This window comes from Myxococcota bacterium, from assembly GCA_039030075.1.
Classification (GTDB): Bacteria; Myxococcota_A; UBA9160; order UBA9160; family SMWR01; genus JAHEJV01.
This window is the reverse complement of record JBCCEW010000006.1, coordinates 170,704-227,739: the sequence shown is the minus strand read 5'-3', so window position 1 is coordinate 227,739 and position 57,036 is coordinate 170,704. Positions and strand designations below refer to the sequence as shown.

Genomic DNA, 57,036 nt, shown 5'->3' with positions numbered 1-57,036 from the left:
AGCTCCTGAACACCGACCTCGTAAAGCTCGAGGTGATCGGCGACGAACGCACGCTCTTCCCCGACGTGGCCGCGACCCTGGAGGCGGCGAAGATCCTGGTCGACGACGGCTTCACCGTCCTGCCCTACATCACCGACGACCCGGTCTCGTGCCAGCGCCTCGAGGCAATGGGCTGCCCCGCGGTGATGCCGCTCGCGGCCCCGATCGGTTCCGGCCTCGGCATCCGCAACCCGGCCAATCTGCGCATCATCCTGGAAACCGTGCAGGTCCCGGTGATCGTCGATGCGGGTGTCGGCACGGCCAGCGATGCGGCGGTCGCGATGGAGTTGGGCGCGACCGCCGTCCTCATGAACACCGGCATCGCCGGCGCGAAGGACCCCTTGAAGATGGCCACGGCCATGAAGCACGCCGTCGAGGCGGGCCGCCTTGCCTACGAGGCCGGTCGGATGCCGAGACGCCTGTACGCCAACGCATCGAGCCCGCTCGACGGCGTCGCGTCGTTCTGACGTCGGACTTCCCGCCCACGGGCACGCCCGGTGCGCCGGTCCTCTGCTGGGTCGCCGACGGAGCGACGCTGCACCGGATCGGACGCGAAGGGTTGACGCGCAGCTTCGACGCTGGTGTCGACTGGCTACAGGTCCGTGAACGCAGCGGGGACACCGCGACTCTGCTCGAGATCGTCGACCTCGCCTGCAGCGCCGCGCGCCCGGCGAAGCGACCGGCGCGGGTGATCGTCAATCGCCGACTCGATGTCGCTCTCGCCGCCGGCGCTGACGGGGTCCATCTCGGCTTCGACGCGGTCCCGCCCGGGCACGCGCGGACCCTGCTCGGCTCCGAAGCGGTCGTCGGCTTCTCGGCCCACGCGCCCGAAGAGCTCGCCCGGACGCCCGACATCTCCTACGCCCATCTTGCGCCGATCTTCGATCCGCTCTCGAAACCCGCCGAGCGTCCGGCCCTCGGCCTCGCCGTGCTGCGCAAAGCCGCGCGGCATGGGGTACCCGTCTTGGCCCAGGGCGGGATCGATCTCGAGCACGCTCGCCCCGCGATCGAAGCGGGCGCGTCCGGCGTCGCCATCACCGGCCTACTCTCCTCCGCCTCCGACCCCAGCGGGCCCGCCCGCGCACTCCGGGAGATTCTCGATGTCTGACCGCGTGGCCGCGATCGCCCTGTTGGCGACGCTCTCTTTCTTCGCCTGCGCCGCCTCCGCGCCGAGCACGAAACTCGAGCAGCGCATCGTGACGGTGGCGGAGAAGATCAAACCGTCGGTCGTGCACATCGAAGCGATCGTGAAGGTCAACGACCGGCGCAGCCAGGCGACGGGCTCGGGTGTGATCGTCCGGGAGGACGGCGCCATCCTCACCAACGATCACGTCGTGAACGACGCCGAGAAGATCACCGTCAGCATTCCGGGTCGAAAGCGGAAGTACCCGGCACGACTCGTCGGCACCGATCGCCAGACCGACATCGCGCTACTCCAGATTCAGTCGGATGAACCCTTCCCGGCCGCCGTGCTCTCCGAGGAAGACGTGCGGGTCGGACAGTGGGTGCTCGCGATCGGCAACCCCTACGGACTCGACGGCACCGTCTCCCTGGGAATCGTCTCGGCGAAGGGCCGCAATCTGGAGATCCCGGATCTCCTGAACGACTTCATCCAGACCGATGCGATGATCGACCGGGGTTCCTCGGGCGGCCCGCTGGTCGACCTGGCGGGACGGGTGGTCGGGATCAACTCGCGAGGTCAGGGCCGCGGCATCGGGTTCACGATTCCGATCGATACGGCGCGCGACGTGATGGCCCAGCTCGAGGCCGGCGGCATCGAACGCGGCTTCCTCGGCATCATGTTCCAGTCGGTCGACCGCGATCTGGCCGACCACTTCGGGGTCGCGGACGCGACGGGCGTGCTCATCAACCACGTGCTCCCCGGTTCGCCCGCCGAGCAGGCAGGCCTCGAGACCGGTGACATCATCACGCGCTTCGATGGTCGGGACGTCGAGGCCGAGGAACAGGAAGACCTGGGCTCCTTCCAGCGCCTGGTCGCCCGCGTCGCCCCGGGTTCCGAGGTGGAAATCCGATACCTCCGCTCGGGAGAAACCCAGCGCACGAAGCTCGTGGTCGGAGACCAGCCGGCACTCGAGGGCGCCGAGGAAGAAAGCGACTTCGGGTTCCACGTGCAGGAGATCACGCCCCATCTCGCGCGAACCCACCGGCTCACGACCACCGAGGGCGCCTTCGTGACCTTCGTCGCGGATGGCTCGCCGGCGCGCGAGGCGGGCCTGCGGGTCGGCGACGTGGTCGTCCGCGTCGAGGAAACCGAGGTCGCGGATCTGGACGGATTCCGCGAAGCGCTGGACTCGGTGGAAGCGAGTGAGCGTTTCCTGCTGCTCGCGCGCCGAGGCGACGAGCTGAAGTTCCTGTTGGTCAAGCCGGCGAAGCGCGGTCGCAGCGATCGGGACGCGCGGCCCTGACAAGCGGCGGGGGCCCGGTCACACTCGGGCGGCGATGATGCGCGAGAGGGGGCAGAGAGCGCGGGCCTGGCTGGTCGCGGGTCTGGCGTGCGCCGCGTTGGTCGCCACGACGGCTGCAGCCGATGACCCGTTCCTTCGCCGCACCACCACCGTGCGGGTCGTCGAACAGGCGAGTCCCGCGGTCGTGAACGTGACGACCGAGCAGCGCGTGGCCCGCGGCAACCCCTTCCGCCCCTTCGCGCGCGACCCGATCTTCGATCGGTTCTTCCGCGACTTCTTCGAGCCGCGGGGTCCGGAGACGCGAGAGAACCTCGGCTCGGGTGTGCTGATCGATGCGAACGGCCACGTCCTCACGAACGAGCATGTCGTCAGCCAGGCCAGTCGGATCCGGGTCTCCCTCTCGGACGGGCGCGAGTTCGATGCCCGCCTGATCGGCGCCGACCCCAACCACGACATCGCGGTGCTCGAGGTCGATACCGAGGAGAAGCTCCCGTGGATCGAGCCCGGTCGGTCGGACGACCTGATGGTCGGTGAGCCCGTGATCGCGATCGGCAATCCGTTCGGGTTGTCCCACACGGTGACAACGGGTGTGATCTCTGCAACAGGTCGTTCGCTGCGCACCCAGAACCGCGTCTACCACGGCTTCCTGCAGACCGACGCGTCGATCAACCCGGGAAACTCCGGGGGGCCCCTGCTCAACGCCGAAGGGCGGCTGATCGGAATCAACACGGCGATCTACAACCAGGCCCAGGGGATCGGATTCGCGATCCCGATCGATGAAGCGCAGCGCGTCGTGCAGGAGCTGATCGATCACGGCGAGGTCTCCCCCGTCTGGCTCGGGCTCGAGTTCCAGGACCTCGAACCCGGCCTGATCGCCGCGCTCGAGCTTCCAGCGCAAACCCAAGGAGCCCTGGTGAGCCGCGTTCGGCCCGACAGCCCCGCCGCGCGCGCGCGCATCCAGCGGGGGGATATCGTGACCCGCTTCGATGGCCAGCGACTCCAGTCGGCGCGCGACTTCTTCGAGCGACTCGAACGCGCGACCGATGGCCAGCAGCTCGCGCTCGGCCTGCTGCGGGACGGCAAGCCGCTCGAACGCCGGGTGCGGGTCGAAGAGATCCCGGACGACTTCATCGCCACGGTGACCCGCGAGCGCACCGGGCTCACGCTGGTTCCCCACGAACGCGGGGGCTACCGGGTCGACGCGGTCCGGCCGGAGAGTGGCGCTGCAGAGATCGGACTGCGGCCCGGGGACGTCCTCCTCTCGATGGGGGGACGGGCGCTCGATGGCCCCGCTGCGCTGCGGCGTGCGGTGCTCGCCCTGCGCGGCCAGGCGCGGGCGCTGGTCGTGGTGGCCCGCGGCAACGGGCGATACCACGTCGCCCTCCCCTTGCTCTGATCGGGCCGCGTGGTTGGTCTCGGGATCGGCGGATACCCTAGGAGCTCCTGACCGGCCCAGCGGGAAACTGCGTCCTCGTGTGAACCCCCGCGCCGGCTCGGTCGTCCAAGGGTTCGACTTTCCAGCGCCGTCCGCCCCCGCCACGCGCGGCGGGCTCCGCGGCCAGCCGAGAGGGGGGCCCGCTCGTGACGCGCGGGCCAGGCCTCGCGGCACGCTTCGAAAAGGCGAAAACGCATGAAAACGATCGGCAAGTTTCTGGTGCTCGGCGGGCTGGCGCTCGCCGCCGTGGTCGCGACGGGCATGTTCGAGGTCCGCTGGAACCCGAACGAAGCCGTGGCCCTCGACCTCTTCGGAGACGATGACGACACCGACGTGGCCGCCGCGGGCGAACCCTTCTGGCAGGAGGGCTCGAACCGGGAACCGGTCGTTCCGCGAGGCGTCCCGGGGACCTTTGCCGATCTCGCCGAGGCCACTTCGCCCGGCGTCGTGAACATCAGCACCGAAAAGACGGTCGTCGGTCACTCGCTCGAGGACTTCTTCGGCCCGAACCTGCCCTTCCGGCTGCCCCGACAGCCCGAATTCCGCGAGCGCAAACGCAGCGTGCCCAGCCTCGGAACGGGTTTCGTCATCTCGAAGGAAGGCTTCATCGTCACCAACAACCACGTGATCGAGGATGTCGAGAAGATCACCGTGAAATTCTCGGATGGGGAAGAGCTTCCCGCCGAGATCGTCGGCCGCGACCCGAAGACGGACATCGCCCTGATCAAGGTCGATTCGGACCGACCGCTGTTCGCCCTACCGCTCGGCGACTCGGAGAGCGTGCGTCCCGGCGAGTGGGTGGTGGCGATCGGCAACCCGTTCGGGCTCGAGCACACGGTGACCGCCGGGATCGTGAGCGCGAAGCACCGCGACATCGACCACGGTGCCTACGACGACTACATCCAGACCGACGCCGCCATCAATCCCGGGAATTCGGGCGGACCGCTGCTGAACCTCGCGGGCGAGGTCATCGGCATCAACACCGCGATCAACCCGCGCGCCAACACCATCGGCTTCGCCGTGCCGATCGACATGGCGAAGGGCATCCTGCCGCAGCTCAAGGCCAACGGACGCGTGACGCGCGGCTGGCTGGGCGTGGTCATCCAGGGGGTCTCCCCCGAGATCGCCGAAGAACTCGACCTCGATGAGGCGGCCGGCGCGCTGGTTTCGAAGGTGGTCGAGGGCGGCCCGGCGGACGACGCGGGCATCGAAAAGATGGACGTCATCCGCAAGTTCGACGGTCAGTCCGTGGACGACTACGACGACCTTCCGCGCATCGTCGCCTCCACGCCCGTGAACAAGCGGGTCGAGATCGAGGTCCTTCGAGATGGAAAGCGCGTCACGCTGCGTCCGAAGATCGCGGTCCTCGAAGAGCCCGAAGCGCAGCTCGCTTCCGTCACGCCGACCACCGAGTCCGGCGCCGACGCCTTCGGCCTTCGGGTCCAGGACTTGTCGGACGACGTGGCCGAGCAGCTCGGCCTCGACAGCACGAAGGGCGTCGTCGTCTCGGCCGTCGATCCCGAGGGTCCGGCTCGCGAAGCCGGCATCCGCCGGGGCGACGTGATCCTCGAAGTCGATCGCAACGAGATCGACGACGCAGGAGAGCTCGAACAGGTCCTGGCCAACGCCGACGATCGCGCGCTCATGCTGATCCGACGCGGCGAGAACCAGCTCTACATGACGGTCGAGCGCGCCGGCTGACACTTCGGTGCGGCAACGGGCGGTGCTCCCGCGGGGAGCTGCCGCTCGTTTGCGTATGGGCGAGAGCGAGCGCACTCCGTAGAAGCGCGTCGCCGTTCTCGCCTTCGGGCCTTGAAGCGCCGAAACCCGTGCTTAGGGTTCGGCCATGCGATACGACAAGCTCACGATCAAGAGCCAGGAAGCCCTCGCCGAAGCGCAGTCGACGGCGGGCTCCCGGGGACATAGCGAGATCCTCCCGGCGCACCTGCTCGGCGCGCTGATCGGGCAGCCCGAAGGCAGCACGGTCCCCGTGCTCCAGAAACTCGGCGTTCCGATCGACATGCTCCAAGGGAAGCTCGAGGAGGTCCTCGAGACGCTTCCGAAGGTGTCCGGCGGTGCCCAGTCCCAGCTGGCGCGCAGCACGTCCCGCGTACTGGAGAAGGCCTTTGGCGAAGCCGAGCAGCTGAAGGACGAGTACGTCTCGACCGAGCACCTGCTGCTTGCGATCGCCGCCGAGAAGGACGACGCCGCGGGGAGCGCGCTGCGTGCGCTCGGCGTGGACCGCGAGTCCATCCTGAAGGCCTTGGCATCCGTCCGCGGCGGCGCCCGCGTGACCGACCCCGACCCGGAGTCGAAGTATCAGGCGCTCGAGAAGTTTGGACGCGACCTCACCGACGTCGCCCGCAAGGGGAAGATCGATCCGGTGATCGGGCGCGACGAAGAGATCCGTCGGGTCGTCCAGGTTCTGTCGCGTCGCACGAAGAACAACCCGGTGCTGATCGGCGAGCCCGGCGTGGGCAAGACGGCCATCGCCGAGGGCCTGGCCCAGCGCATCGTCGCCGGCGACGTGCCCGAGAGCTTGAAGGAGCGCCAGCTCGTCTCGCTCGACATCGGCGCGATGATCGCGGGGAGCAAGTACCGCGGCGAGTTCGAAGACCGCTTGAAGGCGGTGCTGCGCGAGGTCGCCGAGGCCGACGGCCAGGTGATCGTCTTCATCGACGAGCTCCACACGATCGTGGGCGCGGGTGCCGCCGAGGGCGCCGCCGACGCTGCGAACATGCTGAAGCCCGCACTCGCGCGGGGAGAGCTGCGCTGCATCGGCGCCACCACCCTCGACGAGTACCGCAAGCACGTCGAGAAGGACGCCGCCCTCGAGCGCCGCTTCCAGCCCGTCCACGTGGGCGAGCCCAGCGTCGAGGACACGATCTCGATTCTGCGCGGGCTGAAGGAGCGCTACGAGGTCCACCACGGCGTTCGCATCCAGGATGCCGCGCTCGTCCAGGCCGCCGTGCTCTCCAACCGCTACATCACCGACCGCTTCCTCCCAGACAAGGCCATCGACCTCGTGGACGAAGCCGCCAGCCGCGTGCGGGTCCAGATCGACTCGATGCCCGAGGATCTCGACCAGCTCGAGCGCAAGCGCTTGCAGCTCGAGGTCGAGCGCGAGGCGCTGAAGAAGGAGTCGGACGAGGCCAGCGCATCGCGCCTCGAGGCGGTCGAGCGCGAGATCGCGGAGCTCCGTTCGGAGTCCGACGCCATGAAGGCCCGCTGGGAGACGGAGAAGAGCGCGATCGCCCATGTCCAGGAACTGAAGGGACGTCGCGAAGAGCTCAACGCGGAGCTCGAGCGCGCTCAGAAGCAGGGACAGCTCGAGCGCGCCGCCGAGATTCGCTACGGCGAGCTGGTAGAGCTCGAGAAGGATCTCGAGGCCGAACAGACCCGCCTCGACGCCATTCAGAAGGAAGGCTCGCTCCTCTCCGAGGAAGTCTCGGCCGAGGAAGTGGCGGAGATCGTGTCGAAGTGGACCGGCATCCCGGTCTCGAAGATGCTCGAGAGCGAGCAGGCGAAGCTGCTGTCGATGGAGGAGCAGCTGCGGGTGCGGGTGGTCGGACAGGACGCCGCGCTCACCGCCGTCTCGTCCGCGGTGCGCCGCGCGCGGGCCGGCCTCCAGGACCCGGATCGCCCGATCGGCTCCTTCATCTTCCTCGGACCGACCGGCGTCGGGAAGACCGAGACGGCCCGCGCCCTGGCACAGTTCCTCTTCGACGACGAGCGGGCGATGGTGCGGATCGACATGAGCGAGTTCGGCGAGAAGCACTCGGTGTCGCGCCTGATCGGCGCACCCCCCGGCTATGTCGGGTACGAAGAGGGGGGCGCCCTGACCGAGGCGGTCCGCCGCCGCCCCTACAGCGTGGTGCTCTTCGACGAGATCGAGAAGGCGCACCCGGAGGTGTTCAACGTCTTCCTTCAGATCCTCGACGACGGTCGCCTGACTGACGGACAGGGGCGCACGGTCGACTTTCGGAACGTGGTCCTGATCATGACGTCGAACATCGGAAGCCAGCACATCGTGGAGCTCGGCGAGGACCAGCGCGACGAGATGCTGCGACGGGTCGACGAGGCGCTGCGGGGCCACTTCAAGCCCGAGTTCCTGAATCGCGTCGACGAGACCATCGTCTTTCATCAGCTCGGCCGCGAGCACTTCCATCGGATCGTCGACATCCAGCTCGATCGCGTGAAGCGTCTGCTCAGCGATCGTCGCATCGAGATCGAGGTCAGCGACCGCGCGAAGGATCTGCTGGCCGAGAAGGGCTACGACCCGCACTACGGTGCAAGACCGCTGAAGCGTGTGATCCAGCGGATGCTCCAGGATCCGCTCGCGATGAAGATCCTCGAGGGCGAGTATCCCGAGGGCGCGAAGGTCCAGATCGACGCAGACGACGAGGCGTTGAGCTTCCGAGCCGCCTAGTCCAGGGGGGCGGATGCGCCCCCTGAGGACTGGATCCCCGAGCACCGGATCGCGTAGGGTGGTCCGTCGCGATGGGTGCCGGCTTGATCTATGTCCTCGTCTTCCTGGGCGGCACCGCTGCGCTGTCCTGGGAGATCGTCTGGCAGCTCCAGGCGAGTCTCGCGTTCGGAGTCTCGGCCCTGGGCACCGCGCTCACCTTGGCGGTCACACTCGGCGGCTTCGGCGTGGGTTCCCTGTGTGCCGGGCGCTGGCTCGCTTCTCGCCCGCTTCGACACCCGCTGCGTGCCTACGGCGCACTCGAAGCGCTGATCGGAGGGAGCGGCCTCTGGATGTTGCCAGGCTTCCGCGCCCTGGAGTCGCTCGACGCATCCCTCTATGCGTGGTCACCTGCTTGGGGGCCCTGGCTCCAGGGCCCTGCGATCGCGCTTCTGCTGGCACCGGCCACGCTGGCGATGGGTGCGAGCGTTCCCGTCTTCCAGCAGATCGCCCAGCGGCACGCCGTCCGCATCTCGACGCTCTATGCCAGCAACACCGCGGGCGCGGCCGCCGGAGTGCTCGGCATGAGCTTCGCGCTGATGCCCGCGCTCGGAGTATCACGGACCGTGCTCTGCATCGCCGGCGTCAACCTCGCCGTCGCGGCGATCGCGATGCTGCCCCGGTCGGTCGGCGTACACGCCCCCGAGGAGGAATCCGCGACCGCAGGCCTTCCGATCCTGTCACGGCAACAGGCCCTCTGGCTGGTGGCGTGCACCGGGTTCGCGACCTTCGCGCTCGAAGTCGCCTGGTTTCGCGCGCTGCGGACCGCCTTCTGGAGCACGGTGGCCACCTTCGCAATCACCCTGGCGGCCGTCCTGATCCCCCTGGCGCTCGGGGCGCGCTGGGTTCCGTGGTTGCGGACGCGTGGTTGGCGCCCAACGACGCTCCTCATGGCCGCGGGGGTCGCAACGCTGCTGGCCACGCCGCTGATCGAGCGCATGGATCTCGTGACCCAGGTCGCGGGCTCTCAGGCCTGGGTGACGACGCGCTGGTTTCTCACCTCGCTACTGCTCGTGAGCCCAGCCGTGCTGTGTCTCGCCACGGTGCTGCCCTGGTGCCTCGAGGCCTTCCCGGAGAGCGGGTTCACCGGACGACTCTACGCGGTCAACACGTTCGCTTCGGTCGTCGGTTCGTTGGTCGCCGCCTGGCTGCTGTTGCCCGTCCTCGGCTTTGCACGCAGCGCGTGGCTCGTGGGGGTGTTGGTGATCGCTGTCGCCACCCTGGTGGGAGCGCGGCCCCGCTGGCAGGGCCTCACCGCCGCGGCGGTGTCGCTCGCGCTGGCCGCCGCGTTCGCCTCGAGCCCCGGACGCGACCGGCTGTACCGCAGCGGGAAGTCCCAGGAGCGCATCGTCGCCCACGCCGAAGGTCCCGACTTCACGACGTCGGTGCTCGAATCGCCCTCCGGGCGCAGACGACTCCTGATCGACGGCTTCTCCGCCACGTCGGAGGACTGGTTCAGCCACTACATGGTGTGGATGGGCAGCCTGCCCGCCGTCCTCCACCCGAGCCCCGAGACCGGACTGGTGATCTGCTTCGGCACCGGTCAAACGGCGAACGCGCTGCGACACGAGGGACTCCGTGCGGTCGACCTCGTCGACGTCAGTCCGGCGGTGTTCGAGCTGGCCCCCCTGTTTCGCTCGAACTCGGCCGTGCTCGACGATCCGCGCGTCACGCCGGTCGTGATGGACGGTCGCGCTTGGTTGCGACGGAACGAGCGCGGCTACGACGTGATCACCCTCGAACCGATGCCTCCGAACTTCGCTGGCGTGAACTCCCTGTACTCGCGCGAGTTCTACGAGATCGTGAGCGAGCGCCTCGCGCCCGGAGGCGTCGTGGCCCAATGGCTCCCGATCCATCTCGTCACGCCGGAGCACGCCGCCAGCATCGCCGCGACCTTCGCCGCCGTGTTTCCCGACAGCGTGATCTGGATGGATCCGATCTCGCCCACCGGCATCCTGCTCGGTCGGCGGGAGAGCGGCGACCGAGCGCTCGGCCAGGAGTGGCCCGGCCTGTCCCGCCGCCAACCCGAACGACTGACCACCCTCTCGGCCGAAGAGATCCGCCGGAGCCTGTGGCTCGATGGGAAGGCGCTGCGCCGTTTCGCGGAGGGCCACCCGTTGATCACAGACGACAACCAGCTCCTGCAGTACAGCGCGCTGCGCGCGGGGATGGATGGCACCCGAAGCCGACGGGTGCTCCGCGAGAACATGGAGCGTCTCGGAGCAGCCGCGGGCCGTGAGGCCTACGCGCGCCCACGCCCCCGGTGACGCGTCAGGCGGAACGCGCGTCGCTGCGACGCACGGAGGCGACCAGCAGCCCGAGCGCCACGACGACGAGACCGAGGCAGACGAAAAGGAACGAGGCGTAGCTCCCCTGTGCGTCGCGGATCGCCCCCGCCAGGAGTGGCAGCGCCGCACCGAAGGGAAGCAGACAGACGTTCGCGAGACCGACGCCGCTTCCCAGCGCGCCCGCCCCGAAACGCTTCGCGAGCAGCGCCGCGAAGACGGGCATGGTGCCGCCGGTCGCCACGCCGGTGATGACGAGGGTCGCGATCACCCAGGGCAAGCCGGGCCCCGTCGCGAGCACCCCGAAGCCCAGACCCACCACGGCCAGGATCGACCCCATGATCAGCGACGGTGGCACGCGATCGGCGAGTGCGCCGAGCGCCAGCGTTCCGATGACCGCGATGCCCTGAGAGAACGCGAGCAGGAGCCCCGCCTGACGCGACCCCAACCCCATGTCGTCCAGGAAGGGTCCCACCTGGGAGTACCAGCTGCTGAGCACGCCGACCCCGGCGCCGAACGCGAGCGCCGCCAGCCAGAAAGCCGGATTCCAGGCGAGCGGGGTGGGAGCCCCCTCTGGGGCTTCGGGGACGGTCTCCGACGTCGCGGGATGGAGTTCGCGCGGGATCCCGAAGAACACGGCAGGCACGCAGACCACCGCTGTGACGATCGAGAAGAGCTGGAGGGCGGTGCGCCAGCCCCAGCTCTCGATGACGACGCCGGCCAGGGCCGCGAACAGGAGTCCACCCAGCGGGACACCCATGTTGGCGATGCCCAAGGCGCGCCCGCGGCCATCGGCCACCGCCTTGCCAACCACTGCCATCGTGGTGAGCGGCCCGAGCGTTGGCACCGCTCCGCCGATGTAGACACAGAGCAGGGCCAGAGACGCAAGGCTCTCGGCCTGGGAAGCGAACCAGAACCCGGTACTGAGCACGAAAGTGCCGGCGAACATGGCGTGCCGCGGCGTGCCCCGATCCAGCCAGAGCCCGACCGGAACCCCGGAAACCCCGAGCATCAGCGTGATGATCGAGACGCCGGCGCTCACCGCCAGGGTCGAGGCCGAGAAGGCCTCGGCCACCGGGCGCACGAAGAGGCTGAAGGCTCCGATCGTCGAACCGATGGCAACGGCCTGAGCGGCGAAGGTGGCGGCAACGATGCCGCGGGTGCGGGCGTCCATGGGCGCCGCAGTGTAGGCCGAAAGCGCGCGGTACGCGGGGAGCGACATCCAGCCGCCCCCCGCCCCGCTCTATCCCATCGCGTACCAGAACTCTTCCTGGACGACCTTCCCCGACTCGACCGTGTAGAGGCCCACCTCCACGAGCCGATTGCGCTCCTGGGTCGGCTTGTGGGTCACGTCCATCTCGAAGAGCACGGCGAAGCGCGCCGGATCCCCGCCGCAGAAGGGCCCGAGCGCCTTCGTCTCGTGCACTTCGTGCATCCCCGACCAGTTGACGTTCTTCTCGCGCACCGCGCTCAGGCCCTCGGTCCGGGCCTTGAAGGGACCCTGATCCGCAGCCTCCAGGCTGACCACCTTCTCGCCGTACAGCGTATCGACCGCCTCGAGGGTCTTGCCCTGCTGGCAGAGCCGCACGAGTTCCGTTCCGATCTCCGTCGCGTTCATCTCGTTTCCTCCGATGGGCGGGGAAGCGCGTGCCCCCTGCCGATTCACCGGGAGGCTATCCGCAGATAGGACACGAAATGTCCTATTTTTGTCCACACTGGGACCGAGCCGGCCGGAGGAGCAAGCGTTTGAACCGCACCGAGCGCCACGACGCGTTGATCGCCGAACTCCGGGCGCGCCGCGGCGCGTCGATGACCGACCTCGCCGAAGCGCTCGGCGTCTCGGTGCGAACCGTGCGCCGCGACGTCGCTGCATTGCGGCGACGCGGGTTCGACATCGAGGGCGAGCGCGGTCGGGGCGGCGGCGTTCGCTTCGCCCGCTTCGCGCCGCTCCCCCCGATTCAACTCGATGAGGAACAGGCCGTGAGCTTGTGGCTCTCGGTCGAGATCGCCCGACGCATCCACGGGCTGCCGTTCTCGCGGGGCGGAAGCGCGGGCGTCAACAAGCTCCTCGCACGGCTCCCCGACGAGCGACGCCATCAGCTGCGGAGGTTGTGCGACCGCATCCAGGTCGGCGACCCGGCCACGCCGAGCCTACGGGCGTCGGCCGGTCCGACTTCGCCTTCGCTCCTCGATGCGTTCGAACGCGCGTTCCGCGAGGAACGCTGCCTGGGGTTCGGCTACGTGGACCGCATGGGCGCCCGGACCCAACGCCGGGTCGAACCTCACGGCCTCTACGTCGAGCTACCGGTCTGGTACGTGCTGGCGATCGACGTCGAAAAGGACGCGCGCCGCATGTTTCGGATGGATCGGATCTCGCGCCCCCGGGTACTGCAACAGCGCTTCGCCCCGAAGCCGCTGGCACTCGATCCGCGCGAATGGCGACGACCGAGAGACGTGGCCCGCTAGATCTGGCCTTCCTTGATCCCCGAGAAGTCCATGAAACCGTCGCGGGAGTAGCCGCAGGCCGTGTCGGGCTGATCGAGCAGCAGCTGCGCGTGCTCTTGATCGATGGCGTCCGTGGTCAGACGGTGCTCGAGGGTACGCGCGCGTTCGAGCACCTGTCGGCCCCGCGCTGCGTAGTCGTGGGTCTCTTCGCGAGACGCGAGACACAAGAGCACCGCTCCCATCTCGAGGTGATAGTCGATCCGGTCGGGCGTGATCGCCATCGCCTGCTCGATGTAACCGAGGGCGCGCTTCTTGTCGCCGCGAACACCGATCGCGTACTCGAGCCAGAACCACTCCGGGAGCAACCGATAGAAGGAAGAAGCGGCGAGGTAAAGGTTCGCCTTCGTGTGGTTCCAGTCGTTGTCGGCGTAGGTGGGCTCGAGCGCGATGCCACGATCGATCAGCTCGGCCATGGGCTGGGCCAGGCGAGCCGACTCGAGGGCGCCGACGGTCGTGGCGAGGCGTCCCATCGAGGCCATCTTCCAGAACACGCACTCACCGCATTCCGGCGCCGCCGTGAGGGAGCGATCCGCCCACTCCAATGCTCGGTTGAACGCCTGTCGTCGCGGCTCTTTCGCGTTGAGGGGCAGCATCTCCCCGGAGCGCCAGTGGTTGCGCGCCATGCGCCAGGCGATGAAGGCGGAATCGGGGTGGGCGCGCGCCAGGGGCTCGTAGCCTGCAATCGCTGAGTCGAAGTCTCCGGCCACTTCACGCGCATAGGCCTTGCGCCATGCCGTGCGCTGCTTCGCGTCCAGCAGGGTCGCCAATTCGTGGGGCACCCCTTCGGCGGCCGCGCCGTTCGATGCGGCGACCCCATTCGACGCGGCAGTCCCATTCGATGCAGCGGGCGCGATCTCGGACTCGGACGCGACCGCCACGATCCCCACGAGAAACAGCGCAACACCGAGCCCGAACCTCACCCCACTGGGTCTGCCCACGAATTCCCCCTGCGGCCGCGAACCCTAGTTCAATCGTCGGCTCGATGCTGGGCAGCCGATCCGAAGCGGCGCACCAGGTGGTCGCGCCAGGCATCGGCGAGCGCGGGGTGCTCGATGGCCCGGCGCGCCAGATCCGCGTCGCCTTCTCCCCGTGCAAAGGACTGGAGCTGCGCGATCGAGACCTTTGGGCGCCCGATCGTTTCGCGTGCGAACGCATCCCCGGCCTCGACCCGTCCAGGCTCGAGGACCCGCAGATAGAACCCCGACCGGCCGCTCTGGAGAAACGCCTTCGGGAGATCGGGACGCCCGTGGCGGAGACCGAGCTTGTGGCACGGGATCCGCGGCTGTGTCACCTCGAGCAGCGCGGTCCCCGCACGAAACCGGTCCCCCAGGTTCACCTCGTCCTCGAGCGCCCCTTCGAGGGTCAGGTTCTCACCGAAGGCGCCCCAGGCGAGCTCGGCTTCACCGAGCCACTCGCTCCAATGCGCATAGTGCGCACTCGGATAGGCATAGACCGCCTTGTCGACGCCCCCGTGCACCTCCAGATCCGCCTGCCCGTCCCCCTCCAGGTGCACGCGCTCGACGCGCACCGCGCCCGAGACGGCCTGCTTGAAGATTCCGGTACGTACCGTCTTCCCGCGCCACGAAACGTCGCGAGGGAGGCCCACATTGACGGAGAGAATACGCATGCGCGGAGGCTAGCCGGTCGCCGCGGACGGTGGACGGAGCCTTCAGCCCAGGGTCAGGACGCCCGCGCCGTCGAGCCGACCCGTGCGACCACAACCCTCTTCGCTCACGAGCGCTCCGAGTGCGTCCGCGTCGGTCACGTTGCCCCAGGTGCGGCGGCCGTCGGGAAGCAGACACGCGACATGGGCCGTCTTGGGCGCACCCCGCTCGTACATCACGGTGTACGCCTCGACGTCGACCCTACCCTCTGCGTCGACGCAGACCTCTCGCTTCGGAACCCGATCCAGCTCTTCCTGGAGATCCGCGTGGCGGAACGGGCTCTGCGGCTTCTCGGTGCTGTAGAGACAGAGGGCATGCTTCGTCAGGTAGCCGCCGTTGCCGGTGCAGAGCCCGAGCGCCCCGGCATCGGCGCGCAACACCTCGGCCATGCGCGCGATCCCGTGCAACGTGTAGTTGTTGAGCGGCCCACCTCCGAAGGTCAGGCCCCCTGTCACGGTCAGTCGGCGCGTCGGGTCGAGGCCGAGCTCGGCGGCCGATACCTGGACCGCGACCGGGAAGCAGCTGTAGAGGTCGCAGTGATCGATCTCGCTGGGCGCCACGTCGGCCAACGCGAACAGGCGCTCGCCGCAACGGCGAATGGCCGGCGACTCGGCCAGCGACTGGCGCTCGGAGACGAACTCGTGGTCGCGACCGTCGGTGGCAGCGATCGGGTACACCCACTTCTCACGGGGGATCTCGAGGCGGATCGCCACGGCCTCGGTGGTCAGGATCACCGAGGCGGCCATGTCGACCCGCGGGTTCGCGTTCATCAAGCGCGGATAGGGAAAGCTGACGGCGGGATTGTCGGGCCCCGGGGTGGCGATCTCGTGCGCCGTCTTGCGATCGCGGATCCAGGCCGTCGGGTTCCCGGCCGCCACTTCGCTGAAACTCGCCCAGAGCTTCGAGATGCGCTCGCGATGGGCATCGACGCTCTCGCCGCGGGCGTGACGCAAGGCGATCTCGAAGATCGGGTACACCTGCACGGGCGCCAGCACACCCCGCGCCTCTTCCGCCGGGTGACCGAGCGGAAGTTCGCTTCCGAATACGAGGTCCGGCGTACCGGGCGCCTTGCGCCGGCTCGGGCGCTCACCGGCGCGTTTCGCCATGGCGCGGGAGCGTCCGCACTCGGCCCCGGTCACGACGATCACCTCGTGCTCGCCGCGCTGGAGCGCCAGGCAGCTCTTCGAGACGACGGTCTGGCCGAAGTTGCCCCCGAAGGCAGAGATCGCGGTCTCGGCTCCGGGGCAGCCGAGCTCCTGCGCGACCGCGCGTCCCGGATCTTCGTAGGACCACGCGCCGCGGATCACTCGCACGCTCGACGCGCGCTGGAGGAGCGCGGGACAGCCCGCGTCGTCGGCCGCCGCACGCGCGGCCTGGATCATCAGCGCGAGCGGCTCTTCGGCGTCGCGCCAGTCGTCTTCTCGCTGCAGGATCTGTCCGACTCCGACGAGGATCGGCGTCGGGGCCGCGTCGCTCACGGAATCTCTGCCCGGACGAAGGCGCCGGCACGATCGAGCGATGCGCGGCCTTCGGGAATCAGCACCGCCAGGCCGTGGAAGCCGTGGATCATCTCGGGATTCACCTCGAGGGTCACGGCCACTCCATCGCGACCCGCGCATGCTGCCAGACGCGTCGAGTCGTCACGCGTGATGTCGATCTCTCCGCATGACAGGAAGAGCGGGGGCAGGCCGGCGAGGTCGGCATGGATCGGCGACAGGAGCGGATCGCGCACGTTTCCGTCGGGCCCCGCATAGTCGCGGCCACGCGCGCGGATCCAGTCGGGGTGCACGTAGGGGTCCACTCCGCGGGGGTTGGCGGCCGCGTCGCCACTGGCCTCGAGGTCGTACCAGCCCGTCAGCCCGACGAAGGCGGCCGGAAGCGGCTCGCCGGCGTCGCGCAGTCGCAAGAGCAGCGCGATGCCGATGCCGCCGCCACACGAGTCGCCGGCCACCACGATCCGGTCGGGCGCGATGCCCTCGGCGAGCAAGGCCCGATAGACCGCGTGCGTGTCGTCGAGCGCGGCGGGATAGCGGTGCTCCGGCGCAAGCCGGTAACCGAACACGACGCCGCGCGCCTGGAAGTGGCGGGTGAGCGTCGCGAGATAGGGGATGTAGTGCTCGACGTATGTCGACACGAAGGCGCCACCATGCACCATCAGGATCACACGACTCTCGTCACTCTCGGGTGTCGACACCCAAGCGGACGGCACCCCGCCGATCGCGACCTCGTCGACCCGCACGTCGTCGGGGTATTGGGTCGGATGGATCCGATGCATCTTCTCGCGCACCAGGTCCGGCGGATCTTCGGGGATTGCCAGGCCCGGCTTCAGGGCCTTGCGGAGCTGCTCGTACTCGGGGCTCGCCATGGGTCCTCGGGGGTGGAAGGGAGCGCGATCATAGTCGATCCCCGGCCCCCGCCGGACCTCGTCAGACGGGCCTGACGCTCTCGCCATTGCCGGAACGGCCGATGTCGCCCCGAAACTGGTAGAGCGCTCCGTCCCGAAATCCCAGGCGGCGGTAGTAGGCGCGGGTCCCGATGGCCGAGATCACCGCGAGCCGCTCGAAGCCGGCGCCGCTCGCGATCCTCGCCGCTCGATCGATGAGCCGCGCCCCCAGCCCGGAGTGCTGTGGAGCGCGCGCGTCCCGTCGGCCCAGCGGCAGCGACGCGCCGTAGACGTGCACCTCGCGAATCAGTGCGGCGCCCTCGAGCTCTGCGAGGTCCACCTGGGTGGGAAGTGTGAGCCGCAGAAAACCCGCCAGCCGATCCTCCGCGTCGACCCATTCCAGGAACCAGTCGGTCCCCACCTCGGTATCGAAGCGCGTCTCGTGCAGCCGCAGCCCGCCTGCGGCGGGCGCCTCGCCGCGCAGCTCGCGACGTCGGATCTCGTGAATCGCCGTCCCGGCGGCGTGAAGCCGGCGCTCCGCGACCTCGCGAAGGTTCGCTGTGTGGGTGCCGGCAACCACGTCATGAGAGGAGAAGTCCCGAATCACCCGGGTGAGACGACACCAGCGCGGCGTCGCAGCGATGCACTCTCCCAGCAGATCGACCAGTGTCTCGTCGTCGTAGGCCCACCACTCGCCGCGCGCGTGATGACGCGCAAGCTCGGCGCTCTCGATGAGCATGCACGGGTAGAGCTTCAGCTCGTCGGGACGGAACGCGGGATCGTCGAAGAGTCGGCGGAAATCGCGCGCGTCCGATGCGGCGTCGGCCCCGAGCAGGTTCGGCATCCAGTGCGCGTGGATCTTGAAGCCGGCGCGTCGCAGACAAGCGAAGGCACGGCGGGTCGCAGCGGTGTCGTGCCCTCGCTGGTTCGCGAGCAGGATGTCGTCGTCGAGGCTCTGGACGCCGAGCTGGACCTTGGTGGCCCCGAGTGCACGCAGCCGCTGCACCTCGTCCGGATCGATGCGATCGGGACGCGTCTCGAGCACCAGACCGACGCAGCGCGTGCCCGCGTGCTCGTTCTCGCGCTGCGCCGCGGTCAGCGATTCCCCGCTTGCCGACTCCGTCGCATCGAGCAGAGCCCCGTGCTGTGACTCGAGATGCGCGCCGATCGCTCGGTTGTACGCTCCGACCTCGACCGACGCCCCCTCGATGGCGGGCACGCGGCGAAAATCGGCATCCACGCTGCCCGCGGCATCGCGCCGATCGCGCCCCGCGCCGAAGTCGTTCATCGCCTCGAAGCAACGCGTGACGAACCAGCGCTGATAGCGCTCGGGATAGTGGGACCAGGTACCGCCGAGCACGATCAACTCGACCTTGTCGGTGGGGTGTCCCATGCTTCGGTACGCGTCGAGGCGGTTCCAGGTCTGGAGATAGGGATCGAAGCGGTTGTCCTCTGCGCGCTGGGCCCCCGGTTCGTCGGCGAGGTAGCTCTTGGGCATGCGGACGTCGTTCGGACAGAAGATGCAGGTCCCCGGACACGGGAACGGTTTCGTCAGGACGGTGACCGGCGTGACACCCGAGAGCGTGCGGACGGGCCGCATGCGCAGCCGCGAGACGAAGTCGGCTTCGCTGATGTCGGCGCGGGCTCCGAACGCGCGGAACCCGGCGATGATCTCGGTCTTCGAGAAGAGCCCCCGCCCGTCCTTTGGATGGCGCTTCACGAGCCGATCGAGGGTCTTGGCGTCGAGCGGCTCGGTCGTCGCCAGCGCATCGATCAACCGACACAGTGTGTCACGATGGGGGGCGGGATCGAAGGCGGCACGGGGGCTGCGCTGCACGGCGGCGTCAGGGTATCGCGAGACCGCGTGAAGCCGGCCACCCGCGCGACCCTTCTGGAGGTGAACCGGCGCTTCTACCGGGACCACGCCGAGGCCTTCGCCGGCAAGCGGGAACGGCCCTGGCGCGGTTGGGACGCCCTCTTGCCCCGACTCGAAGACCTGGGGCGCGACACCGACGCACCCCGGCTCCTGGATCTGGGCTGCGGCCACGGACGCTTCGCCGCCTTCCTGCGCACAGCACCGGCGCTCGCCGCCTGGACCCTCCACGGTGTGGATGCCAGCGCCGGGCTCCTCGCTCGGGCACGGGCGCGCGAGCTCGGCGACTGCCGCTGGGATCAGATCGACTTCGCCGGGCCCGACGCACTCCCCCGCGGCCCCTATGCCAGCGTGGTCGCCTTCGGTGTCCTTCACGGCATGCCGGGGGAACGCGAACGCCAACGTCTCCTCGAGGCTTGCGCCGAGCGGCTCCTGCCGGGTGGCCTGTTGGTCTTCACCACCTGGCGCGCGCTGGCCGACCCGCGACTCGTGTCCCGGATCCGCCGGTGGTCGGCCTGGGACACCGCGCGTTTCGGGCCCCTGGACGTCGACGACCTCGAGGCGGGCGACCACCTGCTCCCCTGGGACCAGGCCCCGGACGCCGTGCGCTACTTCCACGCGTTCGAGGAGGCCGAGCTCGAACGGCTCTCGGCCGGGCTGGCCGAGCGAGGCGTCTTGCTCGTCGAGCGCTATCAGGCCGATGGCAAGCGCGGCGCGGGCAACGACTACTTCGTCTTTCGCGGTTCGTGAGGGAGCTGTAGACTCCGCAGCCCGGGCTCCACCGAGCCTCCCCCCGATCGGCCCCCTCTTCTTCCAACCTCCCCCCGATCACGGCGTCCCGACGCTTCGCGCGATACGAGCGCGAGGGTGGGTGCAGGGGCTGGGGTGACATCCAGTTGGTGTGGGTCTCCGCGGCAGGAAGTGCGGCACGGGCGTGTCCGCGCAGAGCCCCCGCGATGAGTGACGCGCGCACGCGGGTGAGCGGCGCGGCCGAGGTCGGACGCGCGCTCGACGAACAGCGCTTGGTGCGCCGCCTGGTCGTGGCCGAAGACGCGGAGCCGGCCCTCGCCGAGCTCGTCTCGCGCGCGGAAGCCAGCGGCGTTCCGGTGGACCGCGTCGCGGGCAACCGGCAACGGCGGCTCCTGGGCGACGCGGAGATCGCGGCTCTGGTCGGCCCCGATGTCGACGCGCCTCTCGACGCGGTGATGGCGCGCGGCGGAGCGGTCTGGCTGCTGGTGGGCACCGCCTACGCCGGGAACATCGGCACCGCCGTCCGCACCGCGGAAGTGAGCGGCGCAGACGGCGTCTACGTCGACAACGGTTTCGACCACGAGCAGCGTCGCGAGACGCGACGCGCCTCGATGCGCGCGGACCGCTTCCTTCCCTTCGCCTGGGAGTCGGCAGGAGAGGTCCTGGGCGCTGCGCGCCGCGCGGGAAAACGCATCGTGGGCGTCGAGGACAGCGGCGCGCTCGCTCCCTGGGAGTGTGCGCTCGCCGAATCCGTGCTCTGCGTCGTGGGCGGCGAGTCCGAAGGCGTTCCCCCCACGCTCCTGCGTCGCTGCGACGACGTCGTCCGCATCCCGATGTCCGGTTTCGTGACCTCCTACAACCTGCAAGCGGCCGTCGCGATGCTCGCCGCCGAACGCTTGCGTCAACTGGGGAACGCATCCGTATGAGTTCCGACCGCCTGAGCCTGACCCCGCCCTACGTGCCGACCCGCACCCTCTCGCAGGTCGTCGCCGCCGTCTTCGTGCTGGGAGCGGTCGTCTCCTGGATCGCAGCCGGCTACGACCTGGGCGAGATCCGCGTCGTGAGTTCGATCCAGAGCGGAGAGAGTCTGGAACCTGCCGAGCGACTCGCGCACGCGAAGGCGGGGACGATCCTCGGTTGGGCCCAGTCGCTGATGGCCGTGTTCCTGGCGGCCGCGTTCCTGCCCTGGCTCTACCGGATGCGCGCGAACGTGCGGTCCCTGGGCGCTGCGGGAATGCGCTTTCGTCGCGGGTGGACCGTGCTCGCCTTCCTGATTCCCGGGCTCAACTGTTGGCGGCCCTACCAGGTCGTGAACGAGATCTGGCGGGCGAGCGACCCCGACGCACGCGCGCCGCTGGACTGGCAGTCGGTCCCGTCTTTCCGACTCGTCCTCGCCTGGTGGTGTGCACTCCTGGCCTGGCTCCTGCTCGAAGCGCTCTCGGGGCTGACGCTGCAGTTCGCCAGCGACCTGCGCAGCATCCAGATCGCCTATGGCGTCTCGCTGGTAGCCGATGCCTGCGCCGCCGTCTCGGCGAGCCTCGGCTATTTCCTGGTGAACGGGATCCAGAGTGCCCAGGAAGCCAAGGCCGCCCTGAGCGAGCCGAGCTACGCCCCCGACTTCCGCGGCGCCAACGTCCCGGCCTGATCGGGCTCTGGCGCCACGGCGGGCCGCGCCCCCACCAGAGCGACCGATCCCAAGGCGGCGATGCCCGCCAGCGCGCCGAGGCCCGGCCCGTACCCGAGCCACGCGTACATCGCCCCGAGCGCGAGCGGTCCCAACCCGCTCGCGGTCTGGGTCAGCAGCTGCACGAGCCCGAGGACGGTGCCGAAGGAACGCACACCGAAGAGCTGCGCCACCAGCAGCGACTGCAACATGAAGACGTTGCCGATCGTGAAGCCGAAGGCCGCCGATGCGAGGAACAGGGCGGGCGCGGTCTCGGCGAACCCGAGGGTTGCGATCGCCGCAGCCTGCAGGGCAACCAGACCCACCGTCAGCACGCGCTGATCGACGCGGTCCGCGAAGGACCCGACGATCAAGCGCCCGATGATGCTGGCGGCCGCGGTCGTCGAGAGCGCGAGAGAAGCGACCTCGGCCGGAAGATGCTCGCGCACGACCGAGAGCTGATGCATGGCCGCGCCCACCTGACAAAAGAGAATGCCGCTGAACGCGAAGACGAGCCGCCAGAACGTGGTGGTGCGCGCCGCCGCGCGTTGGGTCCAGAGTTCGCCGGCGGCGAAGGCCGGTCGCGACTCGGCCGGCGACTGCCCGTCGGGCGACTGGCCGACGGCGCGCGGGTCGTTGCGCAGGAGCAGCGCCGTCACCGGCCACACCACCAGACAAAGCAACCCCGCCAGGAATGCCGTGGTATGGGCGAGACCCCGCTCGAGGAGCGAAGCGGTGATCAGCGGTACGAGGACGACCCCGCCGACCGACACCCCGGTCTGGGCGATGCTCATCGCCTGAGCGCGGCGTCGCTCGAACCAGCGGGTCACGATGGCAGACGACGGAATGGCGCTCGCCAGCGCGAACCCGATCGCCAACACCGGGTAGATCTGAGCCAGCTGACCCGGCCGCTCGATGCGCCCCAGCCACACGAGGCCGAGCGCCATGATCGCCGCACCGACCCCGATCGCGACCCTCGGGCCGAACCGATCCACGGCCCGCCCGACCCAGGGCCCCACAAGCCCGGACGTCACGAAATACAGCGTGGTGGCGAAGGAGACCTCGGTGCGGGACCAGCCGCGCTCGGCAGACAGCGCGTCGAGGAAGACGGCCATCGCGTAGAAGCCGATTCCCACCACCACGAAGGAATTCAGGGACGCTCCCACTGCAACGATCCAGCCGTAGTAGACGGATCCGAAGAGTTTGCGGAGCGGCGGGTCGCCGTGGATCAGGGACAACGGGGGGCCTCGGGAACGCCCGCGGACGCTAGCCCCGGGGCCCCGCGGGCGCTCGTCGGGCCGGTCGCGCCGCGGCGGCAACTCGCGCCGGAAAGTGCCGTGGACGCTCTCAACTGCGGCCTCGCAGCGTCCGAAGAAGGAGGAGCCGCCATGCTTCGCGCTGCCCTGCCTCAACTCCTGCTCCTCGTGCCCTTGGCACTGGGCGTCGTCGCCATTCCGATCGGCGGCGAGGAGACCGCCACGTCGACGGCGCCGATCGCGGAACCCGACGCGGAATTCGTCGACGACAGCGAAGTCGTCGCGTCCACGACGACGGAGAACGCGATCGAGAGCGTGGCCCCTGAACTCGCGCCGACACCGCCGGCGGCGATCGCGAACGAGACGGCGTCCACTCCGACCGAGAGCCCGAATGCCATCTCGCGCATGACCCTCGACGAAGCGGCGAGTCTGCTCGACGAACCCGAAGCCGCGGCCACCCCTGCGGCCCCGGAAGTCTGGAGCGGTTCTCCGTCGGAACGCCTCGAAGCCCTGCAGGCCATGTTCCCCGCGTTCTGGTGGCGGGGGCTCGCCGACATCCAGGCGGGACGCCCCAGCGTGGACGCGGCCTGGTCCCTCGCGTGTATCGCGGGCTTCTTGTTGCTGATGGGCCTCTTCGCCCGCATCGCGCAGGGCAGCGGCACCGTCGCCGTCTGCATCGACTACCCGCCCGGGCTGCGCGGCACGTTCCATGTGCGCATCGCACGGCGCACGGTGGGTCCGACGCGCAGCGGCAAGTTCACCTCGCCCGCCGACGTCACGCGGGCGGGTGTGCAGGGCGTGCGGTCGCGCTCGAAGTCGCGCTTCGGCGTCTCGCGCGAGACCCAGTTCCTGCGCGTCCCGTGTCGACGGCGCTTCGTCACCGTCGATGGCTATCTCCAGACAGCCGAGAGCGAAGACGTGGTTGCCGCCCACTTTGCCGAACAGGAAGTGACGCCGAAACGGGGCGAGACGGTGCCGCTGCGCTTCGACTTCCAACCGCGCGCCTGCCCGGTGGAAGTTCGCGTCTCGTGGGGCGACCGCTCCCTCGAGGAGGCAAAGGTCGCGCGCTATGGGGCCCCGGGGTCCTTGCGACTGGTCCGCGGTCCCGTCCAGTATTCCCTCGACGTCGGGACCCATCGCCTCGTGGCGGGCAGCACCGATCGGGTGGCCGAAGTCTGCCTCGAGATCGAGTCGTTCGCGCCGCGCAACCTCGTGCTCGACCTCGGCGACCGGGAGCAGCTCCTCTTCACGGGTTGCCCAGCGGCGGTCGAGCCCTACCTGAACGGCGACGTCGCGTCGGCGGCGCGACACCTCGAGCGCGAAGGCCAGAGCCGGGTCGCCAACCTCCTGCTCGCGAACTTCCACCGCGATCACGACCGGATGGAGACGGCCGCACAGCACTTCGAGAAGGCCGGCGAAGCGGGCACCGCCGCCGAACTCTACGCGCATCTCGAGCGCTACGACAAAGCCGCGCTGCTCTTCGAACAGGTGGGCGACGACGAACGCGCCGGCGAGATGTACCGCTCCTCGGGCCAGCTGACTCGGGCGGGCGACGCCTACAGCCGCGCCGAGCTCTTCGACAGCGCTGTCGATTGCTTCCGGGACGCGGGGGAGACCCAGCGCTGGATCGAGGCACTCTCGAAGCAGGGACGCCATCTCGAGGCGGCGAAGGTCGCGATCGACGAGAACGAGCGCACCCAGGCCATCCAGTGCTTGAACCGGGTTTCGACTTCGGACCCGAATTATCCCGAGGCCGTGATGGACCTGGCGGAGGCCTACCAGAACGAGGGGCACCTCGACCTGGCCACCGCGAAACTCGAGGAGCTGCTGGCGACCCGCGCAGACGACGAGGTGCCGAACGGGGCCCTCGATCGACTCGCCGGCCTCTACGAACTCGGACGCGACACGGACCGGGCGCTCCAGCTACTGGAACGACTGCGGCTACGGGATGCCACCTGGCCCCACGTCGCAACGCGCGTGGATGCCCTGCGCAAGGCGAAGGGCGCCCAGACGACCCTGCCCGACCCGACCCAGCCGACCCTCGTCGCCGAGGGATTCAGCGATACGGGTCGCTACGAGATCCTCGAAGAGCTCGGACGCGGCGGAATGGGCATCGTGTTCCGCGCCCGCGACCGGCGGTTGGGGCGCGAGGTCGCACTGAAGCGACTCCCCGACCACATCCGCAACCACCCGAAGGCCATCCAGCTCTTCCTCCGCGAGGCCCGCGCCGCCGCGGCCCTCAATCACCCCAACATCGTGACCCTCTTCGATGCGGGGCAGGAGAGCGAGACCTTCTACATCACCATGGAGCTGCTCCAGGGCAGTCCGCTCCAGGCGATCCTGCGCGACAAGGGGCAGCTGAAGCCCGGCATCGTGGCGAAGCTCGGCGGTCAGGTGGCGACGGGCCTGCAGTACGCCCACGAACAGGGAATCGTCCACCGGGACATCAAGACCGCGAACCTCTTCCTCACGAAGAAGCGCGCCGTCAAGATCATGGACTTCGGACTCGCGAAGATGGTCGAAGAGGTGCGACGCAGCACCACGGTGATCGGCGGTACGCCCTACTACATGGCGCCCGAGCAGAGCGCGGGCGAGCAGGTCGACCACCGCGCCGATCTCTACGCGCTGGGCGTCACCTTCTTCGAGCTGCTCACCGGGCGCGTCCCCTTCAAGGACGGCGATGTCACGTTCCACCACCGACACACGCCGGCTCCCGACGTGCGCACGGTCGTGCCCGAGGTCTCCCCCGAGCTTGCGGCGCTGGTCGCACACCTGCTCGAGAAGAACCCGGCCGACCGCATTCGTTCTGCGGCCGAGGTCGTGGAGCGCCTGAGCGCGATCGCCCGGGCCTAGGGTCCCCGACGGCTCTCGGCGCTAGTCGACGACGCGCGCCGAGATCGAGACGTTCTCGACGCCGGCCTGACGGGCGGCGTCCATCACCTCGACGAGCAGGCGGTTCTTCGAGCCCTTGTCGGCCTGGATCACCACCTGGCCCTGCGGGTTCTCGGAGAAGAGGCGCTCGATGTTCGCGCGCAGTGCACGCGGATCGACTTCCTTGCGATCGATCCAGATCTGATCGTTCGCCGTGATCGCCACCAGGATGTTGCCGCGCTCACGCCGCTCGGCCGTAGCCGCCTTCGGCCGCTCGACCTCGATGCCCGCTTCCTTCACGAACGAGGCGGTCACGATGAAGAAGATCAGCATGATGAACACCACGTCCAACATGGGCGTGAGATTGACTTCGCTGTCTTCCTGGGTCTGGGCGCGTTGCTTTCTCATGATTCCTCGAAGGGCGGGTCCGCGGGCGTCGCCTGGGGCGGTCGCCGGACGGGGATTCTATCAGCCGGGGCGCGCCTTGGGGTGCGAATTCCCCCCGGGCGGGGGGAGCGCACGAGCGCAGCGGGATCGCCCTAAACCCCCGCTAGAACACGCGGAAACGCCGCTGCACGGATTCGGCCCGGCCCCGCACCCGAGCCGCCCGCTCGTCCGGGCCCACCTCGCGCACGTCCTCGGGCAGATGCGCGCGGATCGCGTCGAAGGGCACTTTCTCGGCGCGGATCGTGGGCCACTGATCCGGCGGCGGCTGCTCGGTGTAGGCCCAGCGCGGGGTCAGGAAACCCTCGCGATGGCCGCTGGTGTCGAGCCAGTTGGGAACGCCCGGGTCGCGGTGGGCGACGACGTAGCGGTAGACGCCATCCGAATCGCATTCCACCTGGAACCCGTTCAGGCTGCTGTGGTGATGCGCGTAGTCGATCGACTCGCCCCACAGGTTCCCGAGGTGGAAGCCCATGTACTGGGGCGAAATCTGGACGCGCGCCTCGATGATCAGCGCCTCGTCGGGCTCGAGCTCGTAGACGCCGCCCGCGTAGATGTTGGTGCTCTGACCGCCACCGGTCGCCCCCGAGGCGGCGTTCGGCGCATTGAACGCGTTGCGCGGCATGAAGCGCTCGCCTTCCTTGCCGTCGCGCTTGCCGTACACCTCGAGCAGCACGGTGTAGAACTCGTTCCAGAAATGCATCTGGCCGCGCACGAGCTCGCCCATCTTGCGGAGCTGAGCGGCGGCTTCGGCCGGATCGTAGGCCGGCGGATGTTCGCCGTCGGCGCCCACCCGCGTGATCGTGAGAAGCGCGGCGTCTTCGCGCTCCCAGTCGTAGAAGAGCTGGCGCCCGCTCACCCACTCGGCGTAGCGATCGACATTGCCGGTGGGATCGTCGGGACTCGGCCGCGACGTCTTGCGATAGCTCGAGATGAAGTTCCCTGTGTGGCCTTCGGGTCGCTCGGGGGCGAGCAGGATCTCGAAGGTCCCATCGGCGTCGACCTCGATGTGCGAGGAGTCGAGGCGACCCGTCTGGGCCTTCACGCCGGGGCGCAGCTCCGCCAGGCTGCCCGAATCGCCAGCGATGCATCCCTGGGAGAGTTCGAAGATCAGGTACTGGGGCGCGAGGCGCCCCTCGGGCGCGCGCTCTTCTCCGCGCCAGTGGCGGTGGTCGTCGACCTTGCCACGCACGATGTAGCTCTCGCGCCCATCGATCGGCGCCATGAAGTAGATCGCGTCCGCGTTCTCGATGGTCGCCTTGTTGATGATCGAGAGGGCGTTGCGGAAGAACGGGAAACGGGCGTCTCCGTGGAAGGCACGCTCGATGGCGTGGTGCATGAACCCGGCGAGGTAGCGATAGCCCTCGGCGAGGTTGCGATCGTTGGCGGGCGCCGGCATCAGCTCGGGCTGATCGATGCCGTCTCGCGCTCGCTCCAACTCGCGGAGCATGTCGTCCCAAGCCGCGCGGAGTTCCTTCTGCGCGTCGGCGATCGCGGTCGGATCATTGGCCATCGGTGTCCTCCGAGGAAGGCGCGTCGACGTCGTCTTCCGCGTCCCACTGGTAGCGATCGAAGAGTTCGGAAAGGCCGGCGCGGATCGCGTCGGGCTCGAGGCCGAAGCGCTCGAGGCTGTAGCGGTGCGACGACTTGTGTTTCCGCGCCCGCTTTCCCTCGGCGAGAAGACGCTCGCGGTAGGCCGCCGAGACGGGGATCTCGAGATCCCGGTACACCCCTTCGATCGCGGCCGCCGGGTCGGCGACGACATCGCGGTAGTCGACGATCGAGACGCGCGTCTCCGGGTTCCGCTCGAACACCTCGAGCGGGTAGAGATAGGTGTCGAAGGACTGATCGGCGAGGATCTTGAGGCAGCGCTCCTGACGCTCGGGCGGCCAACCCAGCCGCTTCCATCCCGATTGCACCAGGCTGAGGAGACTGGGGATCGTCTCGTAGGGGTTGCGCATCGGCACCACGAAGCGCGCGTCGGGAAACGTGTCGATCAACGTCTGAGTGCGGCCGGGGAAGACGGGATTCTTGCTGAGGTGGATGCGGTTCGAACCGTTCAGGTAGAGCTGCCGCTTGATGCAGTCGGCGTAGAAGCGCATCAGGCGTTTGCGCTCGGCCTCGGGCCAGCGATCCACGTAGTAGAAATCCAGGTCGCCCATGTAGGGCATCTTCGTGATCCAGAAACCCGAGGCGCAGGAGTAGTAGAGGACCTGGTCGTCCTCTTCGGGCTCGGTCAGGCCCGTCGGGTGGGCGGCTCGGCTCGCTTCGTAGTGGGTCTCCTCCCACTTCCGGAGGCGCTTCTCGATGCTCCCGCCCAGCACCGCCGCGTCGAAGCGCGCGAGCGCGCGGATGGCCTTCTTCTGCAGGAGCGACGGGAAGAACATCTCGTAGAGCCGGAACGAGCCGAACCGATCGCCGTCGTTGCTCATGAGTCGATGCACGAGCGTCGTGCCGCTGCGTGCGTGGCCGATCACGAACACGGGTTCGCGGATCTCGATCCGGTGGAGCCCCGGGAAGAGGATCCCATCGAGGAAGAAGCACACCGCGTGGAACGCGGACACCGGGGGGATCCAGAACAACAGCTTCGCGAGGTAGTAGCCGCGCACGCCGGCGTTGGGCTCGGCCCAGGCGAGGCGGAGCATGCGGAAGTAGTTCGCGAAGTGGAAGTGGAACCACATGGGGGAGGATCGCGCGGTGGGAGGGAGCTCGAAGCCGCGCCAGTCTACCTCGGACCCGCGCCGACACCCGGTCGCTATCTCTTGCCTGACCAACTGGCCTGACCCGTCCGCCGAAGCCGGGGGCCACGCTGGTCCTCGGAGGGACCGCGCCTCCAAGTCACAGGCGCAGGACGAGGGTCCGGACGCGGCATCACGCGCCGCGTCGCGCGGAAGGGGCGTAGACGGCGGTGGACGCGGTATCCCGCCCGGTGCGCACCCTGCGGGGCCCGCGGCGGGCCTGCCAGCGGGGTTGCGGGCTGTTTTCCTACACTTGCATGCGATGCAAACCTGATAGGCTTTCCAACGCGTGAGTCGCGTTCCCTGGGAAGGAGAGCCGATCCCAGGGAGACGTCATGTTCCGAGATTCGTTTCTCCGCGCCCTCGTGCTCGCGATGCTGCTTTCGACCGGCGCCCTGCTTCCGACCCGCGCAGACGCGGGAAGTCTGACTCTGTCCAGTGACAAGCTCGTCGTGTCGCAGGGAGAGATCTTCACGATCACGGTACGGGGCGTGATCGAGGACGGTGACCCCACTTTGCCGGGCGGGCTGGCGTTCTTCTCCTACGACCCGAATATCGTTCTGCCACTGGGCCAGACCGAGGCAGCGGAGATTCTCACCTCGTTCTCGGGCGCGGCTCCGTGGATCCGAAGCGCGCTCGAAGGCAGTTGCTCCGGGGACAAACACGACCCGAACTACTGTCGAGCAATCGACCAGATCACCTTCCCCAGCATAGAGACCGTCGACCCCACCGCGGTCGTTTCCCGCTTCTCGTTCCAAGCGATCGCCCCGAGCGGTAACGTCGCGGAGTTCGAATTCAGGAACTTCATCTGGTTCGGCGAGCTGAGCGGGCCAGGTGGCGCCACGTCTAGGCAATATGGCTACGAGGCCAACGTCTCGCTGCCCGGCATCAGCGTCACCATCTCACCCGAACCCACGACGGGCGCACTGCTCCTCTTCGGCCTCGGTGGCCTGGCGCTAGGCCGCAGGCGCGTCCGGTAGCGGCGCCAGGTCGGGCGCGACGAAACCGGCCTTCGCTTCCGGCGTGAGGATCTGTGCGCGGGTGTAGTAGAGCCGCAGCAGCGTCTTCGTGAGCAGGTGTGGGTTCGCTGCGGCGAAGGTGTCGAAGTGTTCGCCGGGACCGTGGTGATGCAGCTGTGCGGCGATCACCCGGGCCCACGCGACGGTCACCGTTTCGTGGTAGCCGGACACGGCAGTCTCTTCGACGCGGTTCGCGCGGTTGAGACGCTGGATCCCGGTCCGGATCTGCTCGAGCGCGGTGTCCCAGGGGAGATCGCGCAGGTAGAGGAACGCCATCCGAATGTGATCGCGATGGGTCCAGTCGTCGGAGGAGATCGCCGCCGACTCGAAGGCGGCCAGGAACTCGGTGTCGGTCACGTCGCTTCCTCTGGGCTCGGTGCGTCGTGTCGGAAGAAGCGCGCCATGCCCAGCAGGTCCCATTTCTCGATGGCGCGCGGCACCAGCAGAAGGGCGACGGCGACGGCCACGCCGATCCACAGCGAGCCGCGCGCAGCGGAGCTCAGCTCGGGTCCGTAGTAGGTGTAGACGAGCGTGATAGGCAGCATGCCCAGGAAGGTCGCGACACCGAAGCGCAGCGGGCTGATCGACGTCAGGCCGGCGCCGTAGCTGACGAGATCGAAGGACACCGCCGGGATCAGACGCGACGCAAAGACCACGCCGGTCAATAGCTTGTCCGAGCAGGCGGGGCAGAAGGTCACGTGCCCCCCGAGCGCGCGGGAGACGAACTCCGCCCCGAGTTTGCGCGCGATCCAGAAGCTGATCAGCGCACCGACGGTGGCGCCGACCGCGGCGTAGAGCCCGCCCGCCACCCATCCGAAGTGCACGCCGGCTGCGACATCGAGGGGCAGGCTCGGCAGCGGCGCCGCCACCACGACCAGCACCATGGCGGCCATCAGGACGAGCGGCGCCCAGAAGCCGCTGCGCTCGAGCAAGGCGACCAGGGGCTCGGTGGCGAACCAGTCGACGTCACCGAAGACCCGATCGACTGCGACGAGTCCCACCAGCAGCAGCACCACGAGCGCGCCCTTCCACCAGAGACCCGAGCGTCCGGACTCGACGTGGGGCTCGGCGGGCATTGTCATGTCCGGTGCCTCAGAGCGGTTCGACGGCGCGCAGGTGCGCCTCGAAGAAACGCGCCAGGCGCATGTGGAAATCGATCCGCTGCTCGGCCTCGAGGAACACGTCGAGCGCGCCGCGGTACAAGAAGAGCTCCGGGGGACGCCCCGCCGCTTCGAGAGCCCTTGCCAGGCGCTGGGTCTGGGCCACGTCGACGAAGGGGTCCTTCGTCCCATGCCCCAGGAGAACGGGAACCCGCATGCGCTCGGCCTGGTGCGCCGGCGAGATCACTTCGAGCAGCTCGAGATCGCTCGGCAGCGTCCCGTAGACCGGCCCGTTCGGATCGAGGTTCACGTATTCGCGAGGCGCATCCACCAGGGCGCGCAGGTCGGTGAGCCCGCCGAAGCTCGCCACCGCCCGAAAGCGCGAGGGTTCGCGCAGCGCGCTCGCCAGAGCCACGTAGCCGCCGAAGCCCCGCCCGTAGATCCCGACCCGCCCCGGAGCGGCGATGCCCGACTCGATCAGCCAGTCGACGCCGTCGTCGACGTCGTCCTGGATGCGTCGGCCCCACTGGCGCCAACCGCGCTGCTCGACGGCGCGCCCGTAGCCCGTGCTGCCCCCGAAGTTCGGCTGAAAGACCGCGAAGCCGCGATCGGCGAGGAACTGCACGGTGGCGTCCCAGCCCCACGAGACGCGCGCACTCGGACCGCCGTGGGCGATCACGATGACGGGCAGCGGACCGCGCTCGCCGCGCGGAAGCGTCAAGTAGCCGTGCAGCGTGTTGCCGTCGCGCGTCGGAAACGAGACGGCGCGCGTCTCGGCGAGGCGGTCGGCAGAGACATCCGGCAGCGCTTCGTAGAGGAACTCCATTTCGCCGAGCCCAGCCCGCAGCAGATAGAAGGCGGGCGGAGATCGATCTCCGGCCACCTCGACCAGCTGCTGGCGACCCGACGCGTCGCGGCTGACGACGCGGTTGGTCGTGTGCGGAAACGCCGCATCGATCGCCGCCTGCGCCGCGGCGGCATCGGCGTCGAGGAACTGGAGCCCGGGCCGGTCACGCTCGACCTCGACCGCGACCAGTCCGCCCTCCGCACTCTCGACGTAGCCCGCGGCGACATCGAACTCCGGGTCGGTCACGACAGCGGAGCCGCGCTCCAGACTCTCCAGGTCGAGCGGGTAGACGGCCTGCCGACCGGTGTCCTCGCTGGTGCGGACGAAGATGCGACCCGGGTCCGCGTCGAAGCCGGCGAACCCGAGATCGGCGACGCGCAGGTCGTCCGTGTCGACGAGGGATTCGAACTCCTCTTGCGCCGACCCGCGAACCAGGACCAGGCGTTCGTGTCCCTGCGGCCCCCGGCCCGTGGCTGCCCGTACCGCGCCGCTCGCGTCGGTGAACCACGCCAGCAGACCGGGGCGTGCCGGCGCGATCTCGGTCCAGACACCCGACCGCACGTGCACACGTCCGACGGAAACACCGCCGACACTCGCGTCGTAGCGCTGTTCGATCACGTGCTCTTCGTCCTCGGGCAACCAGTGCAAGACCTTCGTCTCACCCTGGGCCGAGAAGGGAACGTCCCAGAGCGTTTCGCTGGGCAGTCGATCCGAGCGGACGGTCGGCGGGCGATCCGGGTGCACCGCCATGGCGTGGATGCGCCGCGCCCGACCGCGGCGCTCCCGGTCGGGGGCATCGAAGCGCAGGACGATGCGCTCTCGACCGGACCAACCGACTTCGAGCACGCGGGAACCGGGTTGATCCAGGCGCAGCAAGAGGCGCAGGGCGTCCCCATTGACCTCTTTCGCGAACAAGGACGGCGGTGCGCCGTCTAGGATCGCTGCGATCCAGCGCCCGTCGGGGGAGAGCGCTGCGTGGGTGTACGCCGGATTCGCCAGGAAGGCAGCGGCCGCCTCGCGCGTCGCCGGGTCCTGGGGTTCGGGTGTCCGCGCCCCTGCGCAGGCCGCACCCCAAACCAGCAGCAGCACGAGCCACGCGCACCGAATCCCGACCATCCCCTGGTGACCCACGCGGGCATCGTAGGGAGGAGCTTCGACCCCGTGCAAACGCGCCGCGCCGTAGGTGCTCAGAGACCGAGCGCCGGCAGCAACCGGCGCCGTAGGTACCCACGCAGCGCCGCGTCGGATCGGGAGGGCCCCGGCGCGGCCAGGAGGGACAACACGAACCGCATCAACGTCTCGCTCGCCTCGGTGGATTCGCGGGCGCTCCAGCCCGCTGCGTCGGCAAGCGGTCGGATCGCGCGTTCGGTCAGGGCGATCGCGAACGGCTGGGTGAAGCCGGCCAGAGCCGAGGCGTCGAGGGAAGCGTTGGTCCACACCTGGCGCAGGAGCGGATCGCGCTGGGTGGCACGGAGGGAGAGGCGCACGGTCTCGAGGGCCATCGCCCCCGGGTCGTCGAAGCCCGAGAGGTGGTCGGCCACCCGCGACGAGAGCGCCTCGCCCGAACGCATCAACGTGGCCTGGATCAGCTCGCGGCGGTCCTGGAAGTAGCGGTACACGGTCGGGCGGCTCACCCCGGCCTCTGCCGCCACCCCGGCGATCCCGAGTTGGGCGAGCCCGTCCCGGGCGACGCAGCGTTCTGCGGCCTCGAGCAAGCGTTCGCGCGCCGCGGCCGGCTGCGGACGATCGCCGTCCCAGGCGCTGCCACGACGCCGTGAGCGGCTCGGCCGGTTCCTGTGCGGTTTCGGGCTCGTTGACAAACGTTACACCTTGGTCGAGAGTGTAAACCTCCTTTCGATTTCCTCCAATCCGCCGCTGCCGGCCACGCAGCGGCCCCGCTGCCGCTCGGAGCGCTCACAGCCACCCGCGAGCGGCATGAACAGGAGCCTCCATGGCCTACCGCGTCATCGTCCAGGGCACGGGTTTCGTCGGCAAGATGGTGATCCGGGAACTCGTCCAGCACCCCGACTTCGAGATCGTCGGCTGCGTCGTCAGCGACGAAGCCAAGCACGGCAAGGACGCAGGAGAGATCGCGGGCATCGACCCGATCGGCGTCACCGCGACCAACGACCTCGACGCGGCGCTCGCCCTCGACGCCGACGCGGTCGCCCACTTCGGACCCACGGCGGAACGTGCCGCGCTGAACATCGACCACCTCTCGCGCGCGCTGCGCGCAGGCAAGAACGTCGTGTCGACGGCCATGACGCCCTTCGTCTACCCGAAAGCCTGCCCGCCTGGAATGATCGAGCCGATCCAGAAGGCCTGCGAAGAGGGCGGCACCAGCTGCTTCACGACCGGCATCGACCCCGGGTTCGCCAACGATCTGATTCCGCTCACCCTCATCGGGGTCTGCGGCCGCGTCGACCGGGTCCGCATTCAAGAGATCCTCGACTACGCCAGCTACACCGGCGACTACGGTCCGATGGGGCTCGGCGAACCGATGCAGACGAAAGCGCTGCTCGAAACGCCGAAGGTGCTGATCTTCTCCTGGGGACACACCGTGCCGATGGTCGCGGATGCGCTCGGTGTCGAGCTCGAGCAGATCGACACGGTCTGGGAGAAGTGGGAAGCGCCCGAGCGCATCGAGTACCAGAACGGGGTGATCGAGCCCGGCTGCTGTGCGGCCATACGCTTCGAAATTCGCGGTTGGGTCGATGGCGAACCGCGCATCGTCGTCGAGCACTGCAACCGCATCACGACCGCTGCCGCGCCCGACTGGCCCCGCGCGAAGATCGAAGAGAACGACGCCTACCGGGTGATCATCGATGGCAGCCCCAACATCGTCCAGGAGACCACGTTCCGCGGCGCTGGGGGTGATCCGAACGCGGGCGGCTGTCTCGCGACGGGCATGCGTGCGGTGAACGCCATTCCCGCCGTCTGCGCGGCCGAGCCCGGCGTTCTCTCGGCCCTCGATCTGCCGCTGGTTCCCGGACACGGCAACATGCACCGCGTGGTCTGAACGACCGCGCCCTCCCCTCTTTGATCCACTTTCGCGACGACGTCGCAGGGAGACCTCCCATGATCCTCGAAGGCAAGACGGTTCTGGTGGCTGGCGTGGGCGCCGGCCTGGGACGTGAAGTGGCCGAGACCGCGCTACGCGACGGCGCGAACCTGCTGCTGGCCGCGCGCACCGAAGCCACGCTGGAAGCGGCGGCGAAGGAGCTCGACCCGAGCGGAAAACGCGTCGCCTACCGGGCCACCGACATCTCCGATGGCGCGGCCTGTGACACGCTCGTCGCGGAAGGGGTCGAGCGCTTCGGGAGCGTCGACGCTCTGGTCGGCGTGGCGGCCTACGAGAACGCCTTCGGCGGGCTTCACGACACCGACTTCGAGAACTGGCGGAAGGCCTTCGACACCAACGTGGTCGGCATCTGGACGCTCTTGCGATCGCTCCACCCGGTCATGAAGAAGGCCGGCGGTGGGTCGATCGTGCTGATCGGCTCCCAGTCCATGTTCCTGCCGTCGCTGCCCCAGGCGGGCTACGCCGCGTCGAAGGGCGCCCTGCTCTCTTCGATGTACTACCTCGCCCAGGAACTCGGTCCCGACAACGTCCGCGTGAACATGGTCGTACCGAGCTGGATGTGGGGTCCGCCGGTCGAGGGATTCCTGTCGGCCCGCGCGAAGCAGGAGGACCGCCCGCTCGATGACGTGGTCGGCGAGATCACCGGCGACTTCGCGATGAAGCGCATGACCGCCGACGAGGAAGTCGCCGAGGCCGCGATCTTCTTCTGCTCGGACCGGGCCCGCGCGATCACCGGGCAGAACCTGCTGGTGAACACCGGGGAAATGATGCGCTGACACGGCTCGCGGTCACGGCTGCGGGCTCCTGGCGGGGTCTCCCGCCGGGCCGACTTCGGGGTGGATCGCTAGGCTCTCGGCTGCGCCTGCGCCCCGGAGTCCGATGTCCACCGATTCTTCGTCCCCCCCGGCCGCATCCGCGGCCCGGGGCCCGCGCCCGGCGAATGCGCCGGACGAGGGCCTGGCCCGCGATCTCGCCGTCCTGCGCGGCGAGGCCCGACCGGACGCCACCGGGCGCCCGCGCCGGCGACGACGCTGGCCTTGGATCGTCGGTCTGCTCGCCTTCCTGGGAGTCGGTTGGATCGTCTGGGGGCGCCTTACCGCACCTCCGGAGGTCGACCTGGTCACCGTCGCCTGGCGCGACGTGGGCTCGCCGCCGGTCCTGCTATCGGCGTCGGGCTACCTGGAAGCCCACCGTCAGATCACCCTCTCGAGCAAGGCCCAGGGCAAGATCGTCGAGATGTCCGTCGCCGAGAACCAACAGGTGGTGGTGGGGGACCTGGTGGCGCGACTCGAGAGCGACGAAGCGCGCGCCAACCTTTCTCTCGCGCGCGCCGAGTTCGCCGACGCGACGCGCGAACTCCGCCGCCTCGAGCGCCTGCAGCAGCGCGGCGCCGCCTCGCAGGCCGAGCTCGATCGAACCCGCACCCAGCGCGACGTAGCGGCTGCGCGACGCGATCTCGCCCAGGTGGCCTACGACAACCGTACGATCGTCGCGCCGATCGACGGCACGGTGATCCGCAAGATCCGCGACGTCGGCGAGTTCCTGACCATCGGTGTGACCGCCGAGGGCGACCCGGGCACGGCGGTCGTGACCCTGGCCGATCTCTCCTCCCTCGAGGTCTCGCTCGAGGTGGGCGAAACCGAGATCCGCAAGGTCGCGCTCGGCGGCGTCGCCCTGGTGACCCCCGAAGCGATGCCGCGACGCCGCTACCTTGCCGATGTCGTCGAGATCGCGGCCATGGCCGACCGCCAGAAGGGCGTCGTGCCGGTGACCGTGCGCATTCGCGAGCCCGAACGCGAGCTGCTCCCCGAGATGTCGGCGAAGGTGAGTTTCCTGGAAGCGGAGCCGAGCGCCCCGATCGAGGTACGTCGGGCCGTCCCGATCTCGTCCGTGGTGGAACGCGGCGGACGACGCGTCGTGTTCAGCGTGGAAGACGGGCGCGTGACCGCCGCGACCGTGACCGGCCGCGAGACCGAGGACGGATTCTTCGTGATCGACGAGGGCCCGGAAGAGGGCACCCCGCTCGTCGAGGCGCCGCCTCCGAGTCTCGGCGATGGCGACCCGGTGGCCCTGCCCGCGTCGTGAGCCGGCTCGTCGAGATTCGCGGCCTCCACAAGTCGTACTGGCGCGGAGACTCGGAGGTGCCCGTCCTCTCCGACCTCTCCCTCGACATCGAAGCGGGGGAGTTCGTCGCACTGATGGGACCGTCGGGCTCGGGGAAGTCGACCCTGCTCAACCTGATCGCCGGCCTCGACCGCCCCACCCAGGGCAGCCTGCGCATCGACGGCCGTGAACTTCGCGACTTCGAAGAGCACGAGCTCGACGTGTGGCGCAACCGCTCGATCGGTTTCATCTTCCAGTTCTACAACCTGATCCCGGTGCTGACGGCCGTCGAGAACGTCGAGATCCCGCTGCTGATCTCGGACCACGACGCCGACGAGCGTCGCGATCGCTGCGAGGCCGCCCTGCGCATCGTCGGGCTCGGCCATCGCATGGATCACCGACCCACCGAGCTCTCGGGCGGCGAGCAGCAGCGGGTGGCGATCGCGCGGGCCCTCGTGAACGACCCGCTGCTCGTGCTCGCCGACGAACCCACCGGCGACCTCGACAGCGAAAACGCCGAAGAGGTGCTCGCCCTCCTCCAGCTGCTGAACCGTGAAGCGAATACGACCTTCGTGATGGTGACCCACGATCCGCGCGCCGCCGAGCGCGCCGGCCGCCTGGTGCACCTCGAGAAGGGCCGCCTGGTGAGCGCCGGATGAGCGTGCTGCACGAACTCGCCCGTCAGGCGCCGCTGGTCGGACGGCAGCTCCGACGCAGCCCGCGGCGCACGGCGCTGACCTTCCTCGGCCTGGTGATCGCCTTCTTCCTGTTCACCTCCCTCGAGAGCCTGCTCTACACGATGAGCAACGTCGTCCGCGGCACGTCGAGCGACGCCCTGCTCTTCGTCCAGCCCAAGGACCGGCTCAGTCGCTGGCGCGCCCGGCTTCCGGCCAGCTACGCCGAGCAGGTCGAGAGCCTTCCGGGGGTGCGCGCCGCGTCCCCGGTGCGTTTCCACTTTGGCCAAGGCAGGCGCGAGGGGAGCTTCGCCGTGGCCATGGGCGTCACCTCGGATTCCCATCTGAAGATGGGGATTCCGATGGGCGTGACCGGAGGGGAGCTGCGGCGCTTCCTCACCGAGCGGACCGTCGCCCTGGTCGGAGAGCGTCTGCTCGCCGACAACGGCTGGAAGGTGGGCGAGCGGGTGACGATCCGGGGGCGAGGACGAACTCCGCCCCTGAGCTTCGAGATCGCCGGGGACATCGCGAAGGGAGATCGGCTCGATCGGGTCGCGGTCGTCCGGCTCGACTACCTCGAAGACGTGATGGGGGGTGCCGGCCGGGTCACCTTCGTCCAGGTCCGAACCGAAGATGCGGGCACCGCATCCGCCGCGGCCGACGCCATCGACGCGCGTTTCGCGAACTACGTGATGTCCACCGAGACCGTGACCGAGAAGAGCCACATCGCACCGTTCATTGCCGGCCTCTCGGACGCCATGAACGGGTTGCGCCTGGTGGGCTACCTGGCCCTGGCCGTCACGCTGCTGGTCGTCGGCAACAGTGTGGCGATCGGCGTCCGCGAGCGCACCCGCGAGATCGGGACCCTTCGCGCGCTCGGATACGGAAAAGAACGCGTGATCAGCCTGGTGCTCGCCGAGGCGATGCTCGTGGCCGTGACCGGCGGCGTGATCGGGGCGCTGTTCGCCTACGCCGTTTTCAGCAGCGGCCAAGTGCGCATCCCGGGCGCGGGATTCGAATTCATCACGGACCCCTCCGTGGTGCTGCGGTCGGCGTTGCTCTCGATCCCGCTCGGCATTCTGGCCGGTGCGCAGCCTGCCTGGAGCGCAGTACGCATGACCATCACCGAAGCCCTGCGGTACAGCGAATGAGCAGCGCTTTCAGCCGCGCGCTCCTCCCGCTGCGCTACGCCTGGCGCAACGCGCTCGCCCGAAAAGGGGCGACGAGCGTCACCCTGTTCGGCGTCGCGATTTCTGTGATGGTCTATGTCGTGATGGGCGCCACCGCGCGTTCTCTCGCGGGAATGGCGACGAGCACGGGAGACCCCTCGAACGTCGTGGTGCTCTCGAAAGGCGCGAGCAGCGCAGAAAGTTCGCGGCTGGACACGCCGACCGTGAACGCCGTCCGCTACACCGCCGGCGTGCTCCGCAACGCGGAGGGAGCCCCACTCGCCAGCGTCGAGCTCCTCGACGACCGGAGCGTCCCGGTGCCGGGTACCGACCCCGAGAACCCGGAGAACCGGCGCTACATCATGATGAGGGGCTACACGCCCGATGCGTTCCTCGTGCACCCCGGCGTGCGGCTGATCGCAGGGCGACTGCCGTCAGCCCCGGGCGAGCTGCTGATCGGACGGCTCGTGCCCGAGAACGTGGGCAACGTCTCGGTGGGATCCGAGCTGCGGATTCGTGATCGCGCCTACCGTGTCGTCGGCATCCTCGGTGCGGAGGGTCAATTCTTCGAGAGTGAACTCTGGCTGCCGATCGAGGACCTCCGGGGCAAAAGCGGTCGGCGCGAGTCGTCGGCCGTCGTGCTTCGAACCGAGAGCCCCGAAGAAGCCGTCGCCCTCGTCGAGCGCCTCGAGACCTCCCGTCAGGTCAGCGTGAGCGCGAAGACCGAACCCGAGTACTACGCGCGGCTCCAACGCGCGTCGGTAGCCTTCGTCTACCTGGGCAACCTGATCGGTGCGCTGATGGGACTGGGGGCGATCGTCGCCGGTGCGAACACCATGTACGCGACGATGAGCCAGCGCATTCGCGAGATGGGCACCCTGCGTGCGCTGGGTTTTGGACGCTGGCGCGTTGGAGCGTCGCTCTTGCTCGAGAGCACGCTCGTCTCCCTGCTGGGCGGAATCCTCGGGATCGGCCTCGCCTTTGCGTGGGACGGCTTCGCCCTCTCGCTGGTCGGCATGGCGTTCGAGCTCGACGTCGGCGGCGCAAGCCTCGCGCAAGGCATGATCATGGCCGCGTTGATCGGCGGCGTCGGCGGCTTCCTGCCGGCGCGTTCGGCCGCGCGCCTCGAGATCGTGGCAGCGCTGCGCCACGTCTAGGAAGGGTTGGCTAGGAGCGCGCCGCGCCCAGACCACTCGCCTCGCGGCAGCGTTCGAGCACGGGCTGGGCGATCGCTCGCGCGCGCGTCGCGCCGTCGGCGAGCACCGCGTCGACTTCTTCGGGCTTCGCTTCGAGCGCCGCCCGTCGTTCGCGCATCGGTTCGAAGGTGGCGTTCACCCGTTGGAGCAGGTCCTTCTTCACGTCGCCGTAGCCGAGCCCGCCGCCCTTGGCGCGCGCGAACATCTCCTCGCGCTCGGCCGCATCCGCGAACAGGGACCAGAGCTGGAACAGGTGCCCGGACGTGTCCTTCGGCTCCTCCACCGGCGTCGAGTCGGTGACGATCCCCATCACGGACTTCTTCACCGCCTTCGGCTTGTCGAACATCGAGATCGCGTTGCCGTACGACTTGCTCATCTTGCGCCCGTCGGTGCCGGGAATCACCGCGACCTCTTCGGGAATGTAGGGCTCGGGTAGCACGAGCAGGTCTTCGCCGTAGGTGTGGTTGAAGCGCTGGGCGATGTCTCGGGCCATCTCGATGTGCTGTTTCTGATCCTGGCCGACCGGAACGAGATCCGAGTGGTAGATCAGGATGTCGGCGGCCTGGAGCACCGGGTAGGCGAAGAGGCCGTGGTCACTGGGCTGACCCGCCGCCACCTTGTCCTTGTAGGCATGGCCGCGCTCGAGAAGTCCCATCGGCGTCACCGTCGAGAGCATCCAGGTCAATTCGGTGACCTCGGGGACGTCCGACTGGCGGAACAGCATCGCCCGCTCGGGATCGAGGCCGCAGGCCAGGTAGTCGAGGGCGACAGCGTGCGTATAGGTCCGCCGGGCGGCGCCGTCACGCACGCTGTTCATCGAGTGGTAGTCCGCGATGAAGAGGAGCATCTCGTGGGCTTCCTGCAGCTCCACGAACTGGCGCAGCGCCCCGAAGTAGTTGCCGATGTGAAGGAAGTCGCCGGAGGGCTGCACCCCCGACAGCACCCTCTTGCGGCCCTTCGTACTCGGTTCGGGAGCGCTCATCCGCGACCCGCCCGCTCGGTATCCACGTAGGTGAGCCAGTGCGCGAAGGCGGGGTCGGCGCCGCGGGTGGCCGCGCGGAAACGCTCGCGCAGGCGCTGGCTCACCGGGCCCGGAACCGCGGCCCCGAGAGGCTTGTCGTCGATCTTCGCGATCGGCCAGACGCCTGCGGTGGTGCCGGTCAGGAACGCCTCTTCTGCGTTCGCCAGTTCCTCGGGTCGGATGCCGCGCTCTTCGACGTTCAACCCCTCGTCGACGGCGAGCTCGAGGATCGAGCGCCGCGTGACGCCGAGCAGCACCTTCTCTTCGGTGGGCGTCGCCAGGGTTCCCGCCGCATCCACCAGGAACACGTTCGTCGTGGGCCCTTCCGCAACGTGACCGGCTTCATCGACCAGCAGGATCTCGTCGTAGCCCGCCTTGCGCGCGTTCCACTTCGCCTGCATCGGCGACGTGTAGTTGGCCGAGACCTTCGCCTGGGGCGGCACGATGTCCTCGCGGCGGTTCTTCACCGCCTTCTCGATCCAGATCGAGAGCGTCTCGGGCCGGTGAGGCGCCTGGGGTTTCCCCGCGTTGATGTCCGCCTGGGGATCGTAGGCCGCGATCGCGACGGTGACGCGTGGGTCGAGCGGGACCACGTCCACTTCGATCGAAGGCAGATAGGCACTGACCTTGACCGCCTTCGCTCCTGGGTTGGCGCGGACCGTCGCGCAGATGGCGCTGCGGATCGCCGCCGCGTCCAGCTCCAGCGGCAGCCCCACCAGCTCGGCCGAGTGGAGGAGGCGACCGACGTGCTCGTCCAGACGGAAGACGGCGGTACCGCCGTCGGCTTCGTGGACGCTCATGTAGTCGAAGATCAGCGAGCCCCGCTGGAGGCTGTGGGAAAGCACATGGACCGTCGCCTGGTCCCAGGGAACCAGTTCACCGTCGATCCAGATCTGCCGATGAGAGGCCGAGTTAGCCGCGCTGCTGCTCACGGGAGCAAGGTAGCCCCCGCGGGCGCGGCCTCCCAGCGCATCGGGCTGGGGCGGGAGCGGCGAATTCCCTGACACGGGAGGGGCCCGGATGTCCACATTCCTTCGCGGAGGCCAAGTCATGCTGAACAAGGCGAAGTACAAGGCGAGCGAGATCTGGAGCGCCAGCGCGTCCCTCTACCGCGAGATGACGCGATCGGCTCTGCGCCTCGTCCCGGGCCGCGAATAGCGCCCGCCCCCAGGCGGAGGCCCCCCATAGGGGCGAACTCTGCCAGAGGCCCGCTCGACTCCACGGACCCACGACCCGACCCGCTTCGCGGTGAACCGCGCGCGGGTGGGGTCTGTCCGTTTCGGCGCCTGGGTCCCTTTGGGCGCGGCCGCTAGCGGCGCCGTCAGCTAGGCGGCTTCCGAGGAACGGGCTCCCGCCAGGTCCGGGCGCTGCTCGGCCTCGATCTCCTGGGCTCGGCGCTGGGCCTCTTCCTCGCCGATGCGGCGCTGGAGCGCCTGGAGGTGAGGCTCGTTCAGCTTCAGCCAGGTGCGCGCGGTGAGCACCAGCGCGAACCCGAAGCAGAGGCCGGCGATGATCAGCATGTCGATCGACGAGAAGCCCAGGAAGGTGGGGTTGTAGCGGGTGGTCAGGGCGACCGCCTTCAACAGGAAGCCGACGGCCACACTTCCCGATCCCATCAAGATGACGAGGTCGACGAGGGGAAGAACGGACATGGCGATACCTCCAGCGCAGCTGCGTCCATCCTATGGGGAGGCCGGGTCTGGCGTCAATCTTCGCCGCCTTTCGGGACGCGCCGAGCCACCTGGAGTGCCGCAGCCCCGATGGCGACCCCCGGGTGCGACAGCTAAAGTCCGGCCCGCTGCGCCCCGTAGAGGCCACCGACGCCGACGTAGCTCAGTTGGTAGAGCAGCTGATTCGTAATCAGCAGGTCAGCGGTTCAAATCCGCTCGTCGGCTCCATTCTTCCCCTCCCACGCGCACCCCGCTCGGCTCAACTTCTGCACGTGTTCTGCCGACACGCGGCTCGTGGTTTCGACGTACCGTCCGATGCGAGGGACGGCCCTCGGCCTCTGCGCCGCCTGGGCCTTGATGGGGCTCACCTACGCCGAGAGTGAGCGGGAAGTCCGAGAGCGGGAGGGGCTCCGCGTGGAGCTGCCCGAGCCCGAACGCGCGACGTTCGTGGTGCCGCTGGACCTGCTCTCGGCCCTCTCGGCGCTGCCCGGGCTGCCCGACACCTCCAGCGAAGACGCGACCCACGAGGCGACGCCGGACCGCTACGTCCGCTTCTGAGCGTGTTCACGCACCGAGACGATCCGCCGTACGCGACTTGACATCGAGTCCTGCGCAGCGCTTCTTCTCGCGCATGCACCTACGTCCGGCTTCGTTCGCTGCGATCGTCGCGATCTCCATTCTCTTGCTTGCCTGCGGGACCACGGTGATCACCGGCAGCTACCCGACCGGCATCGGACAGGTCGAAGGCACCGGTCGATTTCGCGCCGGCGCCGCGCGCGTCGACATCACCCCCCTGCCCGGCACCGGGATGGGTGGCTACTCGACCCTCGGCGAGGTGTCGCGCGGGGTGTGGCTGCGTCTGTTCGCCCGTGCGGTCTACCTCGAAGCGCCCGACGGCAACGCCCTGGTGCTCGTTTCGACCGACCTCTGGTCGCTGCCCGAGGGACTGCTCGATCGCGTGGCCCAGCGTCTCGCCGAGTCACCGCACAGCGCCGCCCGGAAGCTGCGCCGCGCCCAGCTGGTGCTCTCCGCGACCCACACCCATCACAGCCCCGGGCACTATTCCACCGATCGGTTCTTCGGGGCGATGGCCCAGGTGGAACCGGGCTTCCAGCCCGCCCTCTTCGAGCAGCTGGCGGACGGGATCACGGAAGCGGTTGCGACGGCGGTCTCCCGCGCCGAACCCGCGACCGCGCGCTGGAGCGAGAGCACCGTCGCGGGCCTGCAGCGCAACCGCAGCCTCGATCCCTTCCTGGCGAACCCGGAAGCCGACGCGATCCTCGCCGAGAACGCCAACGCTTCTTGTGAGAAGCACGCCGACGACCCCCGCGATGCCACGTGTGCCGCCGTCGACCGCCGACTGAGGGCCCTGGAACTGCGTGCCACCGAGAGCGGGGCGCTGCTCGGTGTGGCCGGCTTCCTGACGCTCCACGCCACCGTGGTGGGTTCGGCCTTCCCGCTGGTGTCGAGTGACGTGTTCGGAGCGATGGCACTCACCGCCGAGCGGGCCTTCGCCGCACGGGAAGGGGGTCCGGTCGTCGTCGCACTCTTCAACGGTGCCCAGGGCGACGTCTCCCCCGCCTGGCGGGCGGAGCAGGGCCGCGACCGCGCCGACGTCCTGCGACTCGCGTCCCTCGCCACCCGGAAGCTGCTCGCACCCGACGAGAGTCGCCCTCTCGAGCTGGCGTCGATCGCCCATCGGCGCCAACAACTGCCGCTCGGCAACCAATGCCTCGCGGACCATGACGATGCCGGGCCACGCTGCACCGCGCGGCTGCCGCTCCCCGGACACGCCACGCTGGCCGGCGCCGAGGACGGCCCGTCGAACGTCGGCATCGTCTGGTTCGAAGGATTCCGCAATCCGCTTCCCTGGGGCCGACAGGGCGCGAAGGTGCCAGCGCTCAACTTCCTGGAGCTCGGGCCGGTCCCGCTCTTCCTGCCCTTCCTCCCGATCTCGCAGATGGTCTTCGCGAGCCTGCAGCCGGCCCCGCAGGTCGAGATCGGCCTGCACGATCTCGGGCCCTTGCGCTTCGTCACGCTGCCGGGCGAGTTCACCACGACGCTGGGCCGCCGCATCGCCCACGCCGTCGCGAACCGGCGCAGCCTGGACGAGGTGGTGCTGCTCGGGCTCAGCAACGGCTACGCCTACTACTTCACCACACCCGAGGAGTACGCTCTCCAACACTACGAGGGGTCGGGCACGCTCTACGGCCCGGCAGCACCGCGCTATCTGCTCGAGAAGTACGCGGGTCTCGCCGACGGCGACGCGCTCCCCCAGCGTCCGCCGCGCGAGCGCAGCTGGCGGCACAAGAGCGTCCGTTCGCGCGCCTACCCGTGGCCGGGGGTCGCCGGCGATCCGCGCGACGCAGAGACGTGGATCGCGCACTTCGGTGACGCACCGCTCACGCGGGTCTGCTTCGAGACCGAGGCGACACTGGACCACACCCCGCGGCTCCACGCCGCCATCCGGAACGACGAGGGCGCGTGGACGCCCCTGGTCCATGACGGTGTCCCCGAAGATGACACGGGCACCCGCTTCGTACTCGTCGCCGGCGAACCCGACGGGGAACGCCGTGACTGGTGCGGCTACTGGCGGGAGCCCGACACCTGGGCCGACGACACTCCGCTCGGACTCTGCTACCGGGTCGATGCCGGCTCACCGATCTGCGCAGACGCCCAGCCCGTGGACGGCTCCTAGGAGGCGACGTCTTCACGCCGGACCCGCGACGCAGCGCGGGTTTCCAATGCGCGCTCGAGTTCACGCCGCACGTCCTCGGAGTCGGGCGCGAGAGCGGCGGCTTCGCGATAGGCCTCGATCGCACCGGGAAGATCCCCGCTGCGTTCGCGAATGCGCCCGATGTTCACCCAGGCCGTGTCGGTGGCCTGGAGCGAGACGGCGCGTTCGAGCGCCTCGAGGGCGCCACCCAGGTCGCCGCGCTCGGCGCGGAGCACGGCGATGCTCTCGTGCAGGTTCGGGCTCTCGCGTCCCATCCAGGCGAGACGTCGACTGGATTGCTCGAGGCGCACGAGATCCTTGCGCTCGATCGCGCCGAGGCTCCCGAAGTGGCTCTCGAGGGTGCCGAACACCATGAGTGCCAGCCCCAGGGTTCCCGAGGCCCAGACCAGGGGCCGCCAGCCCGATGGGGCCCGTTCGGCCGGGGCCGTAACCGACTCGCTCGGACGCAGCAGCACGCTCGCCACCCGGCTCGAACGCAGTTTCCAGATCGCGCTGTCGAGGAGCACGTGGTGCAGGTTCAACGCTCCGGCGAGCATGATGAACAGGCCGCCATCGAAGGGCACGCTGCCCAGGACTCCGGGCGCCAGCAGCAGCGCGGGCACCCCGTAGACGGCCGTCCCAGCGAGGAGCGCGCGGCCGAAGTAGCGGCCGGTCGACAAGCCTGGATCACGCCGCTGGGCGAAGTAACTCGAGACCCAGAGGTACTGGACCGCGTGGATCTGGGTGATCCACGTGAACGTGTACGCGTAGTGGGCCGCATCGAACGGGAAGATGCCGCTCGGGTCCATCACGAAGTAGATGAGAATGGGAACCGCGTACCAGAGCGCCTGCACGCCCATCAACGCGACGGCCGGCGCGATCTGCCCCCAGCTCGCGACGGCGCGAAGCCGCGAGAGAGCCTGCAGCACACAGTGCACGTAGCCGATCGCGAGGCCGGCCAGCAGGAACCAGACGATCGAACCCGGGATCCCCAGGGCGAAGAAGCGGTACTGCGTGCCGATGACCCGCAGGGGGGCATAGGCGTCGGAGAGGACGTCCCCGTGCAGCGCGACGAAGGTGATCGCGTAGGTCAGGATGAACGTGAGATAGAGCGGCCGCTTCGTCTCCGGATCCAGCTCGACCCCGCGCCGGCGGAGGAAGAGCACGGCGATCCCGTAGTTCTGGCCGGTGAAGTGCCAGGGGATCACGGTGACGTAGAGCGTGATCAGAACCGACCCGATGACGGGCACGTACAGGCCGGCCAGGCTCAGCCCGACGAGCAGCAGCGTCAGGTAGAGGGCGAAGATCTGGTAGGCACGGCGATCGTCCTCCCGCTCGTACACCCGCAACAGGGTCGCCCCGATGTGGGGCGTGTTGAACGCGAGGATCACGAGCGGCATGAGGCTCATGGGAATCCACGCCTCGAGCCGCGTGCCCGCACCGAGGAGCAACGCGAACAGCGGCAGGTACACCAGAGCACTGCCGAGAAGCAGATCGGAAGCGGGGCCGTGCAGCCAGCGGTCGGCAGCGGCCGTCGTCTTGGAATCGGACACAGAGGCGGACAACTCGGTTTCGGACGAACGCTTCCCTTCTGCCCTGCGACGTCCGAGACGTCTTGGACAGCATGAAGAGCGAACGACGAAGCCCTCGAGACGAGACGCACTGCAGGCCTGCGATGGCCACAGGAGACTCACCGACGAGACCTACTGCGCGACGAGGGATGCCTCTAGAGCGTTCGTCGCGACCGGATTTGAACGTGTGCCGATTCGGGCGCGCGTGGCACGCGATGCTCTGCACAATAGCGAGGGAAGAAATGTGTACAGCGATTCGAACGGTGACGATTGCGTGAATGCGTGCCCGTTCGGGCGCATGTGCAGCGGCGCGCCGATTCCGACAAACGAACGTGACGGCAAATCGCGATGCAGAAGCCAGCCACACCAGTGAATTCGCCTGAACCGCGGCGTCGGCCCCTGATCGAAACGCGAGGCCGCCAACGAAAACGGGCCCGGGTGCCAGCGCACCCGGGCCCGCCTTTTCGGGTCGTCTCGAACTAGCTGCGGCGACGCGCGCGGGCCATCGCGAGCAGCCCACCCGCGACGAGCAGCGCCGTCGAGGGCTCGGGCACGATGCTCACGTTGTCGAGGTCCCAGGTCACCGACGTCGCGGCATCACCAACAACACCGATCTGGAAGTCCTGGACATTGGGCATCACCGAAGCGAAGGTGCCGCCGCCGCTCGTAAAGAGCGGGTTCGAGGCGTCGATCGCCAGGGTCAGCGTCGTCCAGACGTTCGCGGCCACCGGAGCGCCCGTCAGGCCGATCAGCGAGTTCCCCGGTCCCGCCGAGAAGCGGAAGAAGAAGCTCGCCGGCGCGGGGCCGTCGTGACGAACGTCCGCCGTCAGGGTGATCACGTTGCCCCAGTCGCCGGAGAAGTTCCCGCCGCTGGCGCCAGCCGACTGGTTGGCGCGGAACATGATCGTCCCGAAGGGCGGACCCTGGGCGATCTGGGTGGTCGAGATGTAGCCGCTGCCATCAGGGCCGCCGGTCGCGTTGTAGGTCGGCGCGCCGCTCGTGGCATCCAGCCAATTGGAGTCGTCCACGTTGAAGGTCTCCGTGAACGGGACGATCGGGAGCGCGCCCGCGGGCAACGTCCACAACAGGATCAATAGAGAGAGCCAGAGCCCCCTCCGAGTGTTACTAGCCTTCCCAGCCATTTCTGCTTTCTCCTCATTTTGGCGAGGGGGCCTGGCGCTTCGCTTGGGCCTCACCGGACAGCACCGGCCTTCGGACACGCACTTCGCATCCGAGGGCCGGACAACATCATGGATTCGCGGGTGCAGGCCCCGCGCGCGGTTCGACCGCGATGGATACCTCCGTCAGACCGTGCGCACGGGCTCGGTCCAGAACTTCGACCACGGAGCCGTGGGGCACCGCGAGTTCAGCGCGCAGCTCGACGACGTCGACATCGCCGGCACGCTTCGCGAACAGGCTGTCGAGATCGAGCAGCGTGGTCGTCTCGCCGTCGACGACGATCTCGCCCGAGTTGCGGATCTCGACGCGCACGGCTTCGACCGGCTCACTCATCGCGGCCGTCTCGGCCGCGGGGAGCTCCAGCGACAGGCGCGGCTCGTTGAACGACGTGGCGACGATGAAGAAGATCAGGAGCAGGAAGACCACGTCGATGAGCGGCGTGAGCCCCATGCCGTTGTCCTCGGCTTCGACGCCGCGCGCGATCCTCATGACGCGGCCGCTTGGGGCTCGAGAGCCTCCTCGCGGGCCGGCAGAAGCTCGGTCGACTCGACGGTCTCGAGCGCGTCGAGGACCTCGGTGAGGTCGTCCTCGAGCCGCTCGATCCAACCCTCGACCCGCCGGCGCAAGAGTGCATGAAGCGTAAAAGCGAAAATGCCGATCGAAAGGCCAGCCGCCGTGGTCACCAGCGCGCGGAAGATGCCGCCCGCCACCACCGCTGCATCACTCGATCCCTGACTCGCGATCGTCTCGAAGGCTTCGATCATCCCGAGAACCGTTCCGAGCAGGCCAAGGAGCGTGGCGACGTTCCCGACCGACGAAAGCAGCGAGAGATTGCGGGACAGTCGAGCCGTTTCCGAACTCGCGGCCACCTCGAGAGCCTCTTCGGTCGCAACGCGATCGCGGGTACGTCGCCAGGCCTCCAGGAGGTTTCCGCCGAGGGATGCCAGAGCCGAGCTCGACTTCCGGTTGTGCTCTTCGAAGAGGGCGAAGTCCGCCGAGCTGGCCGCCTTGACCAGCGCTTTCGTCAGCCGCCTCGGCGCCACCGCCCCGGAGCGAAGCGAAACCGCGCGCTCGAGGCCGATGGCAACCGCGATCACCGAACAGGCAACGAGCAGGTGCATCACCCAGCCGCCCATGGCGTACCAGTCGGCGAGGGTTCGCTCGCTCGCGGGCGGCGGCAACTGGTCGTAGGCCGCCACGGCCTGGGTGGCCGATTCCTGGGCCCCAGCCACCGCCGCGAAGGCGAGTCCGAGCGCGACGCAGACGATCCGGATCACGAGGCCACCTCGTCCAGCGCACCGAAGCGGGTATCCCAGGTCCCGCGGTGCCGGAAGTGGATCACGACGTGCTCGTCGGCCGGGCCGTGGAAGAGCGTGTTGTGCCACCACACGTTGTCGTAGACCGGGCCGCTCTCGAGCACGTCGGCTTCACAGTCCACGTGCAGACAGCGCAACCGCCCGACTTCGCTCTTGTCCACGAGGTCGAAGACGTAGAACACGAGCGCGCACTTGGTTTCGGACCGCAAGGCGTCGACCACGGGGAGTTTCCGCGGCAGCAGCGTGGTGATGCTGCCCGGGTCGAAGGCCGAGGCCTCCTCGTAGTAGTTCTTGAGGTAGGCAATGCCCTGGTCGTACACCGCGCGGGCGCCGTCGCCGATATGGGCTTCGTAGAGCTCGCGAAACTCGACGGTCTTTGCGTCGAGAACCCCGGGCGCCGGTAGGAGCCCGCAAATGATCGAGTGGCTGCTCACGCCCACCGCAAGTCCCGGCTGTCGCACGACCAACAGCGGCGCGACGCCCGCGTGGGGCGCACCGTGGGTCTCGTGCATCGTCCAGGCCCGCAGCTTCACCTGCCACTCGAGGAACTCGGCCGGGAGCGGCCGACCGGCAGAGCCGGGGTTCTGGTTGCGTCGATTCCACATCGCTGGGTATCTGCCTCGCTTCGTGGGTCTCATAGGCTGCGCAGCGGGTCTGCAGGTCCCCGCACGCGCATCCGCAGAGCGCCGTCTTCTTTCTGCAACAGCGCGTCTACCTGGTAGACGTCGCGAATCGTGTCCTCGCGCAAGCAGCGCTCCGGGGGCCCGAGGTCGTAGAGACGGCCGCGGTGCATCACGGCCACCCGGTGGGCCAGGCTCGCCGCCTGCTCGAGGTCGTGGAGTGCGGCCACGACGGTGATGCCGCGGTCTTGGGAGATGCGCGACAGGTTGTCGAGCACTTCCCACTGGTGCCGCAGATCGAGGGCTGCCGTCGGCTCGTCGAGCAACAGCACGTCCGCCTCTTGCGCCAACACCATGGCGATCCAGGCGCGGCGTCGCTCCCCGCCCGAGAGGCGATCGACGGAGCGATGCGCGGCGTCCGAGAGGCCGACGGCCTCCAGACCGCGACGCACGGCGGCGGCATCTTCGGGGCCCGGCGCCTCGAAGAAACCGAGGTGGGGGTGGCGCCCGCTCATGACCAGGGACCCGACCGAAAGCCCCTCCGGCGTAGCCGGATCCTGAGGCAATCGCGCTACGCGGCGCGCGAACGCTTTCGGCTTGTACTCGCGAAGATCCTTCCCGTCGAGTTGGACGCTCCCCTCGCGCGGCGGGATCTCACCAGCGAGCGAGGCGAGCAGCGTGCTCTTCCCCGAACCGTTCGGCCCGAGGAGTACGACGATCTCGCCCGGCGCGATGGCCAGGCTGACGTCGCGAATCGCGTCGTGATCTCCACCGTCATGACGCGCACAGACGCGCTTCGCCTCGAGGATCGCCGTCATACCAGCTTCCACCGGAGCAGCACGAGGAAGTACGGTCCGCCGATCAGCGCGAGCAGAGCGCCCACGGGCAGCTCGAGCGGCGCCACCGCCGTGCGTCCCAGGGTGTCGGCGCAAATCATGAGCAGCGCACCGCCCAGAGCGGTGAGCGGGATCAAGACCTTGTGGTCCGGCCCCGTCAGCAGCCGGATCCCGTTGGGCACGATCAGTCCGACGAAAGCGACCAGCCCGGCGACGCTGACCGCACCGGCGGCCAAGAGCGCCGACAGACCCGACGCGGCGAGCCGTGCTGCGCGCACCCGGAGCCCGACGCCACTCGCCGTGGCGTCGTCGAAGAGCAGCAGGTTGAGGGTGCGGATCCCGATCAGCGCCAGACTCAGCCCGATCACGGTAGGGACCAGCACGATGCCGACGTCGGTCCAGGAAAGACCGTTCAGCGATCCGATCACGAACGCCACGAAGGCCGGCGCGCGGTCGGCGTAGAAGAACTGGAGGATCGCGAGTAGCCCGAGACCGAGCGCCTGAAGCGCAACGCCCGAGAGGATGATCCGGAGGGGCGCCGGCGTGCGCGCCTTGGTCCAGGCGCTCGCGATCAGCACGGTCAGGGCAGTGCTCGCCCCGAGGAAGGCAAAGAACGGCAGAGCCAACGTCGCTTCGGGTGCCAGTACGATCACCAGCAGGACCGCGACGCCCGCACCGGCACTCACCCCGATCAAGCCAGGGTCGGCCAGCGGGTTGCGCACGACGGTCTGCATTAGCGCCCCGGCGCAGGCCAGCGATGCTCCGACCAGGACGGCCCCGACGATCCGCGGCAACCGCACGTCGAAGACGACGGCATGGAAGGCATGCTCCTCATCGATGAGAGCCGGCCACAGCTCCGCGAGGGGCACCGCGACCGCTCCGGTCGTGAGTGCATGCAACGCTGCTGCTCCCACGCCCGCGGTCAAGAGCATCGCCCAGAAACTGGGGCGCTCGCGCAGACGCAGGTAGAGCGTCCGGAGTTGTCCCCAAAGTCGGCTCACGGCGCAGCGACGGACGGCGTCGTGGCCGCGTATGCCGCGAGGGCTTCGGCCGCGGCAGGCAGGGCGAGCCCAGGATTGCCCATGAAGAGATCGGGGCGCAGCACGTGGACGCCGTGGGACGCCGACTTGCCGAGCTGGCCGAGCGGACCGTTGCCCGCGAGCTGCTTCTGCAATTCGCCCTGGATCGCGCGGGGATCCCCATGGGCCACCAGCAGCACGAGGTCCGGGCGCAACGTGGAGAGATGCTCCTGGCTGACGGCGACGAATCCGGGGATTCGCTGCTCGCCCCTCACCCCAGCCCCCAGATTCTCGAGAGCCAGCGTGTCGAGCAGACTGCCGATCCAGTTCTGGTCGGTGATCACCTGGAACTTGCCCGGCGTGCCGAACAGGGCGAGCACACGGAGCGGCGCCTCGACCTTCTGCGCATTCACCCCTTCGCGGGCCGATGCCACACGCTGCTCGAGGGCCTGCTCGGCCCCCACCCGGCGTCCCACCGCGACGAGGCCGGCAAAGATGCCTTCGACACTCGTCGTGTCGATCATCATCACCTCGGCGCCGAAGCGGGTGAGCATCTCCTCGAGGTGGCCATTGATCAGGGCGTCGGCGATCACCAGGTCCGCCCGGGACGTCGCCAGGCGCTCGACGTTGGGATGGTGCGGACTGCCGAGGTCGATCACATCGGTTCGTTCGGGCGCAGTAAAGGAACGACGGACGCCGGCGACGACCTCGACCCCCGGCAGGTCGCGCAGCGCGTCTTCGACGCTGGGCAGCAGCGTGGCCACGCGCAGCGATTTCGCAGCCTCAGCGGACGCTGTGGCCGCCGCCGTCAGGAGCACGAGCAGGGTCAGGGCCGCCATGCGGCCGCTTCGAATCATCATTCTGGGGCTTCTCCGTCGAAGGGTTCGAGCTCGCGCCCGGTCGCCAGCGCGGCATGCGCTTCGAGGAAGCGCTTCTCGCGGTCGACCTCGAACTCGGCTCCCTTTTCGCGATGCAGGTAGATCATCGCAAAGGGCTTCGCCTCGCGGGTGGCGCAGAGCTCGAAGAACAGGACGCGACGACCCGAGCGCGCGTGGGTGGTGTCGTGGGTCCGCAGGAAGCCGAACTCGTCGAGCTTCACGTGCCAGTGATAGGCATCCGTGATCGCGTTGAGGTAGCCACCCGCGAAACCGTGGGGGCCCATCGTACACAGCGCTTCGAAGGTACTGGCACCGCTGCGGTGAATTACACGCAATCGACCGAGTTCGCGCAGCAATGCGAACACACGTCGGTGGTCCCAGCGGTCGTCGTCGACCGCAGGCGGGCGATCAGGGGGCATCGTCCGTTCCCTTTCCCAGAAGCGCCGAGCGAAACGGCGTTTGACCTACGCACACTTGCACGCGTGTCTAAGGTGGACGGTTAGCAAGCTTGAAATTGAAAATCAATTCCATTATCTTGCGCGCGCCCGGTAAGCATGCCGGGACCCCGTGCGCGTTGCCAGCACCTTGGCTGCCGTTCGCTTTCCGGACAGCCGGGGCTCCGACGCCCACGATTCGATCAGCGAGGCGGGACCGCATGGCCCCCGACGACGAAGAACGGAGAGATCCAATGCAGCCCATCGAGGCCAATCCCGCCGCTGCGGCGCCCAAGGCGCCGGACCAGGCCGTCCGGACCGTCAACGCGACAGACATCCTCGGACCTGCCGGACTCCTGCGGATCGAACTCGACGGCGAGCTCTACACGTTGCGCCTGACCCGCAACCACCGCCTGATCCTGACCAAGTAGACTGCCGCCCGCTGTGACCCGTTCCCCCCAACGACGAAGCTGGCTCGGCCGCGCGCTCGCGGCCTCACTCGTCGTGCATGCCGCCGCCGCCTTCTGGCTGCAGGGAACCGCCACCGCGACCCATGCGCCGATGGCGCCCGAACTCTCGGTCCAGGTGCGGGTCGTCGAACTCCCGCCGGCCCCGCACGAGGTGCCCGAGGCGGTCCCCGAGCCGCCGGAACCGGTGACCGAGCCGAAGCCGATCGCGAGACCCGTCGCCAAGCCCAAGCCCAAACCGGAACCGGCCCCCGTCGCGGCCGAGCCCACTCCGGAACCGGCGGAAGAAGCAGCCGAGCCGGCACCACCCGTCGTCGCGGCCGCCAGCTCCGAGGCGCAGGTCGTGGCGGCGTTGCCCGTGCCGTCCGTCGCCCCCGGTCCGTCCATTGCCGACGAACTGCAACGCTGGCGCGCGCTGGTCAAGCAGAAGATCACTGCGCAGAGGCGCTATCCGGCGATGGCGCGACGACGCGGCACCGAGGGCATGGTGCGGCTCGTCATCGCGGTAGGCCCCTCGGGCGAGGTGAAGTCGATCGAGACGCCGGGGCGTTCGCCTCAAGTGCTCTCGCACGAGGCCCGTCGCGCGGTCGAGCGCGCAGCGCCCTTCGCTCCGCCGCCTGGTGGCGCCCGCAAGATCAAGTTCAACATGCGCTTCGATCTCGACGGCTAGCTCTTCGACTCCTGGTTCTCGTCCAGCTCGCTACTGCGCGGTAGCCAGCCAGACCGACCCCGTCCTCGTGAGACTCCCCACCCCCCATGCGTTGGCTCTGCCTCATGCTGGCTCTGCTTGCCTACACGCCTGCTCCGCTCTTCGCCCAAGACGCGGACGAGCGCGATGGGACCACTGTTGGCGACGACGAGATCGATGAAGGCGGCGAGGTCGACGAGGGCGGCGACATCGAGGTGCGCGACCAGCGCCTGCGACCGGTCGAGGTGTTCCAGGACACGGCGATCGAGACGGAGACGGTGACCGAGGAGCAGGTCAAGGCGATCCCGGCGACCGACGCCGCCGAGGTCCTCCAGTACCTGGCCGGGATCCGCACCTCTCAGCGCATCCAGGGGCAGGAGGCCGCGATCTCGATCGAGGGCATGCCCCCCGAGTACACCAAGCTCCTCGTCGACGGCGAGCGGTGGAGCGGCGAGATCGGGGGCGTCGGGGATGCCGCCGACATCCCCCTGCAGAACGTCAAACGCATCGAGCTGCTGCGGGGAAACCAGGGCGTTCGTTACGGCAGCGATTCGGGCGGCGGCGTCGTCAACATCATCACCCACGACGCCCCGAGCGAGGGGTGGAAGTTCGGGTTCCGGGGCGCCGGCGGCAGCGATCGCAGGGCGATCGGCGGCGGCACGGGCGCGCTGCGACTCGGGCCCATCGGCTTCTCGCTCTCGGGGGAGTACGACCAGATCAACGGGTTCGACGAGCCCTCCGACCCCGACATCGTGTCGGCCCAGGTCGGTGGCGACGAATCCCAGACCCAGTCCTACTTCCTGTACGCGAAGTGGGATGCCCCGATCGGCGACGCGATCACCCTGCGCGGCAACGCCGCCGCGCGGATCGAGGACGACGACTTCGTCCCCGAAGACAGCGACGACAACCTGCCGCGCACCGACACGAACTACCGCGTCAACACGGGAATCGAATGGCTCGCCCTCGACAGCACGCAGGTGACGGTCAACGGCAACTACTACGCCGTCGAGACCGACTCGGACGTCGGTCGGTCCTTTACGCTCTTCGAAGACGAGTGGAAGGGGGAACTGCTCGTCGACCACTACATGACGACGTGGGAAGTCGAGCACTCGATCGTGGCGGGCGTCGAATCCCTCGTGCAGCGCCTGCGCCTGGACGAAGGCACCCTGCCCCCCAACATCGAGAACGACGGGCTCGCAGCGGGACGACGGGAGGACGAGTCCTTCTTCAACCCGAGCGTCTACATCCAGACCGAGAGCGCGCTCACGGATTGGTTCTCACTGGTGCTCGGCGGTCGGATCCGCTTCCACAGCGAATTCGAGGAGCGCGTGCTGCCCCAGGCGGCCATTCTCTTGAAGCCCCACGACACCCTGAAGCTGCGCGCATCGGGCGGCCTCAACTACCGCACGCCCTCACTGCGCGACCTGTTCCAGCCCCCCACGCCCCAACTCGGAGGCGCCTACTTCCTGGCGGGGAACGAGAACCTCGAGCCGGAAGACTCGCTCTCGTTGCGCGGCAGCTTCGAGTGGAGCCCCTTCGACTGGGTCAGCCTCTCGAGTTCGGCGTTCTACAACGACATCGACGACTTCATTCGGTCCCAGTTCGCCGAGACGATCTCCATTGGCACGACGACCGTCCTCGTCGATCCAACCTTCACCCCCGAGATCGCGGCGATTTGCCAAGCCCAACGGATGTTCTTCCCGGATCCCGCCGACTGGACACCCGAGTGCGTCGCCTTCTTTTCGGGGATGCAGGTGGCGCAGCAGCTACCCCTGAATTCCAACGTCTTCCGAAAGACGAACCTCGACTCCGTGATCACCTGGGGGGGTGAAGCCCAGCTGCGGCTTCGCTATGGCCGGTGGGTGCAAGTGCTCGTGGACTACACCTTCCTCCGGACGGAAGTCAAAGACTCGAACATCGACGCCGACGAGCTCCCGAACGAGCCCGAGCATGCGGTGACGGGTCGCGCGGTGTTCCGGGTCCCCCACCTCGAAACCCAGATCACGGGCACGGCCCTGTACCGGAGCGGTGTCATCCCCGAGCGCAGCGGCACGGGCCTGCTGTCCTTCGCTGACTCGACCGCTCGTACCGACCCGTCGTACCGATTCGATGTGCGGGTGGTCCAGCCCCTCCCCGACTCGTGGTCACTTCCAGGAGCCGGTCGTATTTCCCTGTTCGGCGACTTTCTCAACGTGACCGACGAGCGTCGAGAGGACTCCTACTCGATCCGCGGTCGTTCCTTCTTCGTCGGCCTCGTCGGCGAATTCAGCTCCCCGGCCCTCTAGGTATCGGAGGCTCCATGCGAAGCGCGTCTCTCCATCTGATCGCCCTCTGGATGATCCTGGCGATGCCAGCGCCCGCACCAGCGGATACCTATCTGATCCAGTCCGGAGAGGACTCGGCTCCGTATGCGTTCCTTCCCGACCTCGCGCGTGGCTTCCGAAACAGCGCCTACGCCTTCACCAACACCCTGGGCGGTTCGGACCACAGCTTCGAGTACTACATCCGCTACGACCTGCCCCCCGAGCTCACCCAGCCGGGCACGGTCGTTCAGTACGCCTACGCGTGGCTCTACTACGGGTTCGACTACACGCTGTTTGGCGACACCACCGCCGAAGTGGGCGAGGTCCAGTG

At 68.8% G+C, this 57,036-nt stretch carries 52 protein-coding genes and 1 tRNA gene (2 of these 53 cut by a window edge); 26 read left to right on the top strand and 27 right to left on the bottom strand.

Translation table 11 applies throughout. The features are described from left to right. The 7 genes from AAF430_09095 to AAF430_09065 all read left to right on the top strand — a co-directional run. Window positions 1-506: the 3' portion of a thiazole synthase gene (locus AAF430_09095; GenBank protein ID MEM7410376.1), read on the top strand. Its footprint begins 274 nt before the window's first position; the window shows 506 of its 780 coding nt (coding positions 275-780); the start codon falls outside the window, past its left edge; it ends in the stop codon at window positions 504-506. A gap of 92 nt (window positions 507-598) precedes the next feature. After that, the gene (locus AAF430_09090) at window positions 599-1,147 is read left to right on the top strand and encodes a thiamine phosphate synthase (GenBank protein ID MEM7410375.1); all 549 of its coding nucleotides are present in this window, start codon (window positions 599-601) and stop codon (window positions 1,145-1,147) included. Beyond that, window positions 1,140-2,465, top strand: a complete 1,326-nt coding sequence (locus tag AAF430_09085; GenBank protein ID MEM7410374.1) for a trypsin-like peptidase domain-containing protein — start codon at window positions 1,140-1,142, stop codon at window positions 2,463-2,465. The genes AAF430_09090 and AAF430_09085 overlap by 8 nt, the downstream gene beginning before the upstream one ends. Window positions 2,466-2,499: 34 nt before the next feature. Further along, window positions 2,500-3,861 (top strand): trypsin-like peptidase domain-containing protein, encoded by a 1,362-nt coding sequence (locus tag AAF430_09080; GenBank protein ID MEM7410373.1) that lies wholly within the window; start codon window positions 2,500-2,502, stop codon window positions 3,859-3,861. Between the two features lie 234 nt (window positions 3,862-4,095). Continuing rightward, window positions 4,096-5,601 carry a Do family serine endopeptidase gene (locus tag AAF430_09075; GenBank protein ID MEM7410372.1) on the top strand — a complete coding sequence of 502 codons (1,506 nt, stop codon included), beginning with the start codon at window positions 4,096-4,098 and terminating at the stop codon, window positions 5,599-5,601. A gap of 145 nt (window positions 5,602-5,746) precedes the next feature. Then, on the top strand, window positions 5,747-8,329 hold the full coding sequence (gene clpB, locus AAF430_09070; GenBank protein MEM7410371.1) for an ATP-dependent chaperone ClpB: 2,583 nt from the start codon (window positions 5,747-5,749) through the stop codon (window positions 8,327-8,329). Window positions 8,330-8,400: 71 nt separating this feature from the next. Then, window positions 8,401-10,632: a fused MFS/spermidine synthase gene (locus AAF430_09065; GenBank protein ID MEM7410370.1), complete on the top strand. Its 2,232-nt coding sequence runs from the start codon at window positions 8,401-8,403 to the stop codon at window positions 10,630-10,632. Between the two features lie 4 nt (window positions 10,633-10,636). Here the strand turns inward: AAF430_09065 and AAF430_09060 are convergent, their stop codons facing one another. Together AAF430_09060 and AAF430_09055 are read right to left on the bottom strand one after the other, a co-directional pair. Next, window positions 10,637-11,824, bottom strand: a complete 1,188-nt coding sequence (locus tag AAF430_09060) for an MFS transporter (GenBank protein ID MEM7410369.1) — start codon at window positions 11,822-11,824, stop codon at window positions 10,637-10,639. A 69-nt stretch (window positions 11,825-11,893) separates the two neighbouring features. Further along, window positions 11,894-12,268 carry a SnoaL-like domain-containing protein gene (locus AAF430_09055; GenBank protein MEM7410368.1) on the bottom strand — a complete coding sequence of 125 codons (375 nt, stop codon included), beginning with the start codon at window positions 12,266-12,268 and terminating at the stop codon, window positions 11,894-11,896. Between the two features lie 128 nt (window positions 12,269-12,396). Between AAF430_09055 and AAF430_09050 the strand changes: the two genes are divergently transcribed. Further along, window positions 12,397-13,116, top strand: a complete 720-nt coding sequence (locus tag AAF430_09050) for a WYL domain-containing protein (protein ID MEM7410367.1) — start codon at window positions 12,397-12,399, stop codon at window positions 13,114-13,116. Here AAF430_09050 and AAF430_09045 read toward each other — a convergent pair. The 5 genes from AAF430_09045 to AAF430_09025 form a co-directional block, all read right to left on the bottom strand. Beyond that, window positions 13,113-14,075 carry a hypothetical protein gene (locus AAF430_09045; GenBank protein MEM7410366.1) on the bottom strand — a complete coding sequence of 321 codons (963 nt, stop codon included), beginning with the start codon at window positions 14,073-14,075 and terminating at the stop codon, window positions 13,113-13,115. The genes AAF430_09050 and AAF430_09045 overlap by 4 nt on opposite strands. A 47-nt stretch (window positions 14,076-14,122) precedes the next feature. Further along, the gene (locus AAF430_09040) at window positions 14,123-14,782 is read right to left on the bottom strand and encodes an MOSC domain-containing protein (GenBank protein MEM7410365.1); all 660 of its coding nucleotides are present in this window, start codon (window positions 14,780-14,782) and stop codon (window positions 14,123-14,125) included. Window positions 14,783-14,824: 42 nt separating this feature from the next. Further along, window positions 14,825-16,297 (bottom strand): hypothetical protein, encoded by a 1,473-nt coding sequence (locus AAF430_09035; GenBank protein ID MEM7410364.1) that lies wholly within the window; start codon window positions 16,295-16,297, stop codon window positions 14,825-14,827. After that, on the bottom strand, window positions 16,294-17,184 hold the full coding sequence (locus tag AAF430_09030; protein MEM7410363.1) for an alpha/beta hydrolase: 891 nt from the start codon (window positions 17,182-17,184) through the stop codon (window positions 16,294-16,296). The genes AAF430_09035 and AAF430_09030 overlap by 4 nt, the downstream gene beginning before the upstream one ends. A 61-nt stretch (window positions 17,185-17,245) precedes the next feature. Continuing rightward, entirely contained in the window at window positions 17,246-19,039 is a 1,794-nt protein-coding gene (locus AAF430_09025) for a tRNA uridine(34) 5-carboxymethylaminomethyl modification radical SAM/GNAT enzyme Elp3 (GenBank protein MEM7410362.1), read from the bottom strand. A gap of 27 nt (window positions 19,040-19,066) precedes the next feature. On the opposite strand from AAF430_09025, the gene AAF430_09020 reads away from it, so the two are divergent. The 3 genes from AAF430_09020 (at window position 19,067) to AAF430_09010 (ending at window position 21,470) form a co-directional block, all read left to right on the top strand. Next, window positions 19,067-19,825: a class I SAM-dependent methyltransferase gene (locus AAF430_09020; GenBank protein ID MEM7410361.1), complete on the top strand. Its 759-nt coding sequence runs from the start codon at window positions 19,067-19,069 to the stop codon at window positions 19,823-19,825. Window positions 19,826-20,031: 206 nt separating this feature from the next. Beyond that, the gene (locus AAF430_09015) at window positions 20,032-20,751 is read left to right on the top strand and encodes a TrmH family RNA methyltransferase (GenBank protein MEM7410360.1); all 720 of its coding nucleotides are present in this window, start codon (window positions 20,032-20,034) and stop codon (window positions 20,749-20,751) included. Continuing rightward, window positions 20,748-21,470, top strand: coding sequence for a DUF4328 domain-containing protein (locus AAF430_09010; GenBank protein ID MEM7410359.1), 723 nt, complete (start codon window positions 20,748-20,750; stop codon window positions 21,468-21,470). The genes AAF430_09015 and AAF430_09010 overlap by 4 nt, the downstream gene beginning before the upstream one ends. On the opposite strand, the gene AAF430_09005 is transcribed toward AAF430_09010, so the two are convergent. Then, complete coding sequence (locus AAF430_09005; protein ID MEM7410358.1) at window positions 21,431-22,726, bottom strand: MFS transporter; 1,296 nt, start codon at window positions 22,724-22,726, stop codon at window positions 21,431-21,433. The genes AAF430_09010 and AAF430_09005 overlap by 40 nt on opposite strands. A 150-nt stretch (window positions 22,727-22,876) precedes the next feature. On the opposite strand from AAF430_09005, the gene AAF430_09000 reads away from it, so the two are divergent. Then, window positions 22,877-25,597, top strand: coding sequence for a protein kinase (locus AAF430_09000; protein MEM7410357.1), 2,721 nt, complete (start codon window positions 22,877-22,879; stop codon window positions 25,595-25,597). Between the two features lie 21 nt (window positions 25,598-25,618). Here the strand turns inward: AAF430_09000 and AAF430_08995 are convergent, their stop codons facing one another. From AAF430_08995 to AAF430_08985, 3 genes are all read right to left on the bottom strand, one after another. Further along, window positions 25,619-26,023 carry a biopolymer transporter ExbD gene (locus AAF430_08995; GenBank protein ID MEM7410356.1) on the bottom strand — a complete coding sequence of 135 codons (405 nt, stop codon included), beginning with the start codon at window positions 26,021-26,023 and terminating at the stop codon, window positions 25,619-25,621. Between the two features lie 142 nt (window positions 26,024-26,165). Continuing rightward, window positions 26,166-27,572 (bottom strand): hypothetical protein, encoded by a 1,407-nt coding sequence (locus tag AAF430_08990; GenBank protein MEM7410355.1) that lies wholly within the window; start codon window positions 27,570-27,572, stop codon window positions 26,166-26,168. Continuing rightward, the gene (locus AAF430_08985; GenBank protein MEM7410354.1) at window positions 27,562-28,740 is read right to left on the bottom strand and encodes a sulfotransferase; all 1,179 of its coding nucleotides are present in this window, start codon (window positions 28,738-28,740) and stop codon (window positions 27,562-27,564) included. The genes AAF430_08990 and AAF430_08985 overlap by 11 nt, the downstream gene beginning before the upstream one ends. A gap of 431 nt (window positions 28,741-29,171) precedes the next feature. Between AAF430_08985 and AAF430_08980 the strand changes: the two genes are divergently transcribed. Then, a complete protein-coding gene (locus tag AAF430_08980; GenBank protein ID MEM7410353.1) occupies window positions 29,172-29,777 on the top strand; it encodes a PEP-CTERM sorting domain-containing protein in 606 nt (201 codons plus the stop codon). Here AAF430_08980 and AAF430_08975 read toward each other — a convergent pair. From AAF430_08975 to AAF430_08960, 4 genes are read right to left on the bottom strand one after another with little or no spacing between them, the layout of a single operon-like run. Further along, window positions 29,754-30,173, bottom strand: coding sequence for a hypothetical protein (locus AAF430_08975; GenBank protein ID MEM7410352.1), 420 nt, complete (start codon window positions 30,171-30,173; stop codon window positions 29,754-29,756). The genes AAF430_08980 and AAF430_08975 overlap by 24 nt on opposite strands. Next, window positions 30,170-30,898 carry a TVP38/TMEM64 family protein gene (locus AAF430_08970; protein MEM7410351.1) on the bottom strand — a complete coding sequence of 243 codons (729 nt, stop codon included), beginning with the start codon at window positions 30,896-30,898 and terminating at the stop codon, window positions 30,170-30,172. Before AAF430_08970 ends, AAF430_08975 begins: the two co-directional genes overlap by 4 nt. Window positions 30,899-30,908: 10 nt before the next feature. Further along, window positions 30,909-32,894, bottom strand: a complete 1,986-nt coding sequence (locus AAF430_08965) for a prolyl oligopeptidase family serine peptidase (GenBank protein ID MEM7410350.1) — start codon at window positions 32,892-32,894, stop codon at window positions 30,909-30,911. Window positions 32,895-32,950: 56 nt separating this feature from the next. Next, complete coding sequence (locus tag AAF430_08960; GenBank protein ID MEM7410349.1) at window positions 32,951-33,478, bottom strand: helix-turn-helix domain-containing protein; 528 nt, start codon at window positions 33,476-33,478, stop codon at window positions 32,951-32,953. A gap of 236 nt (window positions 33,479-33,714) precedes the next feature. Between AAF430_08960 and AAF430_08955 the strand changes: the two genes are divergently transcribed. The 6 genes from AAF430_08955 to AAF430_08930 all read left to right on the top strand — a co-directional run bounded on the left by AAF430_08955 (window position 33,715) and on the right by AAF430_08930 (window position 39,948). Then, complete coding sequence (locus AAF430_08955; GenBank protein ID MEM7410348.1) at window positions 33,715-34,782, top strand: dihydrodipicolinate reductase; 1,068 nt, start codon at window positions 33,715-33,717, stop codon at window positions 34,780-34,782. 59 nt (window positions 34,783-34,841) lie between these two features. Then, the gene (locus AAF430_08950; GenBank protein ID MEM7410347.1) at window positions 34,842-35,621 is read left to right on the top strand and encodes an SDR family oxidoreductase; all 780 of its coding nucleotides are present in this window, start codon (window positions 34,842-34,844) and stop codon (window positions 35,619-35,621) included. Between the two features lie 103 nt (window positions 35,622-35,724). Next, window positions 35,725-36,930, top strand: coding sequence for an efflux RND transporter periplasmic adaptor subunit (locus AAF430_08945; protein ID MEM7410346.1), 1,206 nt, complete (start codon window positions 35,725-35,727; stop codon window positions 36,928-36,930). Beyond that, window positions 36,927-37,607, top strand: coding sequence for an ABC transporter ATP-binding protein (locus AAF430_08940; GenBank protein ID MEM7410345.1), 681 nt, complete (start codon window positions 36,927-36,929; stop codon window positions 37,605-37,607). The genes AAF430_08945 and AAF430_08940 overlap by 4 nt, the downstream gene beginning before the upstream one ends. After that, the gene (locus AAF430_08935) at window positions 37,604-38,773 is read left to right on the top strand and encodes an ABC transporter permease (protein ID MEM7410344.1); all 1,170 of its coding nucleotides are present in this window, start codon (window positions 37,604-37,606) and stop codon (window positions 38,771-38,773) included. Before AAF430_08940 ends, AAF430_08935 begins: the two co-directional genes overlap by 4 nt. Then, window positions 38,770-39,948, top strand: a complete 1,179-nt coding sequence (locus AAF430_08930; GenBank protein ID MEM7410343.1) for an ABC transporter permease — start codon at window positions 38,770-38,772, stop codon at window positions 39,946-39,948. Before AAF430_08935 ends, AAF430_08930 begins: the two co-directional genes overlap by 4 nt. A gap of 10 nt (window positions 39,949-39,958) precedes the next feature. Here the strand turns inward: AAF430_08930 and trpS are convergent, their stop codons facing one another. From trpS to AAF430_08915, 3 genes are all read right to left on the bottom strand, one after another. Further along, the gene (gene trpS, locus AAF430_08925) at window positions 39,959-40,969 is read right to left on the bottom strand and encodes a tryptophan--tRNA ligase (protein ID MEM7410342.1); all 1,011 of its coding nucleotides are present in this window, start codon (window positions 40,967-40,969) and stop codon (window positions 39,959-39,961) included. Beyond that, window positions 40,966-41,940, bottom strand: coding sequence for an aminotransferase class IV (locus tag AAF430_08920; GenBank protein ID MEM7410341.1), 975 nt, complete (start codon window positions 41,938-41,940; stop codon window positions 40,966-40,968). The genes trpS and AAF430_08920 overlap by 4 nt, the downstream gene beginning before the upstream one ends. 393 nt (window positions 41,941-42,333) lie before the next feature. Next, window positions 42,334-42,660 carry a hypothetical protein gene (locus AAF430_08915; protein MEM7410340.1) on the bottom strand — a complete coding sequence of 109 codons (327 nt, stop codon included), beginning with the start codon at window positions 42,658-42,660 and terminating at the stop codon, window positions 42,334-42,336. 170 nt (window positions 42,661-42,830) lie between these two features. On the opposite strand from AAF430_08915, the gene AAF430_08910 reads away from it, so the two are divergent. From AAF430_08910 to AAF430_08900, 3 genes are all read left to right on the top strand, one after another. Continuing rightward, window positions 42,831-42,906 (top strand) — tRNA-Thr (locus tag AAF430_08910). Between the two features lie 87 nt (window positions 42,907-42,993). Further along, window positions 42,994-43,236: a hypothetical protein gene (locus AAF430_08905; protein MEM7410339.1), complete on the top strand. Its 243-nt coding sequence runs from the start codon at window positions 42,994-42,996 to the stop codon at window positions 43,234-43,236. A gap of 73 nt (window positions 43,237-43,309) precedes the next feature. Then, the gene (locus tag AAF430_08900; protein MEM7410338.1) at window positions 43,310-45,376 is read left to right on the top strand and encodes a neutral/alkaline non-lysosomal ceramidase N-terminal domain-containing protein; all 2,067 of its coding nucleotides are present in this window, start codon (window positions 43,310-43,312) and stop codon (window positions 45,374-45,376) included. On the opposite strand, the gene AAF430_08895 is transcribed toward AAF430_08900, so the two are convergent. From AAF430_08895 to AAF430_08855, 9 genes are all read right to left on the bottom strand, one after another. Beyond that, window positions 45,373-46,947: a hypothetical protein gene (locus tag AAF430_08895; protein MEM7410337.1), complete on the bottom strand. Its 1,575-nt coding sequence runs from the start codon at window positions 46,945-46,947 to the stop codon at window positions 45,373-45,375. The two genes, AAF430_08900 and AAF430_08895, sit on opposite strands and share 4 nt — an antisense overlap. 497 nt (window positions 46,948-47,444) lie before the next feature. Then, complete coding sequence (locus tag AAF430_08890; protein ID MEM7410336.1) at window positions 47,445-48,050, bottom strand: PEP-CTERM sorting domain-containing protein; 606 nt, start codon at window positions 48,048-48,050, stop codon at window positions 47,445-47,447. A gap of 163 nt (window positions 48,051-48,213) precedes the next feature. Beyond that, window positions 48,214-48,633 carry a biopolymer transporter ExbD gene (locus AAF430_08885; protein MEM7410335.1) on the bottom strand — a complete coding sequence of 140 codons (420 nt, stop codon included), beginning with the start codon at window positions 48,631-48,633 and terminating at the stop codon, window positions 48,214-48,216. Further along, window positions 48,630-49,421, bottom strand: coding sequence for a MotA/TolQ/ExbB proton channel family protein (locus tag AAF430_08880; GenBank protein MEM7410334.1), 792 nt, complete (start codon window positions 49,419-49,421; stop codon window positions 48,630-48,632). The genes AAF430_08885 and AAF430_08880 overlap by 4 nt, the downstream gene beginning before the upstream one ends. Then, window positions 49,418-50,065, bottom strand: coding sequence for a hypothetical protein (locus AAF430_08875; protein ID MEM7410333.1), 648 nt, complete (start codon window positions 50,063-50,065; stop codon window positions 49,418-49,420). Before AAF430_08875 ends, AAF430_08880 begins: the two co-directional genes overlap by 4 nt. Before the next feature lie 29 nt (window positions 50,066-50,094). Further along, on the bottom strand, window positions 50,095-50,898 hold the full coding sequence (locus AAF430_08870; protein ID MEM7410332.1) for an ABC transporter ATP-binding protein: 804 nt from the start codon (window positions 50,896-50,898) through the stop codon (window positions 50,095-50,097). Beyond that, window positions 50,895-51,917, bottom strand: coding sequence for an iron ABC transporter permease (locus AAF430_08865; GenBank protein MEM7410331.1), 1,023 nt, complete (start codon window positions 51,915-51,917; stop codon window positions 50,895-50,897). Before AAF430_08865 ends, AAF430_08870 begins: the two co-directional genes overlap by 4 nt. After that, on the bottom strand, window positions 51,914-52,795 hold the full coding sequence (locus tag AAF430_08860; protein ID MEM7410330.1) for an ABC transporter substrate-binding protein: 882 nt from the start codon (window positions 52,793-52,795) through the stop codon (window positions 51,914-51,916). The genes AAF430_08865 and AAF430_08860 overlap by 4 nt, the downstream gene beginning before the upstream one ends. Then, window positions 52,792-53,232, bottom strand: a complete 441-nt coding sequence (locus tag AAF430_08855) for a hypothetical protein (GenBank protein ID MEM7410329.1) — start codon at window positions 53,230-53,232, stop codon at window positions 52,792-52,794. Before AAF430_08855 ends, AAF430_08860 begins: the two co-directional genes overlap by 4 nt. A 269-nt stretch (window positions 53,233-53,501) precedes the next feature. Between AAF430_08855 and hemP the strand changes: the two genes are divergently transcribed. The 4 genes from hemP to AAF430_08835 all read left to right on the top strand — a co-directional run. Continuing rightward, a complete protein-coding gene (gene hemP, locus AAF430_08850) occupies window positions 53,502-53,678 on the top strand; it encodes a hemin uptake protein HemP (GenBank protein ID MEM7410328.1) in 177 nt (58 codons plus the stop codon). Window positions 53,679-53,691: 13 nt separating this feature from the next. Beyond that, entirely contained in the window at window positions 53,692-54,384 is a 693-nt protein-coding gene (locus tag AAF430_08845; protein ID MEM7410327.1) for a TonB family protein, read from the top strand. A gap of 86 nt (window positions 54,385-54,470) precedes the next feature. Beyond that, on the top strand, window positions 54,471-56,687 hold the full coding sequence (locus AAF430_08840) for a TonB-dependent receptor (protein MEM7410326.1): 2,217 nt from the start codon (window positions 54,471-54,473) through the stop codon (window positions 56,685-56,687). Between the two features lie 14 nt (window positions 56,688-56,701). Then, window positions 56,702-57,036: the beginning of a DNRLRE domain-containing protein gene (locus AAF430_08835; GenBank protein ID MEM7410325.1), read on the top strand. Its footprint extends 394 nt past the window's final position; 335 of the gene's 729 nt are visible here — the first part of the coding sequence; it begins with the start codon at window positions 56,702-56,704; its stop codon lies beyond the right edge, outside the window.

Bases quoted from the DNA above. Each gene is read 5' to 3' on its own strand.
- AAF430_09085 (MEM7410374.1), top strand. From the start codon at position 1,140: ATGTCTGACCGCGTGGCCGCGATCGCCCTGTTGGCGACGCTCTCTTTC.
- AAF430_09080 (MEM7410373.1), top strand. From the start codon at position 2,500: ATGATGCGCGAGAGGGGGCAGAGAGCGCGGGCCTGGCTGGTCGCGGGT.
- AAF430_09075 (MEM7410372.1), top strand. From the start codon at position 4,096: ATGAAAACGATCGGCAAGTTTCTGGTGCTCGGCGGGCTGGCGCTCGCC.
- clpB (MEM7410371.1), top strand. From the start codon at position 5,747: ATGCGATACGACAAGCTCACGATCAAGAGCCAGGAAGCCCTCGCCGAA.
- AAF430_09065 (MEM7410370.1), top strand. From the start codon at position 8,401: ATGGGTGCCGGCTTGATCTATGTCCTCGTCTTCCTGGGCGGCACCGCT.
- AAF430_09060 (MEM7410369.1), bottom strand. From the start codon at position 11,824: ATGGACGCCCGCACCCGCGGCATCGTTGCCGCCACCTTCGCCGCTCAG.
- AAF430_09055 (MEM7410368.1), bottom strand. From the start codon at position 12,268: ATGAACGCGACGGAGATCGGAACGGAACTCGTGCGGCTCTGCCAGCAG.
- AAF430_09040 (MEM7410365.1), bottom strand. From the start codon at position 14,782: ATGCGTATTCTCTCCGTCAATGTGGGCCTCCCTCGCGACGTTTCGTGG.
- AAF430_09030 (MEM7410363.1), bottom strand. From the start codon at position 17,184: ATGGCGAGCCCCGAGTACGAGCAGCTCCGCAAGGCCCTGAAGCCGGGC.
- AAF430_09015 (MEM7410360.1), top strand. From the start codon at position 20,032: ATGAGTGACGCGCGCACGCGGGTGAGCGGCGCGGCCGAGGTCGGACGC.
- AAF430_09010 (MEM7410359.1), top strand. From the start codon at position 20,748: ATGAGTTCCGACCGCCTGAGCCTGACCCCGCCCTACGTGCCGACCCGC.
- AAF430_09000 (MEM7410357.1), top strand. From the start codon at position 22,877: ATGCTTCGCGCTGCCCTGCCTCAACTCCTGCTCCTCGTGCCCTTGGCA.
- AAF430_08995 (MEM7410356.1), bottom strand. From the start codon at position 26,023: ATGAGAAAGCAACGCGCCCAGACCCAGGAAGACAGCGAAGTCAATCTC.
- AAF430_08990 (MEM7410355.1), bottom strand. From the start codon at position 27,572: ATGGCCAATGATCCGACCGCGATCGCCGACGCGCAGAAGGAACTCCGC.
- AAF430_08985 (MEM7410354.1), bottom strand. From the start codon at position 28,740: ATGTGGTTCCACTTCCACTTCGCGAACTACTTCCGCATGCTCCGCCTC.
- AAF430_08980 (MEM7410353.1), top strand. From the start codon at position 29,172: ATGCTGCTTTCGACCGGCGCCCTGCTTCCGACCCGCGCAGACGCGGGA.
- AAF430_08970 (MEM7410351.1), bottom strand. From the start codon at position 30,898: ATGACAATGCCCGCCGAGCCCCACGTCGAGTCCGGACGCTCGGGTCTC.
- AAF430_08955 (MEM7410348.1), top strand. From the start codon at position 33,715: ATGGCCTACCGCGTCATCGTCCAGGGCACGGGTTTCGTCGGCAAGATG.
- AAF430_08950 (MEM7410347.1), top strand. From the start codon at position 34,842: ATGATCCTCGAAGGCAAGACGGTTCTGGTGGCTGGCGTGGGCGCCGGC.
- AAF430_08945 (MEM7410346.1), top strand. From the start codon at position 35,725: ATGTCCACCGATTCTTCGTCCCCCCCGGCCGCATCCGCGGCCCGGGGC.
- AAF430_08935 (MEM7410344.1), top strand. From the start codon at position 37,604: ATGAGCGTGCTGCACGAACTCGCCCGTCAGGCGCCGCTGGTCGGACGG.
- AAF430_08930 (MEM7410343.1), top strand. From the start codon at position 38,770: ATGAGCAGCGCTTTCAGCCGCGCGCTCCTCCCGCTGCGCTACGCCTGG.
- trpS (MEM7410342.1), bottom strand. From the start codon at position 40,969: ATGAGCGCTCCCGAACCGAGTACGAAGGGCCGCAAGAGGGTGCTGTCG.
- AAF430_08915 (MEM7410340.1), bottom strand. From the start codon at position 42,660: ATGTCCGTTCTTCCCCTCGTCGACCTCGTCATCTTGATGGGATCGGGA.
- AAF430_08905 (MEM7410339.1), top strand. From the start codon at position 42,994: ATGCGAGGGACGGCCCTCGGCCTCTGCGCCGCCTGGGCCTTGATGGGG.
- AAF430_08900 (MEM7410338.1), top strand. From the start codon at position 43,310: ATGCACCTACGTCCGGCTTCGTTCGCTGCGATCGTCGCGATCTCCATT.
- AAF430_08885 (MEM7410335.1), bottom strand. From the start codon at position 48,633: ATGAGGATCGCGCGCGGCGTCGAAGCCGAGGACAACGGCATGGGGCTC.
- AAF430_08875 (MEM7410333.1), bottom strand. From the start codon at position 50,065: ATGTGGAATCGACGCAACCAGAACCCCGGCTCTGCCGGTCGGCCGCTC.
- AAF430_08870 (MEM7410332.1), bottom strand. From the start codon at position 50,898: ATGACGGCGATCCTCGAGGCGAAGCGCGTCTGTGCGCGTCATGACGGT.
- AAF430_08860 (MEM7410330.1), bottom strand. From the start codon at position 52,795: ATGATGATTCGAAGCGGCCGCATGGCGGCCCTGACCCTGCTCGTGCTC.
- AAF430_08855 (MEM7410329.1), bottom strand. From the start codon at position 53,232: ATGCCCCCTGATCGCCCGCCTGCGGTCGACGACGACCGCTGGGACCAC.
- hemP (MEM7410328.1), top strand. From the start codon at position 53,502: ATGCAGCCCATCGAGGCCAATCCCGCCGCTGCGGCGCCCAAGGCGCCG.
- AAF430_08840 (MEM7410326.1), top strand. From the start codon at position 54,471: ATGCGTTGGCTCTGCCTCATGCTGGCTCTGCTTGCCTACACGCCTGCT.